Raw genomic sequence first — 57671 nt, 5'->3', positions numbered from 1 at the left:
GAGAAGGCATGAAGAAGGAAGACAGGATCGTAGTCACCGGGGCGCGTGGCCTGTTCGGTTCCGCGATGGTGGAGTACCTGCGGGGGCTTGGTTACCAGAACGTCATTGGCGTGGGGCGTGAAGAGTGTGACCTCACGGACCTGCCGGCGACCCGTCGCTACTTCGCCAAGATCGCTCCGCAGTATGTGTTCCATGCGGCCGGGCGTGTCTACGGCATCATGGGTAACATGAACAACAAGGCGCTGTCGTTCTACGACAACGTGCTGATCAACACCAGCGTCGTGGACGCCTCACACAAAGCCGGTGTTCGCAAGATTGCTGTGATGGGCACAGGTGCCGTCTATCCATATCCGCCGCCGGCGCTTCCCTTCACTGAAGAGATGATCTTCCTTGGCGAGCCGCATAAGTCAGAGGATTCGTATTCGCACGCGAAGCGCGCGATGCTCGGGATGCTGCGTGCGTACGGTGAAAGTTACGGCATGGACTGGACTTACATCGTTTCGTGCAACCTGTTCGGACCGCGCGACCGCTTCGATGCCGAACAGGGCCACGTCATCCCTTCGCTGATCAAACGCTTCCACGACGCCAAGCGCAATGGCGCCAGGGTGGCGGTTTGGGGCGATGGCACTGCTCAGCGCGATTTCCTCTATGTGGAGGACGCGGCCAAGGCGGCATTGCTCGCGATGGAGAACGTCCAGGGTCCGGTGAATATTGGTAGCGGCAACGTCTATACCATTCGTGAAATGGTCGAGGCGTTGACCGATGTGTCCGAAATGCAGGGGCGGGTCGATTGGGATTCGACCAAACCAAATGGCCGCGAGTACCTGGGCTATGATTTGAGCAAGATTACAGCTGCTGGGTTCAAGAGCGAGAACACACTCAAGGAAGGTCTGGAAAAGACTTGGAACTGGTATGTCACGCAGGAAGGCGCAGTCTGATGACGGGCAATGCTCCTCGAATTCTGGTCATCTCGCAGTGGCCAAAAATCAAGAATGCCGAATACGAACTCATCGAGAAGATGCGCAAGACCGGCTATCCCGTCACAGTGGTCGATTTCCTTGGTTTTGACGTCGCAACCGGTGCCTGCATCAACGACGTACAGATGCCGGATAAGTACGACTTCGCGATCTCTTTTCACTACGACACGCCGAAATTCCTGAACGTGCGTACGTTCCTGTGGGTCGCCAATCCACTGGAATTCATGCATTTCCAGTCGAACTATCGGGTGAACCTGATCCAGCATCTGCGCGCTTACGATGATTATCTGTTTAATGGTTCTTCGCTACTGAAGAGTCACATCCGTCAGGTGCTGGGCAGCGAATGGCAGGATAGCGGGCTATCTATGATCGGCTCCAGCTCGCGCACCGCGCTGGTTCCCCCGCATCCGATCGGTGCAGCGGCAGCCGCTCCGGAAGCTTCGAAAGTGTTCTATTGCGGTGTCAACTGGGAGCGTGGCGTAGGCAAGTCTGGCCGTGCACAAGGGCTCCTTGACGTACTGCAAGAGCGTGGCATCGCCGATTTTTACGGGCCGCGAAAACTAGAAGGCATCGATCCATGGGCGGGCTTCACCTCCTACCGCGGCGAGATCCCATTCGATGGTGTCAGCATGTTCGAAACCATGCGGCAGTATGGGGCCGTGCTAGCGGTCTCGTCGCCGGCGCACCTGAAATCCCGGACCGCTTCCGGCCGCGTGTTCGAGGGTCTGGCCTCCGGCACGCCTGTGATCTCTGACTGCAACCCCCACGTTATCGAGCAGTTCGGTGACTTGGTCTATTACTTCTCCGGGGGCACAGAGGGAGAGCGGGCCGACTCGATTCAGGCGGCTCTCCGCAAAATCCTCTCCGATCCTGGGGAGGCTGCTCGGCGAGTCCGTGAGGCGCAGAAGTTGATCGCCGAAAAGTATTCTTTTGAGGTCAAGCTCGACGCAGCGTTGGCGACGATCCACGAGCAACATCGCGCGGCGCTCGAGGCGGCTGACACCAGTTCGACGATTGACGTGTTTCTGATCGACCACGATCCGTTCGGGCCTGCGCATGGCCAGGAGGGAAGCAAAGTATTCCCCAATCTGGCGTACGTGCTGCGCGCTGCCAGCGAATTGCAAAACCAATCGCGTCACCACGTACGCATCTGCGTGCAGAGCCCGCGCTGGACACAGGGGGCTCCCAGTGACCTGCCGGCCAATGTCGAATTCCGCTTCCTGCCGCCACGCCAGGAGGTCGCCGAGTGGAGCAAGTTGCGTTTCGGTATCAAGCTCGCTGCGGCCGCTGAGCGGGCGGAAGGCGATTTCGCCGTTTTCTTCAACCAGCTCGACTATCCGCAGTATGACTTCTTCGAGAAGGCGCTCAAGTGGTCCTGCGACCCGGTGCGCAGGGGCGAGCCAACCTTGTTCGTTGCCGGATTTTTCGTCAACGCATTCACCGCGCCGGCGCCGGCCAGCGCGGCCGGCATCTTGCGTAACAGCAGTTCGAAAGGCCTGTACCGTTGGACACAGGACAGCATCGCTGAGCATCAGGTGGGCACGCTGTTCTTCAGTCACGCAGCCCTGGCGGCCCTGGACCTACCGTCGCTGGTGCGTTTCGATGTCCTGTTGGCGCTGGCCGTCGTATTGCGGGCTAGGGACAGTGCCGTCGAGACGCATCGTTCGCGCCATCTCACGCTGCGTGTGCCGGAAGGCTACTTCCATCGCTATCACGCTATGCATGCGCAGGTACAAGCGAAGGGGTTCTGGGCACTGCAGTACGACATGCCCACCAACTTCACTCACGAGATCAACGCGCTCTACGATGCCTTTCACGAATCGCTGGCGGCGATCGAAGTGGCGGACCGGCTCAGTGGCCATGGCATGCCGCCAGTGCCTACTTTGCCGGGTCTGGATCGGTTCAATCATTTTGCCGAGCGCGTGCGCCCATATTATGTGTTCGCACGCAAGGTGTGGCACAAGAGCGGGCTATCGCGACTAAACGCCATGCTGTGGAGGCGTTGAGGTGATCGTGTCACTAGAGGCGGAGTCAGGAGTGGCCGTGCTCAATGTGACGGCCCAGTGCATGACAGAGATCATGGAGGATTTGCAGGCGTGCGGTGTTATGCCGGTGCAGAGCACTATCAACTTCATGGATGATGGCCCCCATGGCGCGACTTGGAGCATCATCGAGCGCTTATTCGGCCCGGACAATCGGAAAGTAGTGCAATGAAGGGCGCCGGATCGCCCATGGCGGCCGAGCCATCGCTTCTTAGGAAGCGACTGCTGTTGGTTACCTACTATCCACCTGAGCGAGGTACAGGCGGTGGGCTGCGGCTGCTGGATATGTACCGATTGCTGTCGCAAGAGGTGCCTGGCCTATCGCTGACGTTGCTGGCTTGCGACCACGGAGCCGGGCTCGAGTCGGATCTTTCCTCGATCTTCGAGCGAGTGATGACATTGCCACCGGAGCAGTTCAACGAGGGCGGTCTTCATGCCACCGGCCTGCTGGAGGAGCGGTTTGACGCCGTCGACTTACAATTCCTTCAGGCTGGGGACTTGGTGCGCTTGTTCAAGCGGTGCGGCTTCCCTCGTGTGGTGGTTTCGCCGATGGAGTCGCATGTGAGAGGCGCAGCCCTCGCTTTGGCGCGACAGCAAGTGCCTTTTGTGCCAACGAAGCGATGGCTTCTGGGCGAACTGCGTGTGGCGGTACGCGAACTCCGCGCAGTCTGGAGCGCGGATCGTGTCATGTGCGTCTCCGAGAGCGACGCGAGGTCGCTGCGCAAGCTGCGCTTCTGGGGTGGGGTGATCCCTATCGAAACGGGCGTTTCGGCGGTCGAGTTCGGCGAGGCGTTGCGGTCGCTGCCGGTACGCCTTTTGAAAGAGGCCCCCACAGTTACCTTCCTGGCCTATTTCGGTTCACAGACCAACATCGAAGCACTGAACTGGTATCTCGAGTATGTTCACCCGGCGATCAAGGTCGCGGTGCCCGGGTATAGATTCAGGGTGGTGGGCAGGGGGCTGTCGCATCTACCCGCTAGCGCCGATGCTAGCGTCGACTTGGTGGGAGAGGTCGACTCCCTGGTGGGTGAGCTCTGCCATGCATGGGTAGGAATCGCGCCTGCGCTGAGCGGGGCTGGAATGCGTGGTAAGATCAATCAGTATGCGATCGTGGGTGTGCCTTGTGTTGCCTCGACACTGGCAGGCAAAGGCTTCGCGTATAAGGATGGGCACAGCATCCGGTTGGCGGAAAACGCAACGGAGTTCTCGCGTGCTTGCATAGACCTCCTCGCTTCGATCGAGTACAACCGGAAAGTGGGGCTTGTGGCGCGGCAAGTCTGTTTACGGGAATATTCCTGGGAGAGCAGGCTTCCAGCCCTGCGCGAAATTTTCGCCCTTTAACAGTTTTCAACCCAATCGACTGAGGTTTAGGACGTAATGAGTAAGGTCGCCCTGATTACTGGCGTGACGGGCCAGGATGGTTCGTATCTCGCTGAGTTTTTGTTGAGCAAGGGTTATGTGGTGCACGGTATCAAGCGTCGCAGCTCGCTGTTCAATACCGATCGCATCGATCACCTGTATCAGGATCCTCATGTCAAGGGTCGGCGGTTTATCCTGCATTATGGCGACATGACGGATTCCAGCAGCATGGTCCGCATCATCCAGCAAACCCAGCCGGATGAAATCTACAACCTCGCCGCGCAGAGCCACGTGGCCGTGTCTTTCCACGAGCCCGAGTACACCGCCAACTCCGATGCTCTCGGTCCGCTGCGCGTGCTGGAGGCCATTCGGATACTGGGGCTTGAGAAGAAGACGCGCTTCTACCAAGCATCCACTTCCGAGCTGTACGGCCTAGTGCAGGAAGTTCCCCAGAAGGAAACTACTCCCTTCTATCCGCGTTCTCCATATGCAGTCGCGAAACTGTATGCCTACTGGATCACTGTGAACTATCGCGAGTCCTACGGCATGTATGCCTGCAACGGCATTTTGTTCAATCATGAATCTCCGGTGCGCGGTGAGACTTTCGTCACCCGCAAGATCACCCGAGCCCTGGCCCGAATCAAGCTCGGCCTACAGAACTGCTTGTATCTGGGCAACTTGGATGCGTTGCGCGACTGGGGGCATGCCAAGGACTATGTCGAGATGCAGTGGCTGATGTTGCAGCAAGAGCAGCCGGAGGATTTCGTCATCGCCACTGGTGTCCAGTACAGCGTTCGTGATTTCGTCAACGCGGCCGCCGCGGAGATTGGCATGACGATTCGCTGGGAGGGCGAGGGTGCCGACGAGAAGGGCTACGACGAAAATGGCCGTTGTATCGTGGCTGTCGATCCACTGTATTTCCGTCCTGCAGAAGTGGAAACGCTGCTGGGCGATGCGACGAAGGCCAAGCGGAAGCTGGGCTGGGAACCGAGAATCTCATTCAAAGAGCTCGTCGCCGAGATGATGCGCGAGGATCTCAAGTCAGCGGAGCGCGATGAACTCGTGAAGCGGCACGGCTACAACGCTTTCAACTTCTACGAGTGATCCTGCCCGATGTTGGGGGATAGTCTGTGATTATCCCTTGCTTTTGACGACAGCGGCCGGCAATCACTCTTGCTCGGGTTCGGCACTATCGCGCATTCCCGTTCTTGCCATTGCTGCATGCCACACGGTGTGGCATGCGGCAGACGCACTCATAGAAAATACCTGCACGCAGTCTACACGTAACTCAGCGCAAATGGCGTCAGCATCTGCGCACTGTTCTTGGTCAATTCCCGGTAACGGGCTGTCTGCGTTTCGTCTGCTACGTTGGCGACCGTAGTCAGCACATGATCCATCAAGCCCATGGCTTGGTCAGCGCATAGGCATGCCTTCAAGCTGAAACCACTTAGTTGGGCTCTACGCCGTTTCCACGTGCAGTTTGACCAAGGTGACCCCTGCATGGTTCGTTGTGAGGGCCTCACTGGTGCTTTTTGGTAACAGGAATGGTGCCGACTTGTTTTCGGCAAGTGACTGCAATAAGCTGAAAAGTTAACCGGCATTGCTTGAAGAGGTCGAAATATGGCATATACGCGAAAAGGATATTTCAGCATCGAAGCGATTTCGGGGGGGCGGCCCATAAAGCTTTTCTTTTGGATTGCGACTGTCATCTCGTTTGTTGCCAGTATTTTTATATTGGTAACGACGATCTATGGGGCATACCACAACTATTCACCGGTTCAGTGGTGGGACCAATGGGTTGGCGGTGTCGGATTTTACCAGAGGATTCGCGAGGGTGATTGGGCTGTTTTTTGGGAGCCGCATAACGAACATCGTATCGTCTTTTCAAGAATCTTATTTCTTTTTGATATTGGATTTTTTGGAGGGGTCAATGTCTTTTTGATTGTATGCAATCTTATTTTGCTCGGTTCAATTGGGTGCATTCTGATTTATGCCTATAAAGGTGACATGAAATTATGGATTGGCGCGATCGTCTTTGGTTTTGTTTTCTCTTGGATTCAATATCAAAATATTGTGTGGGGGTTCGAAAGTCAGTGCATCGCAATTTATGTCTTTTCGTTGCTAGCTTTTCTGTATTTCTCAAAATCTGAAGACCGGGCTCGTAATATTTCTTTGGCACTGCTTTTTTGCACGGCTGCCACGCTTGCAATGGGGAACGGTATCGCTTCATTCTTTGTTGCTGCGATACAGGGCATGGTACAGCGGCGCCCGCTGCGGGAGTCTGTAATCATGGGCGTCGCGGGGGGCCTGGCGCTCGCGCTTTATCTGATTCACTTTCATGCTCCGGAGTTACCTGTGGCTCCTGACATGGCTGCTGTTCATTTCGCGCAAGCGAAATACCTGGCAATATTTCTTGGTGGTCCGATCTTTCATGTTGGGCACGGAAGCCTTTTCCTTGCTGCTACTGCAGGAATTATTTATTTACTTGTTGCCGGTGCTCTTGTGGCCTGGCTGTACCTGAAGCGCCAAGTCAATCCGTTCAGGTCGTTCCTGATTGGGGGGATTGGTATAGTCGTTGCGTCCGCCTTGGCGGCAGCCCATGGGCGATGGATGCTGGGATTTGTCGGTGCTGCTTCTTATCGTTATGAGACGACGCCTCTTCTTGGGTATGCATTGCTTTTTATGTTGGCATTGGATGTTTTTCGGTCGGATCGAAGCCGTGGGTGGATAGTGGCGATCGCGACGTTTGTTCTCGCGGCACTGACAACGACCCAAACTGGCTCATGGGCAACGAATCCGGATTTGTACGAACGTGAGCTGGCGGTATTGGGCCTGAAAATTGGCATTGATCACCCCGAATACGATGCAAAGATTTTTCCCGAAGACAGACACGATACGCTTGTCCAGCTCAGTGATATCGCTGACCGATATCAGATCGGGATGTACGGCAAGGGGTGGTTGCACGATGCTGGCATGGTGCAGTTTGATCCGACTAAATTGGATCCTGGCATTTGCGAAGGGCGCGTGGATACCGTCACTAAGGATGCGAGCGGCTACGTCGTTTCGGGGTGGGTGGCACCACGGAAATACAGTGACAAGAATGTTCTTATTGTGGTTGCCGGCGTGGACGGGAAAACGGTCGGATATGGCGTAACGGGGCGAGAGCGAGTCGACGTATATAAAATCATCCCTTCTGCTGGCCGAGAGTCTGGCTGGACGGCATTCAGTCGATCGGGCGATGGTATTAGGGTCTATGCTTTTCTAGGCCAAAGATTTTGTGAGTTAGCCCATTAGTTTCCCTTCCGGAATGCCTCAAAGCGCCCCTGCCTCTACTTTTAAACGACTACGATATTCCGGGACGACGTCATTAGCGAAAAGAAAGATGCTTGTGGCCGATGTAACTGGTGAGGACGGGCACGGCTACGCCCACGGCATGGGCGCACAGCTCGGGCCGCCACGTCCAGCTGATGGCCGGGAACGCCCAGCGGGCGAGGAAAAGGCTGATCAGGAGTGTCTGTGCCACGGCCAGCAGGTTCACGATAACGAACCAGGTAGCCTGGTGGTGCAGGGCGGTGGTCGTCTCCCGGAACACGAACAGGCGGTTCAGCAGGAACGCCGTCGTCATGCCTAGCAGGTAGGCAAGGACGATGGCGGTGGCGTAGCCCATCCACAGGCTGAAGATGATGCGCGAGCCGAAGTTGACCGCGGCGGCGGTGCCGCCCACAAGGATGAACAGGGCGAACTGCGAACGGAGCAGGCTGCCGGTGCCGCTGCGCGGCGCAGTATCCGCCGTCACGTCTGTGCCTCACGCGCCATCATCCGGCCAAAGTCGATGCTCTCCGAAATGCCGCGGTCTTCAGGGTAGTAGTGCGAGGTGTCCGCCACCCATAGACCATCGACCGGCAGCTTGCACGGCGGGATGCTTTCCAGGTAACCCGGCGGGCAGATCGGCTGCGCATAGCGGTAGCGGTTGGCGCGGATGTCGATGAAGTCGTCGTCGGTGAGCGACGGGTTGATCATCTTCAGGTAGCGGCGCACCTTGCCGGTGAACACGTCATCGGCATCAGCGTACTTCGGGTGCTCGCCTGGCATGTAGAACGGCACGTACACCACGTGATGGCCCAGCGGACGAAGGTTCGTGTATTCCACGAGGCCCGGTATATCCATGTCGTCGTCGTTCGTATTCAGCCAGAAGTTTTCGGTGACGGGTTTCTTCAGCTTGGCGATGACGCACACCACGGCCACGTTCTTCAACGCCGAGAACTTCGCCGTGATATCGGTCGGCAGATCGGGCATGAGGCGCGGTACGAAGGGGAGGGGAATAGTGCTGATGACCTTGTCGAAGGTTTCGATGCCGTTGGCCGTTTCGACGCCCTTTACGGCACCGCCCTCGATCACCACCTTGCGCACCGGCGTCGACAGGCGGATCTCGCCGCCATGGGTTTCGATCCACTCCTTCATGCCGTTCAGCAGCGTATCGGAGCCACCCTCGAGGTAGCCCAGCTTCTCGCGGAACATGCTGTAGCGCGACGTGCCGATGCGGCGGATGCGGCTCCAGATCCAGGCGGCCGAGAGGTTGTCGCTGTAGTCGTAGAACTTGTAGTCGAACAGGCGCTGCCACAGCACGCGCCACGCCTCCTCACCCACCCATCGGCGGATCCAACTCGTGGCTTCCACGTGGTCGAGTGGGCGCCAGTCCTCGCGCTTGCGTTTGGTGGATAGGAACGCGTGCAGGCCATAGCGCACCTTGGCCACGAGGCCCAGGCCCTTGAACTTCAGCAGGGCGACGGGGTTACCCCACGGTTGCAGGCGCTTGTTGTACCAGTAGCCCATCTTCGTTTCCGTCCAGCGCATGCGATCGGCAAGGCCGAGCTCATCCAGCATGGTGAGGAAGCCTGCATCGGAGATGCAGTGGAAGTGGTAGTAGCGTTCGATGCTGAGGCCGTTGAAGTCGAAGCAGGCGGTCATGCCACCCACGCGGTCGTCGGCTTCGAACACCACGGGCTGGTGGCCGTCGCGGGCCAGCTGGTAGGCGACGGCGAGGCCCATGGGGCCGGCGCCGAGCACTGCGATGCGTTGTGGCTGGGTCATGGCGGGGATCCGTAGGGGCGCGTCAACGCTTCAGCACGATGTCGGAGTAACGCGGGTCGCAGTAGCTCTCACGCACCGCGTCAGCGAACGGGGTCTGCTTCACGCCGAACACCGCCTCGGTATCCACGCCCTTGAAGTCGTCGCCCGCGCTGAGTGCCTTGAGCTGGTCGGCGGTGAAAGGCGGCTTGCCGCTGAAGAGCGCGAACAGGCGGAGCAGAAACCCGAAGAACCCATAGGGGATGTGCAGGATCCACGTGCGCAGGCCCTTGGCCTTCTTGATCGTGTGGATGATGTCGACATAGTCGATGCGGGTATCGCCCACCACGTCGTACACCTCGCCGTTGCGCTCGCGGACGATGCAATCGGCGATGCAGCGGCAAAAATCGCGCTCGTACAGCGGCTGGCGCATGTAGCGGCCGTCGCCCGGGATCGGGAACACTGGGGTCTTCGCCATGAAGCGCGACAGCCAGCCGAAGTGCTTGGGATCGAACCAGCCGAACATCAGCGTCGGGCGCAGCACCGTATGGCGGATGCCGGATTCGACGACGAGCCTCTCCTGCGCCTTTTTGGTGTTCGTGTAGTCGTCGTTCGCCACCGACACCACCACCGACGAGCTGATGTGCACCAGATAGGGCACCGCGTGCCGCTTGCTGGCGTCTAGCACGATCTTCGTGGCGCCGATGTTGTTGCGGACGAACTCTTCCGGGTACTTGCTGGTGATCTGCGCGTGCAGCTGCACCACGCACGCGGCGCCTTCGAAGGCGTTTTCCCAATCGCCCGGCACCGCGACATCGGCCTCGATGGCCGCCACATCGGGATGCAGTTGGCGCAAGATGCCCATGTTGTAGGCGTGCTTGTCGATAGCCACCAGGTTGGTGAAGCCCTGCGACTTCAGCTCGACGATGAGATTTTGGCCGACGAGTCCGGCGGCGCCGGTAAGGACAATTTTTTCGTGCTTGGCGGGCATGGCTTAGAGGCTGACTCGCTTGAAGATGAATTCGGGGATGGCGCGGATGACCGTCATGATGGCGAACCAGAACCACGGCAGGTAGACCACGGGCGTGCCCTTGTCCACAGCCTTCACGATGCCGGCGGCGACCGCGTCGGGCTTTGCCCACAGCGCGCCCTTCTTGAAGTCGCGCGTCATCGGCGTATCCACGAAGCCCGGCTTGATCGTCACGATGTCGACGCCGCGCTTCGACAGCCGCTGGCGCAGGCCGCCTAGGAAGGTGCTGACGGCGGCCTTGGCCGACCCGTAGAGATAGTTGCTGGCGCGGCCGCGGTCACCTGCCACCGAGGAGATCACCGCGATGGTGCCACGGCCAGCGCGCTCCATGCGGTTGGCAAGTAGGGTGAGCAGGGCGATGGTGGATGTGGCGTTGGTGGCGAATTCCGCCATGGCCGTTTCGACGGAAGCCTCGCAGGCCTTCTGGTCCGGAAGGGTGCCGTGGGCGACAAGCACCACATCCACGTTGCCCAGCGCGGTCCATGCCGCGTCGAGCACTGCCTCGTGGCGGGTCAGGTCATTGATGTCGAGCGCATCGCGGCCGACGTCCGCGGCGCCACGGATGCGCAGGTCTTCCACGATGGTATCGAGGCGGGCCGGGGTGCGCGCTACCAAGTGCAGGCGCGAGCCACGCTCCGCGTAGATGCGGGCGGTCGCTTCCGCTATGGCCGACGTGGCACCAATGATCAGAACTCGTTGCATGTTTACTCCATGACCCTGCGCCAGAAACTCGATGACATGCCCGGATCGATGAACCGGGTAAAGGCTTCCCAGCGTGGGAAGTACCGGCGAAAGCGTTCGCCCGACATGCGGGCATCCTTCGCCGGGTAGACCGCCCCGCCGACACCGTCCACGATGGCATCGAGGCGATCGAGCAGCGCGAAGGTGGGCGCCCCACCGTTGGGGAAATCCAATGCCAGCGTGGCACCCGGCCGCGGGAACGACAGCAAGCCGCGCGACGGTCGGTCACCGAACTGCTTCAGTACAGCGAGGAACGATCCGCCGCCGCCCGCGGCGATAGTGCGCACCAGCTCGGCCATGGTGGCCTCCGAGGCCTCCGGTGGCACGACGCACTGGTACTGCAGGAACCCCCGCGGGCCGTACATGCGGTTCCACTGGGTGATGCCATCCAGCGGATAGAAAAACGGCGCGTAGTGGGTGGTGGCATGTACCACCGGCTTTCGTTGGCGATGATAGTAAAGCTGGTTGAACGCTCGCAGGCTGAGCGGGTTCACTAGGGAGAAGGGCGGGGTCAGCGGCATGGCAAGGCGACGGGCCGGCGCGGCGGGCCGACGATCCGGGCTGGCGGGCGCATGGTTGCCACGGCTGAACAGGCCGCGGCCGAGAGCATTGCCTTTCGCCGCGCAGTCTATCCACGACACCGTGTACTCGTAATCGCGGTCGGATTCGCGCGACAGCGCGAAGAATTCGTCCAGGTTCGTGAAGCGGTGGCTCTCGGTGGACATCCACGGGCCCGCGACACGACGCAACTGGATCGTCGCCCATGTGATGACGCCGGTGAGGCCGAGGCCGCCGATGGTGGCGTCGAACCACTCGGTGTTCTCATCCGGCGAGCAACGCATACGCGTACCGTCGGTGCGCAAGAGCTCCAAGGCCAGCACGTGGTGCCCAAACGACCCGGCGCGGTGATGGTTCTTGCCGTGTACGTCGTTCGCGATCGCGCCGCCCACCGTCACGAATCGGGTGCCGGGCGTCACCGGCAGGAACCAGCCCTGCGGCACGACCAGGTCGAGGATGTCCGAGAACAAAACCCCCGACTCGCAGGTGAGCACGCCCGTCGCGGGATCGAACGCCATGTAATGATCGAGGCCGCGTGTCGCCAGCAGGATGCCGCCGTCGTTGAGACAGCTGTCGCCATAGCTGCGGGCGTTGCCCAGCGGGAGCATCGGTACATCGCTGGTTGGCAGAGGGGCATGGCGATCGCTCAGCGTGATGACCTTTTCGGTCGTCACGGGATAGCGGCCCCATGAGCGTCCAGTCGCGTGCATTAGATCGAGAAGGCCACGATGATGGCTGCGAGGACGCCCACGATGCGGCTCGTGCGGTCCATGACGGCGAATACGACCGGGTCGTCATGCATGACGCCGCGGTGCGCGATGGCCCAGGTCCGGCTGATCCAGTACAGCAGCAGCGGACAGAGCATCCACAGGTAGTGCGGATGACGGTACAGCGACATGCTGGCCGTGCTGTCGACGTAAAGCGCGAGCACCAGTACCGCAAGATAGCCGCTCGAACTTCCCAGTGACTGGATCAGCGGGATGTCATCCACATCGTAGCCGCGTCCGCTGGCCTTGACCTTGCCGCTCGACTGCAGCGTCAGCAGTTCGGTATAGCGCTTGACCATCGCGAGGCTCAAGAAGAAGAACATTGAGAAGGCGAGCAGCCAGAACGACGGTTTGGTGTGGATGGCGGCGGTGCCAGCGAGAATACGCGTCGTGTAGAGCGCGGCGAGCACGACCACGTCGAGCATCATGATCCGTTTCAGGCGGAAGGAGTACGCGCTGGTCAGCAGGTAATAGCCGAGCAGCACGATCACAAACTGGTGTGACACCAGGCATGCCAAGCCGAAGCCGGCTATCAGTAAAGCGACGGCAAGTATCGGCCCGGCGATGAGTGGCAACGTACCTGCAGCGAATGGACGGTGTCGCTTGCGGTGGTGCTGTCGATCCGACGGGAGGTCGAGCAAATCGTTCGTGAGGTAGACGCTCGATGCACAGAGCCCGAAGCAGAGGAAGGCAAGCAGTGCGGGCGCTACGGCGCTGATCTCCAGTACGCGATGGGATGCAAGCAGGGGCAGGAAAACGAGGATGTTCTTGATCCACTGGTGGACGCGCAATGCTTTCGCCCATGCGCGGATACCGCCGCGGCGTACGACGAAGCGTTTCTCGACGGGTGCGACTTTTGCCGCGGCGGTCGAAAGGGCGGTGCCGTGCTCGACGACCAGCGCACTGCGTGCATGTTTCCAGACGGCAAGGTCGATCGGGGCGTTGCCGATGTAATCGAAAGCCTTTTCGCCGAAGCGTTCGATGAGCGCCCGTGCCTTGTTCGACCCCGACAGGTTGATGTCGCCGTTGCTGGCGACCACGTCGTCGAACACGCCTGCGTGTTCCGCGACTGGCCTCGCGAGCTTCACGTCCGAGGCGGTGCACAGCACCACGCGGCGCTGCTCGCGTTGTTTGCGCAGCCAGCCGACCAGTTCGTGGTTGTAGGGCAGGGCGGACGGATCGAGCTCGACACGGAGCGCGATCTGCTTCTTGAGATACGCCTTGCCGCGCAGCAACCAGGCGAACATCGCAAAGATCGTCAGCGGTTGCCGGGCAAGCAGGGCCAGCGCCGACTCGACGAGCAGGTCGGAACGGATGAGCGTGCCATCGAGATCGACGCACAGTGGCACACCTGCTTTTGCCGCATTGTCTATTGCGTTTACCGCCATTAGAACCCCTTGCAACTTGCCCCCCCCGCTTTAGCGCGGTAATCGCGGCTGCCGAGCTGGGAGCCGTGAAACAGCCCCCAGACGCGCGCATCAGCCGATGGCCGAGTCCAGTTCCGGCAGAATCTTGAACAAATCACCGACCAAGCCGATATCCGCGATCTCGAAAATCGGCGCTTCGCCGTCCTTGTTGATCGCCACGATCGTCCCGGCGTCCTTGATACCGGTCAGATGCTGGATCGCTCCCGAAATGCCGACCGCAACATACAACTCCGGCGCAATGATCTTGCCAGTCTGCCCCACCTGCAACTCGTTCGGTACGTAGCCGGCGTCCACCGCCGCGCGCGAGGCGCCCACTGCCGCGCCGATCTTGTCCGCGAACTTGTAGATGATCTCGAAGTTCTCCTTCGAGCCCACGCCACGGCCGCCGGAGACGACCTTGCTGGCGCTCTGCAGGTCCGGGCGGTCGCTCTTGCCTTGCTGCAGCTCAATGAAGCGGGTGTGCGAGGGCAGGGCGACATCCACGTTCAGTGCCTCGACCGGTGCACTGTTGGCGCCGCTGGCGGCAGCCGGCCAAGAGGCGGTGCGGATAGTGGCGACCACTGTGTGGGCCGAGTTGGCCTCCACGGTGACGATGGCATTGCCGGCGTAGATCGGGCGCTTGAAGGTGTGGGCGCTTTCCACGCTCATCACGTCGCTGACCTGGGCCACGCCGAGCAGGGCGGCCACGCGCGGGGCGACGTCCTTGCCGAAGGTGGTGGAGGGCACGAAGACGTGGCTGTAGCCGGCGGCGGCCTTGGCGATCTGCGGCGCCAGCACGGCGGCCAGCGGGTGCGCGTTCTCGGCGCGGACGATGGTGAGCACGCGGCTCACGCCCTCGATCTTGGCGGCCTCGGCGGCGATGGCGTCGACCGCATCGGCCAGCACCAGCACGTCGATGGCTTCGGGCTTGACGGCGGCGGCGGCGCTCACGGCGCGTGCGGTGGAGGGGTTCAGCTTGCCGCCCAGGTGTTCGGCGATGACCAGAATCTTGCTCATGGGGATTTCCTCAAAAAACTGGGGATGCAGCGGCTTTTATTGAAGAGTCCGGCCATGGATGGCCGGTTTCCTGATCAGGGATGATCACAAAAGGCCCTTCTGCTTCAACGCCGCGACCAGCTCGGTCGCATCCTTCACCATCACGCCGCGGCTGCGCTTGGGCGGCGCGGCGTAGTGCGTGGTCTTGAGGTGGTCGTTGGCTTCGATGCCGAGCGAGGCGAACTCGATGGTGTCGATCGGCTTGGCCTTGGCCTTCATGATGTCCGGCAGCTTGATGAAGCGCGGCTCGTTGAGGCGCAGGTCGGTGGTGATCACGGCGGGCAGTTCCACCTCGATCACCTCGAGGCCGGCATCCACCTCGCGGGTCACTGTGGCCTTGCCGTCGGCGCCGCTCTCAACCGAAATGTCGACCTTGCTGGCGAAGGTGGCCTGCGGGCGGTCCCATAGCGTGGCGAGCATCTGGCCGGTCTGGTTGGCATCGTCGTCGATGGCCTGCTTGCCGGTGATGACCAGGCCCGGCTGCTCCTTCTCCACCAGCCTCTGGAACACGCGCGCGGCGGTGAGCGGCTGCACGGCGGCATCGGTGACCACGTGGATGGCGCGGTTGGCGCCCATCGCCAGGCCGTTGCGCAGGTGCGCCGTGAGATCGGCCGGGCCGATGGCGACCACCACGACCTCGGTCGCCACGCCCTTCTCGCGCAGGCGCAGGGCTTCCTCCAGCGCGATGTCGTCGAACGGGTTGGCGGAGAGCTTGACGCCGTCGGTCACCACGCCGGTGCCGTCGGGCTTGACCTGGATGCGGACGTTGTAGTCCACCACGCGCTTGTAGCCGACAAGAATCTTCATCTGCGGGTCCTTACGGTTGATTGCCGCCTTTGGGCGGCATGCAATGCGCTAGTGTAGCGTTTTTCAAACGATTGCTTGAATTCCGGCTGGCGGTATACGCCGCGGCCAATGAGCCATCGCACACCGCCTGGACGCCGAGGGAATGGCTCATCGAACGGGATGGGATAGGGTTGGGACTTCACCACGGCCGGTGTAGTGATCCTCAACCTGCAGTGTCGCGCCCCATGTGGCCAATCGCCAGCGGCCGGAGCCTACGCAGCGCAGCGGCTCTTGCACCAGTATGGGGTCAAGCTCGAGTTCGAGCGCATCGTCGCCTGCGACGGTGCAGATATCGCGGACAAAACGCTCGGCGCCGGCATGGATGCGCTCCAGTAGCGGCCAGTTCGTTTGGCTAGCGGCAGCCTCCCGGAATATCGCTTGCAACCCCTTGCTTTCGCTGTGCTCGAAGTGCGAAAACTGGCCGTCTGGCGAGGTGAGGATCGATTCCAGAAGCAGGTGATGCTCCATCACGGGCGACGATGCCTGTGTGTCGGCATCGTGAAAGCGGGCGCTGGTCCAGCCGGTGCTGTCGCCCCGTGCTTCCTTCCGCTTGATCGCGAAATAGGCGCCGCCCAGCTTCTGCCCGGTGATTTGCGTCAAGCGCGCCTGAATTGTCCCGGCATAACCGATGTCGGCAACGATGGGCGCCTCGGCGGCATCGATCTGCTGTTCTTTCCAGTAGGCCAGATAGGCGGACCGCTCCTCTTCGGCGATTTCCAGAATGGCAGGCATGGCAGGATGCAGCCATTCGACCAGACGCTGTGCCATTTCTGGCAGGTACACCTCCTCACTGGCGGCCACGGGCTCCAGCATCTGCATGGCCGCGGTGGCGGCACGAGAGCCCAGTCTGGCTTCAAGGAGGACATCGAGAGGCCCCGTATAGGGACTGTTGAAAATCTTCAGCAGATCGTCCGGTCGACGGATGCTGGGAGTGCCGACGCCGCGGCGGGAAGCCAGCAGGTAGATGCCTTTGACCGGCTTTAGCTCAGGTACGAAGCTTTGCAGAATCGCATAGGCGCGATGAAGCACATAGCCTTCCCGGCTAAGGAACAACAAAGCCCGGCTGCCTTGGCTCAGGGCAAGGCGTGCCAGCCAGCTGAGGTAGTCCGTCAGCAATGGCCCCAGGACCACGTAACCGAAGGTTTCCGGGCTATCGAGCTGCAATGAATGAGCGAGCGCCTCGGGGTGCCGGTCGCCGAGTTCGGCGAAACGGTTGGCGATCAGTCCCAGCCATAGCTGATCTTGCCAGCGTTCGCGCTGTGCCTGCCTGGGGCGCAGGCTCCGTAAAGCCGGTACGACAGACAACAGGGCGCTGGGGCGCAATACGTGCACGGGGTGGATGAATCCCAATGCTTGTGGGAGCTGCACGTCGGCGTGTTCGTTGTCGCCGACATGCAGCCAGTGCCGGGGAGCAACCTGCTCGAGCTCGGGCAAGCGTTGCCAGGCTTCGCCCGTATCCTTGCGCCATCCGGTTTCGCATGAGATGTAGAGCTGTTCGACCAGTCCGCTGACGGTATCCGGCATGGTCTGGCGGAGTTCGGCGGTGTCCATGTACATGTCGGATACGCCGATGATCCGTTTATGGCCCGCTTGGATCAGTCGACGCAGGGCCTCCACCATGGCAGGGCGGGGCCGCAGCTGTTGGCGTTCGAACGACAGTTCGAACGAGCGCAATTGCTCGGCGAGCGACGGCGACAGGCCCGGCTTCCTGCCCATGGCCCGGTAGATTTCCGCGCAACTGACGTCGCGCCCCAGGCGGGCGCGCTCGCTCGCCTCGACGTCTGCCCGTAGCGCGGCGAATTGGCTCAATCCGAACCGCTTCTCGACCAGATAGGACAAATAGGTCCGGGATCCTGCGGGTTCGAGAAAGGGGCGCAGGAGCAAGGTATCGAAGAGGTCGAAGGAGATCAGCTCCGCCTCGATCGCGGCGTAGTCGAGCCGCGCCGAAACCGGCATGTTGAAATAGGTGTTGCGGTTGCGCTCGCCCTCGACCGACAGTTCAAGCCGGCCGTCGGCAGGAAGGATGCCCAGCAGCATGTCCTGCTTTCTCACCACGAGGCCAAGCAGCCGCTCCAGGGCGTGCTGCAGGGTGCCGTCGGCTTGTCCCCGCTCGGGCGGGAATGCCTGCAAGTCGAGGTCGAGCTCGAACAGTGGCCTGAGCGCCTCGGTGCGGGCCCAGAACATCGAGCCGGCCGGATAATCGAGGTAAGCGCCGGTGTCGACGGCGATGCCGAGCAGCGGGCCCAGCTGGCGAGCCCACTCGGCATTGCCGAGCCAGGTGTGCGCCCACAAGGGCACTGAGCGATAGCTTTCCGGGTAGACCATGCCCAGGCTCGGCTCTGCCCCGAACATGCCGAGAATCCAGCCGATGCGCTCGCGCGAGCCGAGCAGGCCATCCAAGAGATATCGCCGCCAGGGCGTCTGCTCCTGGCCGGTGTAGAGCGACTTCTTGGTGTGCACATGGCAGAAAAGGTCCAGCGCGAGGATTTCCTCGCGGAAGGACAGCAGCATGGGCGCAATGTCGCGTCCGCGATTGGGGACGATACGAACGTGCAAGGCCTCGAGGTTGGGCAGGTCGCGCAGCCGCTCCGTTGCGGCCAACTGCGCCGCTTCGTCCACGACGGAGACCATCAGGGTGTAGGGCAGCGGCAGGCGGGCGAAATCGCGGGCAAATTCCTCGAGCAGGTCCGGATAGTAGACGTGGGCCATCACGCCGATGCGCAGTTGCACTTGCTCGATGGGGACGGCTGGCGGAAAGACCCGGGTCTCGACGGCTTCGAGCTTCTGTGCGGCCTGCCGCGATGCCTGCAGCCGTCGCAAGAAGCCGTTCCAACCCAGCGCACGCAGCACGCGCAGGCTGCGCAGCGCGACCCGGCAAAGGCCTTGCCATCCGCCGCCATGGCGACGGATGGCATCGCGGATATAGATGTAGGCCTTGGACAACGGGCGTTTCATCATCGTCGCCCTGGATTCCAAGCGCGTGGCCGGTAAGCCGTTGGCCGGCCGGTGCCATCCCGGCTTGGGCAAGCAGGCGATGCCGCTCGTGTCGTCATGCGCTTCATCATTCGGTTTCGGCCAGCACGCTGCGCAGCGTCTCTTGAGCCGCCGTAGGCGAGAAGTGCCGCTCGACGTTGGCGAGGGAGGCCTCCGACAGTGTCAGCCAGGTCGGTGCACTCTGTTGAAGTCGGAGTGTCGCCTTGACGAATTCTGCCGGACTATCGGCCAACAGCACATCGCGCCCATCCTCGAGAAACATGCCCTCGACCGCGAGGCCCGTGGCAATCACCGGCAAGCCATAGCTCATCGCCATGTTGACCTTGCCCTTGACGCCGGCGCCGAAGCGCAGCGGGGCGATCGAGGCCAGGCAGCCATCCAGCCACGGGGATAGGTCGGGCACGCGGCCGTGCAGCTCCAGGCCCGGGGTTTGCAGTTCGGCGCGGGCGCTGTCGGGCAGGTCGCCGAGAACATGCACGCGGATGTCGGGAAGGGCCGTGCGCAGCGCGGGCAGGATCTCGCCGGCGATCCAGCGGATCGCGTCGGCATTGGGCGGGTGGCCGTAGCCGCCGATGAAGACCAGGTCGCGGCGGCCGGCATGGGGCTGGCGGCGGCCGTGCACGGGGTGGATGTTGGAGAGCACCTCGACGCGGGCACGCGGCGCGAGTTGCCGGAGCAGGTCGCGCTCGTGCGGGCTCACCACCAGCGTGACGTCGCACTGCTCGACGATGGCCAGTTCGCTGCGCTGGGCGGCCTGGGCCTGGCGCGCCATGGTGGCGTTGCCGGTGAGTTCGGCGGCGCGCTGTTCGCGCAGGAAGTGCAGGTCGACCGTATCGAAGATGAGCCTGGCCTGGGGGGCGTGGCGACGCACCAGGCTGGCATATTGGCCGGCCACGGTGTGGCGGCAGAGCATCACGGCGTGCAGTTCGGGGCCGTGTTCGGCGAGCCATTTCGGCAGTGCGGCAAGCCAGGGGCGGCCCAGCACCGCGGTGCCCAGGGCACCGAGGGCGCGGATTTCCGCTTCGCTCGCCCGGCCATCATCCGGCACGAACGTCACGCTCCAGCCCTGCGCATCGAGCAGGCCGAGGATGGCGCAGAGGCGCAGCGAGCCCGAGTCGCGCGTGGGGTCCGGGGTCATGGCGTCCACGACGAGGATGCGGCCGCGGCGGCGCCAGCGCAGCGCGCGGTCGAGCGGGGTGCCGGCGGGTGGTTGCCCGCGCAGCGCGGCGGCCCATTTCTCGGCGAACTTCGACTGGTTGATGGACTGGTAGCGCTTCATGCCGGCGTCGAGGTCGGTGCCGGCGCTGATGCCCTCGCAGTGGATCACCGTGCTCGACGGCTCGTAGTACACGCGCAGGCCCGCCTGCCGTACGGCGAAGGCGAGGTCGGCGTCTTCGTAATATGCAGGCGCGTAGCGGGTGTCGAAACCGCCCACGCGGCGGAACAGCTCGCGCGGGATCATCAGCGCGGCGCCGCTGACGTAGTCGGTTTCGCGCCGGTAGCGGTAGGCGGGCGTATCGCGCTCTTCGAAGCGCCCGGTGTTCCAGCTGCTGCCGTCGGTGAACACCAGCCCGCCGGCCTCCTGCAGGCGGCCGTCCGGGTACACCAGGCGGCTGCCGGCGATGCCGCAGTCCTTGCGCTCGGCGAAGCAGGCCAGCAGGCCATCCAGCCAGCCCGGTGCGACCTGGGTGTCGTTGTTGAGGAACAAGAGGTAATCGCCGCGGGCCGCTTCGGCGCCGGCGTTGCAGCTACCGATGAAGCCGAGGTTGCGCTGGTTGGAGAGCAGGCGCAGGCCGTCGAGGCGGGCCAGGGTCGCGGCGCTGGCGTCGGGCGAGGCGTCGTCCACCACGATCACCTCGAAGCTCGCCGCGGCGCCGTGGCGGGCGATCGAGCGCAGGCAGGCCAGGGTGTAGGCGAGCTTGCCGTGGACCGGGACGATCACCGAGACCGCCGGAGTTTCCGACGTGGGCAGCGCGAAGGGCGCGAATGGAACGTCCAGCGGTTCCAGCGCCAGCGATTCGTCGGTAGCAGGGCGATGCTCGAACTCCTGGCGCACGCGCGCCAGGGTGCCGCGCCAGCCGCGCAGCGCGAGGCTGCCGCGCAGGCGCTGCAGCAGGTACCGAAGCCGCTTCAGCCGCCAGGACATGCTCAATGGACGAGAAGCCCGCTCACAGGTTCTGGTAATTCGGCCCCGACCCACCCTCCGGCGTCACCCAGGTGATGATCTCGTAGGGGTCCTTGATGTCGCAGGTCTTGCAGTGCACGCAGTTGGCGGCATTGATCTGCAGGCGCTTGCCCGCCTCGTCCTCCACGATCTCGTAGACGTTGGCAGGGCAGAAGCGCTGGCAGGGGTTGCCGTATTCCTCGGCGCAGCGGGTCACGCAGATCGAGGTGTCGGCCACCTTGAGGTGCACGGGCTGGTCTTCGTCGTGCTCGGTGGCGGCGAAGTAGACGCCGGCGAGGCGGTCGCGCGGGGGCAGTTCGCGCTGCACGTAGTCGCGCCTGGGTGCTTCCTGTGCGCCGAGCTTGTGCAGGGCGGACCAGTCGGGCTTGTTCTTCAGCGTCCACGGCGAGGCGCCGCCCACGGCGGTTTCCCAGGCGGCGTTCAACATGCCGAACCACAGGCCCTTCTTGAAGGCGGGCTTGATGTTGCGCACCTGCTTCAGTTCCGCCATCGCCTCGGAGCCGCGCAGCCTGGCGTCGAAGCCGGCGGCGTCGAGGCCCGTGGCGGCGAGGTGTTCGGCGGCCAGCATGCCGGAGCGGATGGCCTGATGCGTGCCCTTGACCTTGGGCACGTTGAGCAGGCCTGCGGTGTCGCCGATCAGCAGCGCGCCGGGCATCTCCACCTTCGGCAGCGACTGGTAGCCGCCGGTGACGATGGCGCGCGCGCCGGCGGAGAGAATGCTGCCGCCTTCGAGCAGCGGCTTCACCGTCGGGTGGTTCTTCCACTGCTGGAAGGCTTCCCACGGCTGGTAGTCGGGGTCGCTGTAGTCCAGGCCGCTGACGTAGCCGAGCGCGATGCGGTCCTGGTCCAGGTGGTAGAGGAAGCTGCCGCCGTAGGTGTGGCTGTCGGCCGGCCAGCCGAAGCTGTGCACGATCTTGCCGGGGCTCACGCGCCCGGCCGGCACCTGCCACAGCTCCTTGATGCCGATGGAGTAGCCCTGCGGGTCGCTGTCCTTGTCGAGCGCGAAGCGCTGGATCAGCTGCTTGGTGAGGCTGCCGCGCGCGCCCTCGGCGAGCACGGTCACGCGGGCCTTGATGTCGATGCCCTGGGTGTAGCCGGGTTTGTGGGCGCCATCCTTCGCCACGCCCATGTCGCCGATGCGCACGCCGGCCACGGCGCCGTGCTCGTCGTAGAGGGTGTCGGCGGCGGCGAAGCCGGGGAACACGTCCACGCCCAGGGCTTCGGCCTGCGGCGCCAGCCACGCGCACAGCGCGCCGAGGGAGACGATGAAGTTGCCGTGGTTCTTCATCGTGGGCGGCACCGGCAGCTTGCGTCCGCCGGTCTTGCTGAGCAGCCAGAACTCGTCCTCGGTCGCCGGCACGCACACCGGCGGCGGGTTGTCGCGCCAGCCGGGGAGCAGGGCGTCCAGCGGCTGCGGCTCGATCACCGCGCCGGAGAGGATGTGCGCGCCGACGGTGGAGGCCTTCTCGATCACGCAGACGGTGACCTCGGGCTTGAGCTGCTTGAGGCGGATGGCGAACGACAGCCCGGCCGGGCCGGCGCCGACCACGACCACGTCGTATTCCATCGTTTCGCGTTCGCTCATGGCGGGCTCCGTCGGCGGCTGCAAGCTGGCTGGGGTAATCCAGTATTGTCCGTAATCGCAGGGCACGCGGCAAACGGCATGGGGCGCCGCCGCTTGCGCCCGCTTTGCCGGCTGGGGCGATAATCGCAGCCGGATCGGCGTGGCATCGCGGCCGGCTCCCCGGCGCGGAAGCGGCCGTGGATGCGGGAGCGGGAGGCCATGATGAAGCAATACGTCGATCCCAAGCTTGGGTTGCCGACGCCATCCTCCCTCGGGGTGGGCGTGGTCCGCCCGGCGCCTTGCCGGGCCGTCGACCCTACCATCCACGCGGGAGAATCCATGAGTGCCATGCCGCCGATCGCCGACCTCGACCTGCGCCGGGCCACGCTGTGCCAGCTGCTGCACTGGCTGGCCGCGGGCCGTACGCGGCCGCGCGTGCTGGCCGAGGCCTACCAGCAGGCGATCGAGCGCATCGACCCCAAGCTCCATGCCTACGTGGACCTGCGCCTGGGCATGCTGCAGGAGCAGGCCGGCACCGCCGAGCATCGCCGCCGCGACGGCGTGATCGGCCGCCTCGACGGCCTGCCGATCGCGCTCAAGGACAACCTCGACATGGCCGGCTGGCCCACCCGCGCCGGCCTGCCCGGGCGCGAGGCGCCGGTGGCGGAGGATTCGCACGCGGTGGCGCGCCTGCGCGCGGCCGGCGCGGTGCTGATCGGCAAGACCAACATGGACGAGGGCGCGCTCGGCGCCGCCACCGACAACCCGCACTTCGGTGCCACCCACAACCCGCACCGCCACGGCTACACGGCCGGCGGTTCCTCCGGCGGTGCGGCCGCGGCGGTGGCGGCGGGGCTGGCGGTGGCGGCGGTGGGGTCGGACAGCCTGGGCTCGATCCGCATTCCCGCCAGCTACTGCGGCGTGTACGCGCTCAAGCCCACCCACGGGGAGATCTCCGCGCGCGGCCTGGTGCCGGCGGCGCGGCGGCTGGACACCGTGGGCATCCTCACCCGCAGCGTGGACGATCTCACCGTGCTGTTGCAGGTGCTGGCCGGCTACGACGCCGACGACCCGCGCTCGCGCCGCCGCCGCGTGGCGCTGGCACCGCCGGACTGGGAGCCGGGCCGGCTGCGCTGCGGCCTGCTGCCGGACCTCGCCGCGGTGGGCGTGGCCCCGGCGGTGATCGAGGTGTTCGAGGCGGCGCTGGCGAAACTGCCGCGCGAACTGGGCGAGCGCCGCACGGTGGATTTCTCCGACTGGGACTTCGCCCGCACCCGCCGCGCCGGCCTGCTGCTGATGGAGGCCGAGATGCTCGGCGCCTTCGCCGCCGACCTGGCCGACACCGAGCGCCCCGTCTCGCCGCGTTTCCGCACCCTGCTCGACTACGCCGCGCGCAAGAGCGCGGCCGACTACGTGGCGGCCGACCGCGTGCTCGACGTCGCCACGCTCAAGATGCGCCGCCTGTTCTCGCAGGTAGACGTGCTGGTGATGCCCACCACGCCGCAGGGTGCCTTCCCGCTCGGCGGCCCGGTGCCGGACAACCAGGCCGACCTCACCGGCTTCGCCAGCCTCGCCGGCTGCCCGGCGGTGAGCCTCCCGATGGGCACCTTGCCCGACGGCCTGCCGATCGGCCTGCAGCTGGTGGGCGCGCGCGGCTCGGACCTGCAATTGCTGGAGCTGGCGCAAGTGTGCGCGGCGACGCTGGATGCGGAGCCGGCGTATCCGGTGATCGTGTAGGTGCGCGAGCGCCGTCGCGCGGGCTGGACGCTTGCACGGCCCTGATGGGATGAAGGGCGTCCAGGCGCCTGCCAACCACCTCGATGCATGGCCGCCATGCTGTAGGAGCGCGCCTTGCGCGCGACAAGCCTGCGCAGCGGAGACGTTGTCGCACCGCGGTCGCGCGCAAGGCGCGCTCCTACACGCGGCCGCGGCGGGTATCGTGAACAAGCTCTAATCAAGAGGGTGTCCGATACATGAAGGCGTTTGATATGAAACGATGTCGGGCCTTGGCCTTTGTCCCAAGCCGCGGCCACGCCTGCCTCTTCGAAAGCGAGCCGTCGCGGCCGCGCTCACCTCGACCTTCTACCCGCTCCGGTGATCCTCGGGAACCCGGATGAGCCTGCGTAACCCGCCCGCGCCCGCCTGGCAACGGCTCGCCTTGCCCGGCGCCGACCTGCAATGGCTGCCGCAATGGTTGGCGCCGGAGGAGGCCGATGCGCTGCTTGCGCAACTGCTGGACACGGTGCCGTGGGAAGTCCACCGCATCCGCCTGTTCGGACGCGAGGTGGCCTCGCCGCGGCTGAGCTGCTGGATCGGCGACCCCGAGGCCGTCTACGTCTACTCGGGCGCGCGCTTCGTGCCGCGACCCTGGCCCGCGGCGCTGCGCGATCTGCGCGGGCGACTGGAAGACGCCTGCGATGCGCGCTTCAACAGCGTGCTCGCCAACCTCTACCGCGACGGCCATGACGCGATGGGCTGGCACAGCGACGACGAGCCGGAGCTCGGCGCGCAGCCGGTGATCGCCTCGCTCAGCCTCGGCGCCGTGAGACGTTTCCGCCTGCGGCGCAAGGACGCCGCCGGCCAAGCGGCGGCCGGCGAGGGGCTCGACCTCGTGCTGCCGCACGGCAGCCTGCTGCGCATGGCCGGCGACACGCAGCGCCTCTACCGGCACGCACTGCCGAGGACGCGCGCGGCCGTCGGGCCGCGGATCAATCTGACCTTTCGCTGGATCGAGCCGGCGCCTGCGCGGCGGCCTGCAAGGTCCAGGGGATGACCGCCGCGGCGAGCTGGTCGCTGGCGGCGCCGAAGGCGGCCACCACCTGCGGCACCTCCTTGCCGGCGGCCGGCACGCGCACGTCGAAGCGGCGCGCGGCGAGGATGCGCTGGGCGCCGCTGCGGATCAGCTGCGCGTCGTAGCGGATCACCACCACCGGGCGGCCGTCCTGGTACTCGGACTGGAAGGCGCGCAGGCTGCCGCCCAGTTCCAGGTCGGCCTGCAGGTTGCCGTCGTCCACGCTGAGCCGGGGCACGCGGCCGCTGGCGAGGAAGGCGTCGAACAGGCGGTCGCGCAGCAGCACCGGGGCGCGGTCGCTCCAGCGCGCGCCCTTGTAGCTGGTGATCTCGTCGGGGCCGGGCAGCACCGCGATGCGCGCGCTGTCCAGGCCGCCGCCGGCCAGCGGGGTGTCGATGCGCAGCGCCCAGGGCAGCGCGGCCGCCGTCGTGTCCGGGTCGTTCGCGGGCGCGGCCGGCAGCCGGTACACGGTGGGCGCCTCGGCCTTGGGCAGCACGGAGCAGGCGCCGAGCAGCAGGCAGCAGGCGGCAAGGCTGGCGAGGCGCGCTCTCATGGCTGGAACTCCTTGGTCTTGTCGCGGCCGAGCAGGTAGCCGGCGGGGTTGTCGTCGAGGCGGCGGGTGATGCCGCGCAGGGTGCCCAGCGTCTGGCGCAGGTCGCGCACGGCGGGGCCGAGGTCGCTCAAGCCGCGCATGCCGCCGTCCAGCGCCTCGCGGTTGTTGCGCAGCAGCTGGTCGAGGCTGTCGGTGGCGCGCTGCACCGAGGCCATCGCCGCCTGCGCGCTGTCCAGGGTGGCGCGGCCCTGCTGGCCGATCAGGGCGTTGCCCTGTTTCGCCAGTTCCTCGGCCTGCGCCAGGGTGGCGTTGGCGGTGCGGCTGGCCTCGGCCAGCTGGCGCAGCAGGGCGCGGATGTCCTCGCGCTGCTCGGCGATGGCGCCGGTGGCCTGGTCGAGGTGGTCGAGCGTGCGGCCGATCTTGGCCACGTTGTCGTCGGACAGCAGCAGCGTGGCGCGCGACACCACCTCGTTGATGTTGGTGAGGATGTCCTCGCCGTTGGCCAGCAGCTTGGTGAGCGGCGAAGGGTCGGCCACGATCACCGGCGGCGCGCCGCTGCGGCTGTGCAGCGGCGGGGAGCGGGGCGAGCCGCCGCTCAGCTGGATGATCGCCAAGCCGGTGACGCCGGTCAGCGCGAGGCGGGCGTGGGTGTCCTGGCGCACCGGCGTGTCCGCGCTCAGGCGGATGGTGGCGAGCACGCGGCGCGGGTCGGCCGGGTCGAGCTTGAGCTGGGTCACCGCGCCCACCTTGATGCCGCTGTACTGCACGGCGGCGCCCTGCGAGAGGCCGGTGACCGCCTCGTTGAACACCACCTGGTAGTCGCGGAAGGCGCGGTCGTTGCTGGACTTGGCCAGCCACAGGCCGAACAGCAGCGCGGCCGCCACCACGATCACCGTGAGCAGGCCGATCACCACGTGATGGGCGCGGGTCTCCATAGCTTCAGCTCCTGGGCCGCGCGTCGGCGGCCGACTGTGCCGCGCGACCGCGCGGACCGTGGAAGTATTCCTGCACCCAGGCGTCGTCGGTGGCCGCCACCACGTCGAGCGTGTCGGTCACCAGCACCTTCTTCTGCGACAGCACGGCGACGCGGTCGCAGATGGTGTAGAGCGTGTCCAGGTCGTGGGTGACCAGGAACACGGTGAGGCCGAGCGCGTCGCGCAGGGTGAGGATCAGCTGGTCGAAGGCGGCCGCGCCGATCGGGTCGAGGCCGGCGGTGGGTTCGTCCAGGAACAGGATGTCCGGGTCGAGCGCCAGCGCGCGCGCCAGCGCCGCGCGCTTGACCATGCCTCCGGAGAGTTCGGCAGGCAGCTTGGCGGCGCTGTCGTTGGGCAGCCCGGCCAGCGCGAGCTTGAGCCGCGCCAGCTTCTCGGCCAGGGCGCGGTCGAGGCCGGCGTGCTCGATCAGCGGGGTGGCGGCGTTCTCGGCCACCGTCTGCGAGGAGAACAGCGCGCCGCCCTGGAACAGCACGCCGAAGCGGCGCTCGATGCGCGAGCGGCGCTCCGGCGGCAGGTCGAGCAGGTCCTCGCCGAACACGCGCACCTGGCCGGCGCTGGGGCGGCGCAGGCCCACGATGGTCCGCAGCAGCACCGACTTGCCGGTGCCCGAGCCGCCCACCACGCCGAGGATCTCGCCGCGGTAGACGTCCAGGTCGAGGTGCTCGTGCACCGTCTGCGCGCCGAAGCGGTTGACCAGGCCGCGTACCTGGATCACCGGCTCGGCCGCTGCGGTTTCCGGTTTCGCGCTCACCAGCCCATCTCCATATAAAAGAGTGCCGCCACCGCATCGACCAGGATCACCATGAAGATCGACTGCACCACGCTGGAGGTGGTGTGCTCGCCCACCGACTGCGCGCTGCCGGAGACCTTGAGGCCCTCGATGCAGCCGATCACCGCGATCAGGAAGGCGAACACCGGCGCCTTCGCCAGGCCCAGCAGGAAGTGCTGCACGCCGACGTCGCTCTTCAGGATGCCGAGGAACATCACCGGCGGGATGTCCAGGATCGCCGCGCAGACCAGGCCGCCGCCCACGATGCCGGCGATCATCGCGATGAAGGTGAGCATCGGCAGCGACACCAGGAGCGCCAGCACGCGCGGCAGCACCAGCAGCTCCATCGGGTCCAGGCCCAGTGCGCGGATGGCGTCGATCTCCTCGTTGGCCTTCATCGCGCCGATCTGCGCGGTGAAGGCGCTGGCGGTGCGGCCGGCCATCAGGATGGCGGTGAGCAGCACGCCGAACTCGCGCAGGAAGGAGAAGCCCACCAGGTTCACCGTGTACACGGTGGCGCCGAAGTCGCGCAGCACGGTGGCGCCCAGGAAGGCCACCACCGCGCCCACCATGAAGGTGAGCAGGGCCACGATGGGGATGGCGTCCATGCCGGTCTGCTCGATGTGCGCGGTGAGCGGCGTGAGGCGCCAGCGGCGCGGGTGGAACAGGTTGCGCGCCAGCGTCTCCAGGGTCAGGCCGATGAAGCCAAGCAGGTAGCGCTGCTGGCCCCACACGTTCTCCACCGCGCCGCCGATGCGCGAGAGCACCTCCAGCACCGCCGGCTGGCGCGACGGGCGGGGCATCGGCTGGCGCCATACCGTGACCGCCTCGCACACGGTCTCGATCAGGGCGCGCCGCGCCGCGGAGAGGTCGGCGGCCTCGCGCGCGAGCTCGCGCAGGCGCTGCGTGCCGACCAGCTCGGACAGGAGGCCCGCGCCGGCGGTGTCCAGCTCGCCGAGCCCGCCGAAATCCACCGCGGTGCGCGCGTCCAGCTTGCCGAACATCGGCGACAGCGTGCGGTACAGCTCGGCCAGGTGCGCCAGCGTCCAGTCGCCGGTGACGCGCAGGCGCGGCGGCGTGCTGACGGTATCGAGCGTGGCCGATCCGGCGTTCGGGGACATGCGTACAGCCTTCCTTGAGGGGACGCGAGACGGAGGCGAGGCGGTGCGCCAGCGTGCCTGTTTCCGCCGCCGATGGAGCGGTGCAGCTTGGATTGCCCCCGGCGAGCCAACGATAATGTGTTTTTCGCCGGGACACATACCGTAATGACCGAGAAGACCGTACTCAACGCCACCCACCGCGCAGCGGGCGCGCGCATGGTCGACTTCGGCGGCTGGGACATGCCGATCAACTACGGCTCGCAGATCGAGGAGCACCACGCGGTGCGCAGCGACGCGGGCATGTTCGACGTCTCGCACATGACGGTGGTGGACCTGCACGGCCCGCGTACCCGCGACTTCCTGCGCCACCTGCTGGCCAACAGCATCGACAAGCTCAAGGTCACCGGCAAGGCGCTGTACTCGTGCATGCTCGACGAGCAGGGCGGGGTGATCGACGACCTCATCGTCTACTACTTCGACGAGGGCCACTACCGGCTGGTGGTGAACGCCGCCACCCGCGCCAAGGACCTGGCCTGGATCGCACGGCAGGCCGAGCCCTACGGCGTGGAAGTGAAGGAGCGCCCCGACTTTGCCATGGTCGCGGTGCAGGGCCCCAATGCCCGCGCCAAGGTGCTCGACCTGCTGCACGAGGCCGACCGCGAGCGCATCGCCAGGCTCGGCCGCTTCGCCGCCGCCGCCGCGCAGGGCCCGCACGGCATCCCGCTGTTCGTGGCGCGCACCGGCTACACCGGCGAGGACGGCTTCGAGATCCTCGTGCCCGAGCCGCACGCGGTGGCCCTGTGGAACGCGCTGGCCGCCGCCGGCGTGCGGCCCTGCGGCCTGGGCGCGCGCGACACGCTGCGGCTGGAGGCAGGCATGAACCTCTACGGCCAGGACATGGACGAGAGCGTCTCGCCGTGGGAGGCGGGCCTGGCCTGGACGGTGGCGCTGGACGCGGGCCGCGACTTCATTGGCCGCGATGCGCTGGAGCGGCAGCAGGCCGCCGGCGTGCCGCGCGCCATGGTCGGCCTGGTGATGGAGGAGAAGGGGGTGCTGCGCCACGGCCAGAAGGTGCTCACCGACAACGGCGAGGGCGAGATCCTCTCCGGCACTTTCTCGCCCACCCTGGGCAAGGCCATCGCCTTCGCGCGCATTCCCGCCGGCGAGCCGGGCGCGGTGCGGGTGGACATCCGCGGCCGCGAGGTGCCGGTGCGGGTGGTGAAATACCCCTTCGTGCGCGACGGCAAGGCCTGCGAAGGCGTGTGAGCCACATCGGCATGCCGCCCGATGCGTGGCCTGTCATCCGATGCGGTTAGAATCACGCCCTTCTCCAACACAAACTCTGCGACGACTGGACCGACCATGAGCGAGATTCCCGGCGATCTGAAATTCCTCAAGTCCCACGAGTGGGCCCGCGTCGAAGACGATGGCCTGGTGCGCGTGGGCATCTCCGACCACGCGCAGAGCCAGCTCGGCGACCTGGTCTACGTCGAGCTGCCCGAGGTGGGCGCCAGCGTGAAGGCCGGCAGCGGCGTGGCCGTGGTGGAATCGGTGAAGGCCGCCTCCGACATCTACTCGCCGGTGTCCGGCGAAGTGGTCGAGGTCAACGAGCTGCTCGGCGACAAGCCCGAGACCATCAACGAGGACGCCTTCGGCGAGGGTTGGATCTTCGCCGTGCGCGCCAGCAACCGCGAGGAGTTGAACGAGCTGCTCGACGCCGACGCCTACGCCGAGCTGGTCGAGAACGAAGAGCACTGACCGGCGCCGCCGGTTTGCGAACGCCGACGGCCGCCTAGACGGCCGTCGGCGTTTCTGTGTCGGGGAAGCCGCGCCGCCGCGGAGAAAGTTGCGGGGCGGGCGAGGCGGCGATCGGGACGTGGTTCGCATCGCGGAGCCGGCCTGGTCGCCCCGTCGACCGACGCCGCCGAGGGCGCCTCCGGTCGAGAACCGTTCATGCGCAGGGCGGGTTCGGGCGGGGCTCCCGCGATGCGCGACGCGGGTCGCCGTCGCGTTGGTCGCTCGACGCTTCGCGTCGGCGATAAGTCCGCAAAGCCTTGTGCCATGCGGGTTTCGGCGATACGGTTATTTTTAGGCGATTATCGTATGGATGTATAGACGTCCAAAACAAATCAAACACGAATGCCCGGAAGGCCTTGTCGCGCCGGGCTTTTCGGCTCTTCCTGGGGCGGATGAAAAGGCCTGATTGCGAGGCTAAAATCAATTGACAGCTGAAACCTTCAGGAATAGCTTTCGCTTCGGAATCACGGGGAACGGAAGACATGGCGATAAACAACTTCGTAGAGCCTTATGTCGAGCATGGTGAAAAGGCCGGCGCGGTACGCAAGATCACGGTATCCATCCCGCTTCATGTTTTGAGGTTGCTGTCGGATCTGCGCACCCATCGCCAGGTGAACAATCTTCGGCACGCCACCAACAGCGATTTGCTGGTGGAGGCGTTCCTGCATGCTTTTACTGGGCAACCACTGCCAACTGATGAGGAGCTGAGACGAACCATGGCCACTGCCAAGAAAACCACTGCCAAGAAACCGGCGGCCAAGAAGGCCGTCAAGAAGACCGCTGTAAAGAAGGCCGCCGTCAAGAAGCCGGTCGCCAAGAAGCCGGCCGTCAAGAAGGCCGCCGTGAAGAAGGTCGCCAAGAAGGCGGCTGCGAAGAAGCCGGCGGCCGCCAAGAAGGCCGCGGTGAAGAAGGTTGCCGTCAAGAAGGTCGCGGTGAAGAAGGCCGCCCCGAAGAAGGTCGCCGTGAAGAAGGCCGCACCCGCCAAGGTGGTGAAGGCCTCCAAGGTCGCCAAGACCAAGACCAAGACCAAGAAGTAAGCACAACAAAAAGCCGTACCCGGTTTCCTCCCCGCGGTGCCCAGCGCGGGGAAGGTATTTGAAAGCGATTCGTCCCGGCCCGTGCCGGGACGCTTCGTTTCCGGGGCATGGAAAAGCGCGGACGGCGCTTGCCGGCCCCGGCGCACCATGCCGCGGAGCGCCCGGCGATTTGCTGTCGTGCTGCATTGCAGTTACCTTTCGCAAATCCGCGCCGCGGCGGGCCGGAGGGGGCGCGCCGCTCCTGGGTTCACAGGGGGAAAAAGCGCGGGTATCTGTCGTCACTCGGTGAGAACTATGGATACCCGAAATCTGCATGCGCGCTCGTTCGCGCAGGGGGCCGCCAGGCCTGTTACGTTGGCCGTCGTCGTGGTGCTCGCGCTGCTTGCCGCGGGGGCGTGGTTGCTGATCATCAAGCCGCACCGGGACATGGTCGCGCAGGACGCCAGCGGTCGTCCCAGCGCGCCGGCGGCTTCGTCCAGCACTGCCGCCAAGGCCGCCGTGGCCGCGCCGCCGGCGAACGTGGCGGCGATGGACGTCAACCAGCTGCTGTCCGAGGCGCGCCGCGCGATGAACGAGCAGCGCTACCTGGCGCCGGCCAGCAACAACGCCTTCGAGTTCTACCTTGGCGCCTTGCAGAAGCAGCCGGGCAATTCGGTGGCGGTGGACGCGCTGCGCGAGACCTTTCCGTTCGCCGCCAACAGCGCGGAGTCGGCGATCAACGCGCGCGACTTCAACGAGGCGCAGCGGCAGATCGACCTGCTCGCCAAGGCCGACCCGGCCAACTACACCCTGACCATCCTGCGCTCCAAGCTGGACGCGCAGCGCAAGCTGCTCGACAAGGAACAGCAGCAGGCGCTCGACCAGCAGCACCAGCAGCAGCTCGCCGCGCAGCGCTCGGCGGAGGAGAAGGCCGCGGCCGAGCGGCTGGCCGAGCAGCAGCGCAGCAGCGCGGCCGCCGCGCAGCAGGCGGAGGCGCAGCGCACCGAGCAGGCGCGGTTGGCCCAGCAGCGCCAGCAACAACAGGCGCAGCAGGCCGCGGCCGCCGTGGTCGCGTCCAATACGCAGGGCGCATCGAGCAACACCGACGCGATCCTGATCCGCATGGTGCAGCCGCGTTATCCGACCCAGGCCCGCCGGGCCAACCAGGAGGGCTGGGTGGACGTGCAGTACACCGTCGACGCCGAAGGCAATGTCTCCAACGCGCACGTGGTGGCCTCGCAGCCGCGCCACATCTTCGAGCGCGAGGCGACCGACGCGGTGGAGCGCTGGAAGTTCAAGCCGGCGACCCGCGACGGCACGCCGGTGGCGAGCACCCGGCAGCAGCGCATCCAGTTCCAGCTCAACGCGCAGTAGGTGGAATGGGCATGCGATGAAAAAGCGGCGCGTTGCGCCGCTTTTTTACGTGCAACCCGCATCCCTCTCCCTATGGTCGGGAGAGGGGGAGCGTGCGGGAAGGCGTGCCGTGCTGTTGGAGGTTTGTTGCGGTCTGGCTGGCCAAAGGCCGGCCAGATCACGATAAGCCTCGGCTCACTCGGGACGCGCGGCGCTGGATGACTCGCTCCACTCGCCCCTGCGGGGCCGTCCTTCGGACGTTCTGCGCTCTGCGCGCTTGTCCGGGCTGCGCCGGAGCGACGAGCAAGAGCGGGGCACGCGCACATGGCTACCGCAAGGCTCGCTCCAGGCTCTGGCGCATCGACCTCCAGGCTCTGGCGCATCGACGGCAAGATCGTGAACAGGCTTTCAGGAGCGGCTGCGTGCGCGGCGCGCCTTCGACTTGGGCAGCGCTCGCCTGTTCGCGGGGGCGGCCTTGCCGGCCGTGGCGGGCAACCCGCCGAGATCGGCCCAGTCCACGCGGGGCAGGCCGAGCAGGCCGTCGAACACCATCGGCATCAGGCCCGAGGGCGTGGGGTTGGCGGAGTTCCACAGCGTCACCACGCCGGCGTGGTACTTGGGGAAGAAGCCGATCATGGTGCGGTAACCCTCCACTGCGCCGGCGTGGTAGATCAAGGTCTCGCCGCCGTACTGGAACACGCGCCAGCCGAGCGCGTAGTGCGCCGCGGTGACGCGGCTGCGGTGCCAGGGGCTGGAGTGCAGTTCCACCGGCGTCGTCACGCCGGGCTCGTGCAGTTCCTCGAGCATGGCGGGCGAGAGTACGTCGGGCCGGCCGCCCATCTGCGCGATCAGCCACTGCTCCATGTCGTGCAGGCTGGCGTTGACGCCGGCCGCCGGCGCCACGCGGTAGTAGTTCTCCTTGGGCTCGAACGGCACCCAGCCGCCGCGGCCGGGGCGGTGCGGGCGCGCCCAGCTCTTGCTGGATTCGAGCGCGTCGCGGCCGTAGCTGGCGGTCTTCATGCCGAGCGGGTAGAAGATGCGCTCGTCCACCTGGCGGTAGAAGAAGTTGCCGGTCATGGCGTAGACCACGTCGCCGATCAGGCTGAAGGCGACGTTCTGGTAGCCGTAGCACTGGCCCACGCCACAGGCCATGTCGACCTCGTCGAGCTTGCGCACCAGTTCCTCGTAGGGCACGTCGCCCTCGAGCATGCTGTCGTAGGTGTTGCGCGGCAGGCCCAGGCGCTGGCCGAGGATGTCGTGCACGGTGGCCTGCTCGGTGTCGGGCACGCTCTTGAGCTTGAAGAACGGCAGCACGTTGACCAGGCGCGTGTTCCAGTCCAGCTTGCCGTCGCTGACCAGGACCGCGGCGAGCGCGGTGGCGAAGGCCTTGGACAGCGAGGCGAGGCGGAACACGGTGTCCGCCGTCACCGGCTCGTTCTTGCCGGTGTCGGCGTAGCCGAGCGTGCGCTCGAACACCACCTTGTCGTTGACCACCACGGCGGTGGCCAGGCCCGCCACGGCGTGCTTCTGGTCGAGCTGCTCCAGCCATTGCCGGTAGTTGGAAAGCGTCTGCTCGACCCGCTCGGCCGGCAGCGAAGCGCGGCTGGCGGCGTGGACGGCGGGCGCCGCCGCGGCGGCGCCGTTCGCGCTGGCGGAGGGGACGGGGCCGGCCAGGCCGAGCAGGCCGGCGGTCAGCAGGGAAAGCGTACGGAGCTGCATGCGACTGGAGAGGGTTCCGGCGCGGAACGCGCCAAGGAAAGATGAGGGCCGGCGTGCGGGGCAGGTCGTGCTCATGAAGTGGAGGATTGTCGTCCAGTTGAACCGGGGCCACAACGTGACGGGCGCAACCGTGCATAGACCCGCCGCGCCGTCGATCGTTCGGCCTCGTTCAGTCTTCGCCGAGCAGGAGGGCGCTGGCGCGTTCGGCGATCATGATGGTCGGCGCGTTGGTGTTGCCCGTGGGCAGCGAGGGCATCACCGAGGCGTCCACCACGCGCAGCGCCGTCACGCCGCGCACGCGCAGTTCGCCGTCCACCACCGATTGCGCGTCCGTGCCCATGCGGCAGGTGCCGACCGGGTGGTAGATGGTTTCGGCGCGCTGGCGGATGAAGGCCTCGTACTCGGCGTCGGTGCGCAGCGCGTGGTCGGGGAAGCGCGGCTGGCCGCGGTAGGGCGCGAAGGCCGGTTGCGCCAGGATCCCGGCGGAGAGGCGCGCCGCCTCGATCATCAGTTTCAGATCGTGGCCGTCCGGATCGCCGAGGTAGTTGGCCTCGATGCCGATCGGCTGCGCCGGGTCGGCGGACTTCAGGCGCAGCCGGCCGCGGCTGCGCGGGTGCAGGTAGCAGGCATGCACGGTGTAGCCGTATCCGGGCGGCTTGACGCTGCCGTGGTCGTCCAGCTGCGCCGGGATGAAATGGAACTGCACGTCGCAGCGCTCGTCGGCGGCGTAGCGGCTGCGCACGAAGCCGCCGCCCTCGGCGACGTTGGAGCTGCCCACGCCGTCGCGGTGGCGCAGGAAGCGCCAGGCCACCGCCGCCTCGTTGAGGCGGTCGTAGGTGTGCGTGCCGGAGGCGGTGCCGATCACGGTGCAGAGGTCGAGATGATCCTGCAACTGCCCGCCCACGTCGGGCCGGTCGGCGACCACGGCGATGCCGTGCCAGCGCAGGTGATCGGCGGGGCCGATGCCCGAAAGCATCAGCAGCTGCGGCGAGTTGATCACGCCGCCGGCGAGGATCACCTCGCCCGCCTCGATGCGCTCGCCCCCGCGCAGCTGCACGCCGACCGCGCGCCCATGCTCGATCAGCACGCGCTCGACCGCCGCGTGCGTGCGCACGAGGAGGTTGGGCCGGCCGAGCGCGGGGCGCAGGTAGGCGACGGCGGTGGAGCAGCGCGCGCCGTGGCGCTGGGTCACCTGGTAGAGGCCGAAGCCGTCCTGGCGTGGGCCGTTGAAGTCGTCGTTGCGCGCGTAGCCGGCCTCGGTGCCGGCCTGCACGAAGGCGTCGGAGAGCGGGCTGTGCCAGCGCAGGTCCGCCACGCCGAGCGGCCCGCCCGCGCCGTGCCAGGCGCTGGCGCCGCGGGTGTTGTCCTCCGCGCGCAGGAACCACGGCAGCACCTGCGCCCAGCTCCAGCGTGCGTCGCCGGTGGCGGCGGCCCAGCCGTCGTAGTCGGCGGGGGCGCCGCGCACGTAGCACATCGCGTTGATCGCGCTGGAGCCGCCCAGCACCTTGCCGCGCGGCCACCACAGGCGGCGGCCGAGCAGGGCGGGCTCCGGCTCGGTGCGGTAGCCCCAGTTGATGCGGCGGCTGCCGTAGAGCTTTGCCCAGCCGCGTGGATCGCCGACCAGCTTGGCGAGCCCGGCCGGCATGTGGATGAGCGGGTTGCGGTCGGCCGGGCCGGCCTCGAGCAGCAGCACGCGCCGGCCCGGCCGCGCGCTGAGCCGGTTGGCGAGCACGCAGCCGGCGGAGCCGGCACCGACGATCACGTAGTCGAAATCCATGCGGCCCTCGCGGGTGCTGGCAGATGCGTCCGGGGCGCATGGTAGTCTCTTCGCACTCCCCGTCGGACAGTCCGGTGCGCGCTTCACGAATCGCCCCAGCGAACGATGGCTTCGCGTTGACCCTGTCCGCGCTCGCCTTCTTCTTCATCATGGCGGCCTACTACATCATCCGGCCGGTGCGCGACCAGCTGAGCGGGGCGGTGGGGTCGCAGTCGCTGCCGCTGTTCTACGGCGCGGTGTTCGTGGTGATGCTGCTGCTGACGCCGGTGTTCGGCGCGCTGGTGGCGCGCTTCTCGCGCAAGCGCCTGCTCGGCTGGAGCTACAGCTTCTTCATCGGCTGCCTGTTGCTGTTCGTGCCGGCCTTCGTGGCGCAGGACCGCTTGGGCGCACGTGCGCTGGGCGTGGTGTTCTACATGTGGGTGAGCGTGTTCAACCTGTTCGTGGTGTCGCTGTTCTGGAGCTTCATGGCCGACATCTTCGACAGCACGCAGGCGCGGCGGGCGTTCCCGCTGATCGCGCTGGGCGGCATGGCGGGGGCGATCTTCGGGCCCACGGTGACGCTGGTGCTGGTGCACCAGATCGGGGTGGCGCCGTTGCTGGCGGTGTCGGCGCTGGCGCTGGGTTTCGCGCTGGCGCTGCTGCTGCGGCTGTCGGGGCGGCAGGAGCGGCGCAGCGGGCAGGCCGCGGCGGCCATCGGCGGCTCGCTGTGGGCGGGGCTCAGGGAGCTGTGGTCGCGGCCGTTCCTGCGCTACATGGCGATCCTGATGCTGCTCGGCGACGGCATCGGCACCCTGGCCTACGCGCTGATGGCCGACTACACCAAGGCGCACCTGCCCGACCGCGTGGCGCGCACGGCCTTCTACAACGACCTGGACCTCGCCGCCAACCTGCTCGGCGTACTGCTGCAGCTCACCGCGACGCGCTGGCTGCTGGTGCGCCACGGCGCCGGCTGGGGCCTGGTGGTGCCGGCACTGGTGAACCTGCTGCTGCTCGCGGTGGCGGCCTGGCTGGGCTTCGTCGACGTGTCGCTGCTCGGCTTCACCGTGCCGATGCTGGCGGTCACGCTGGTCGGCTCGCGCGGCTTCGCCTACGGCATGACCAAGCCGGCGCAGGACGCGCTCTACACCCGCGTGCCGCGCGAGACGCGCTACAAGGGCAAGAACTTCATCGAGACCGCGGTGTGGCGCTTCGGCGACGTGGTGGTGACCAGTGGCGTGAACCTGCTCGGCAAGCTGGGCGTTGCCGGCTCGGGCATGGCGGCGATCGGCGTGGCCGTGTGTCGGTGCTGGCGGCCTGGATCGCGCGCCGCGCCGGCCAGGCTCCCGACCTGCAGCCCGACCGGGAACTCCCCCGCCGCGGCGAGGCGGTGTAGAAGCGCGCCTACGCGCGACCTTCGCCGGCGCAAGCGGCGCGCCACGTCCTGCGCATGGTCCGTGGCTCGCATGCCGACAGAGGCCGTGCGCCGCGTGCGCGCATCGCCGGCGCGCACCTGCATGCCCAAGCGCATGCAGGCGCGTGGTGTCAGCTGGCGATATAGCGCTGCAGCAGCTCGATCTGCTCGGCCTGCGCGTCGATCACCGCCTTCACCAGGTCGCCGATCGAGACGATGCCCACCACGCGCTGGTTCTCCACCACCGGCAGGTGGCGGATGCGGCTGTCGGTGCACAGGCGCATGCAGTCGAACACGTCGGTGTCGGGGGTGACGGTGAGCACCGGGCTGCTCATGATGTCCGCCACCGGCGTCTGCGCCGAGGAGCGGCCCTGCAGGATCACCTTGCGCGCGTAGTCGCGCTCGGAAACCATGCCCACCAGCTGCTCGCCGCGCATCACCAGCAGGGCGCCGACGCGCCGTTCGGCCATGTGCTTGATCGCCTCCAGCACCGGCACTTCCGGCGCGATGGCGTAGAAGTCGCTGCCTTTGATTTCCAGCAGATGCCTCACCTGATGCATATCGGCCTCCGGGACGGTCTGCGTGGGCGGGTCGCCTGGCCGCAGTCTAGCGCCGCCGTGCGGAGGGCGGGTAGCGGCACCGCAATATGGACGGCTCAGCGCGGCGGGCGCCGCTCCTCCACGAAATACAGCGGCCGTTGCTTGCTCTCGGCGTAGTTGCGGCCTAGGTATTCGCCGATCACGCCCAGCGCCAGCAGCTGCATGCCGCCCAGGAACAGGATCACCACCATCAGCGTCGGGTAGCCGCGCACCGGGTCGCCGTAGAGCAGCGCCTTGCCCAGCACCCACAGGCCATAGGCGAAGGCCAGCAACGCCGCGCCCAGCCCCACCCAGGTCGCCAGCCTGAGCGGCGCGTTGGAGAAGGAGGTGATGCCCTCGATGGCGAGCTGGGTCAGCCGCCAGTAGTTCCACTTGGTGCGCCCGGCCTGGCGCGGCTCGCGCTGGTAGTGCACGGCGACCTGGCGGTAGCCGATCCAGGCGAACAGGCCCTTCATGAAGCGCTGGCGCTCGCGCAACTGGCCGAGCGCGTCGAGCGCACGGCGCGAGAGCAGGCGGAAGTCGCCGGTGTCGCGCGGCACGGCGGTGTCGGAGAGCCGCTCCATCGTGCGGTAGAACGCGGCGGCGGTGAAGCGCTTGAAGCGGCTCTCGCCCTCGCGCACGCGGCGGGTGGCGTAGACCACGTCGTGGCCGGCGCGCCATTGCGCGACGAGTTCCGGGATCAGCTCCGGCGGGTCCTGCAGGTCGGCGTCGATCACCACCGCGGCGCCTTCTTCCACCGCGTCGAGGCCGGCGGTGAGCGCCGCCTCCTTGCCGAAGTTGCGCGAGAGCCGCAGCGCGCCGGCGCGCGGGTCGCGCGCGAGCAGGGTTTCGATCACCGGCCAGCTGGCGTCGCGGCTGCCGTCGTCCACGTACAGCACGGCGCAGCGCAGGGGCAGGGTGTCGAGCACGGCGGCCAGGCGGTGATGGAATGTCTCCAGCACGTCCGCTTCGTTGTAGGCCGGGACGACGACGGTGAGTTCGGGCATGGCTCCGCCGGGTGCAAACGATCGGGGCATGCTAGCCGAGCCTCGCCGCGGCGGCGAGGTGGCAGAGCCTGTTCAAAGTCTTGCCGTTGACGCGGCTTGGCTCCTTCCCCTGCTTGCGGATGCTTGCGGGGGGGCTGGGAGAGGGTGAAGTCTGGCCTCGAGGCAAGGGTTTACCCCTCCCTGCACCCTCTCCTGCACGCAGGGGAGGGTGCAGGTGGGAGAGACTTTGAACAGGTTCTCAGCGCGCGCGCCGCATGCGCGGCGGCTGGCCGCCGTCGAGGTAGCCGGGGCCGCCGAGCTGGCCCATCTGCTGCTGGATCCAGGCCGCGCGACGCTGCACGTAGGCGCTGGGGCGGTCGGCGTGCAGGCGCCGCGGACTCGGCAGCACCGCGGCCAGGCGCGCCGCCTCGGCGGGGCCGAGCCGTGCCGGCACGGTGCGGAAATACGCCTCGCTGGCCGCGCCCACGCCGTAGAGGCCGTCGCCCAGCTCGGCGATGTTCATGTACACCTCGAGGATGCGCCGCTTCGGCCAGGTCAGCTCGATCAGCACCGTGAAGTACGCCTCCAGCCCCTTGCGCACGAAGCTGCGGCCGTTCCACAGGAACAGGTTCTTGGCGGTCTGCTGGCTGATCGTGCTGGCACCACGCAGGCGGTGGCCGTCCTCGGCGTCGTCCATCGCGTCCTGGATGGAGCCGAAGTCGAAGCCGTGGTGGAACGGGAATTTCTGGTCCTCGCCGGCCACCATCGCCAGCGGCACGTAGGGCGACACCTGCGACCACGGCACCCAGTGCTGGCGCAGCCGGAAATCGTGTTCGCCGTGCAGCAGCGCGCCGAGCCGGCGCTCCATCATCACCGCCGAGGTCCACGGCGGCACGAAGCGCAGCAGCAGCACCGCCAGCCACGACAGCGCCAGCCACGACAGCACGAGGATGGCGAGCGGGCGCAGCAGGCGGCGGAGGGGAACGCGGGAGGTCGCGGGCATGGGCGGTGCGGCTTTCGACGATGCGCAGCAGTATAGGCAACCATGGCTCGCGCCACGCCCCGTCGCACCGCCCATGCGAGCCGTGGGACCCTATGGCCGCCGGCTCCGGCGTGGCGCTGCGCGCCATTGTCCGCTCCCGCCTCGCCCCCATATCCGTCCTTTGCTTCCTGAGAGACTCTTGCCGTGGACAAGCTTCCTCCCAACGATGTGCTGCACCGTTTCCTGCTCGAGCGGGCCGGCGTGCGCGGCGTGCTGGTGCGCCTTGGGCCGGCCTGGCGCGAAGTCGCCGGCCGCGCCGACTACCCGGCGCCGCTGCGCGCGCTGCTCGGCCAGTCGCTGGCGGCGAGCGCGCTGCTCACCGGCCACATCAAGCTCGAAGGCGCGCTGTCGATCGAATTGAAGAGCGCCGGCGCGCTGCGCCTGCTGTTCGCCGAATGCACCGACCAGGGCCGCCTGCGCGGCCTGGCGCGCTGGGAGGGCGGTTTGGAGGATGGCCTCGCGCTGAACGCGCAGCCCGGCGCGGTCATGGCGATCACCATCGGCAGCGCCGAGCGCGGCCAGCGCTACCAGGGCCTCGTCGATCTCGGCTATCCGGAGCTGTCGGGCGCGCTGGAGAACTACTTCAGCCAGTCCGAGCAGCTGCCCGCGCGCATCCTGCTCGCCGCCGACGGCGAGCAGGCAGTCGGCCTGATGTTGCAGCGCCTGCCCGGCGAGGGCGGCCACGAGGCGGTGCAGGACGAGGACGCCTGGTCGCGCGTGCTGCACCTCACCGCCACGCTGGGCGCGGAGGAACTGCTCGCCACCGCGCCGGAGCAACTGCTGTACCGGCTCTACCACGAGGAATCGGTGCGCCTGTTCGAACCGCGCCCGTTGGCCTTCGGCTGCAGCTGCACGCGCGGGCGCGTGGAGGCGATGCTGCGCGCGCTGGGCCGCGAAGAAGTGGAGGCGGCGCTGGCGGCGCGCGACGACGAGATCGAGGTGATCTGCGAGTTCTGCGCGCAGCGCTATACCTTCGATCGCATCGATGCGGAGCACCTGCTGAGCGCCACGGCGGGCGCGGAGACGTCGACGACGGCGCAGTGACGCGGCGGCGGCGCGAGGGGCTCCACCCCTCGGCCGCCGAGTGGCTTTACACCGGCTGCGCCGTCACGTCCGGCAACCACGCACTGGCCGGCCGCGGCTCGGCGAACAGGAACCCCTGCCCGTAGCGGCACCCCAGGCCGAGCAACGTCTGGCGTTGCGCCTCGTCCTCGATGCCCTCGGCGATCACCTTCATCTGCAGCGAGTCGGCCAGCACCTGGATCGCGCGCACCACCGCCGTGCCGTGGCTGTCGCCCTCGCGCGGCAGGCCGGTGACGAAGGAGCGGTCGATCTTCAGCGTCTCCAGCGGGTACTGGTGCAGGTAGCTCAGCGAGGAGTAGCCGGTGCCGAAGTCGTCCAGCGCGATGTACACGCCGTGGCGGCGCAGGTTCTCCAGCATCCGCTTCACCTGCGCGGGGTTGTCCAGCAGCGTGTGCTCGGTGACTTCGATGCGGATGCTGCGGGCCGGCACGCCGTGGCGGCGCATCAGGTCCAGCAGGCGCTCGTCGGTGTCCGCCGAGCGGAAGTGGCGGCCGGAGACGTTGATGCTCACGAAGCCGTGGATGCCCGCCAGCAGTGCGGCCTGCGCGCAGACCTGCTCGAAGATCTGCCAGTCGATCGCCTCCGCGCAACCGTTCTCTTCCGCCACCAGCAGGAAGTCGTTGGGCTTGAGCAGGCCGCGCTCGGGATGGTGCCAGCGCAGCAGTGCCTCGTAGCCCACGGTGCGGCCGTCGGCGAGGGTGACGATCGGCTGGTAGAACGGCTCGAACTCGGCGCGGGCGAGGCCGCGGCGCAGGTCGCCCTCCATCTCCAGCAGCGACAGCGCCTCGCGGCGCAGGCGGTCGTCGAACAGCGCGGCGCGGTGGCGGCCTTCGTACTTGGCGTTGTACATCGCCGCGTCGGCGTCGCGCAGCAGCTCGTCGGGCTTCTGGTAGTGCGGGCTGGCGAGGGTGATGCCGATCGAGGCGGAGGTGAACACCTCCTTCGCGCCGAGGCGGAACGGCGCCTGCAGCTCGTCGATGATGCGCTCGGCGATCTGCATCGCCTTGCCGGTGTCGCGGATGCTTTCCAGCAGCACGGCGAACTCGTCGCCACCCAGGCGCGCCACCACGTCGCGGGTCTTCAGGCAGGCGCGGATGCGACCGCCGACCTGGAACAGCAGGTCGTCGCCGACCAGGTGGCCGACCGAGTCGTTGATCACCTTGAAGCGGTCGAGGTCGATGAACAGCACCGCGAACAGCTCCTGCGGATTGGCGAGGTAGCGCTGCAGCGCCTGCTCGAGCCGCTGCAGCAGCAAGGTGCGGTTGGGCAGGCCGGTGAGCGAGTCGTGCAGGGTCTCGTACTTGAGCCGGCGCTCCACGCGCTCGCGCTCGGCGATCTGTTCGCGCAGGTCGCGGTTGGCCAGCGCCAGCGCGCGGGTGCGCTCGGCCACGCGACGCTCCAGGCTGGAATAGGCCAGCTTCAGCGCCTCGGCGTTGTGCCGGCGCTGCAGGGCGTTGGCGACGTGGTAGCCGACGAAGGTGAGCAGCTCCTGGTCGCGCTCGGTGTAGGTATGCTCGGGCGTGTAGCTCTGCACCGCCAGCACGCCCATCACGCGTTCGCCCAGCACCAGCGGCACGCCCAGCCAGCACACCGAGCGCGGGCCGAAGCGGCTGATCTCGCCGAGCGCGACCAGGCGGTCGATCTCCTGCGGGTCGGCCAGCAGCGGCTTGCCATGGCGCAGCACGTACTCGGTGGCGCCGCGGCCGTGCTTGCGCGCGGGCCGCACGCTGTCGACCTCGTCGATGGAGTAGGGGAAGCTGAGCTGCTGGGTGTCCTCGTCCAGCAGCGCGATGTAGAGATTGCGCGCGTACAGCAGGCCGCCGATGATCCGGTGCACGGCGGCGTAGAAGTTGTCCAGGCTCTCCGAGGTGCTGGCCAGTTCGGCGATGCGGAACAGGGCCGCCTGCAGCCGCTCGCCGCGCTGGCGCTGCAGCACCTGCTGGCGCAGCACGCGGTTGGCCTCGCGCAGGGCGGTGGTGCGGTCGGCCACGCGCCGCTCCAGTTCCACGTGTGCCTCGCGCCGCTCGAAGGCGGTCTGCACGTGCTGGGCCACGTAGGCGAGCAGCTCGCTGTCCTGTTGCGTGTAGTGCGTGTCGGCGCGATAGCTCTGCACCACGATGCCGCCCATCACGCGCCCGTTGCGCACCAGCGGCACGCCCAGCCAGTGCTCGCAGGCGGGGCCGACCGGGGCGAGGCGTCCCTGCAGCTGGCGGGCCAGTTCGTCGATCGAGCCCATCAGCGGCTTGCCGCCCTTGAACAGGTGCCAGGTCAGGCTTTGCCACAGCTCGCGCAGCGGGGTGCTCTGGTCGGGCCGGGGCGGGTCCTTGTCGGCGGTGTCGATGTAGTAGGGAAAGCGCACCGCGTCGGCGGCCTCGTCGTACAGCGCGATGTAGAAGTTCTCCGCATACATCAGGCTGCCGACGATGCCGTGCAGCGAACGCATCATGTCGACCAGGTTGCGCTCGGTGCCGGCCTGCTCGGCAATGGCGTAGAGCGCGCGCTGCAGGCGCTCGGCGAGGGCCAGGCGGGAGATCGCCTCGTACAGGCGGGTGGTCTCGGCCAGCTGGCGCAGCCGGCCGGCGGCCAGGCGCCCGAACCAGCCGAGCTGCTCGTGCTGGGCGTCGGTGAGCGGCCCGCCGGCGACGGCCAGGGTCAGCGTACGCAGGCCCTGCGGGTCTTCCGCCAGGTCCAGTTCGTGCGCCGTCGCGCTCGCGCCGTCCTCGGACAGGCGCCAGAACAGGCGGCCGGCGATGCCGCAGTCGGCCACCACCGACTCGCACACTTCCATCACGCTGGCGGCGTCCGGCGCCGCCTGCAACTGCTCCACCGCCCGGTATGGCGGCACGCGCTCCCGTTCCGCCCGTGGGGGCGCGAACGGCTGGGCAGGTGGGGCGGAACTCATCGGTTCGACCAGGATTCCATGCACTATGCGGGTGAATATAGCTTGCGCGGCCGGGCGGTGGAGGGTCGCGACGGGAACCCTTTGTCATCAAAGCGGTCGTATCGGCAGCGGATACTGCGGATGGCGTCACCTTCGGCCGAGGGGATGGCCGGTTGTTAGATTAAAGTGAAACGGCTTATAATCCGTTTGCCTGGCCGCGCACAGCGGCCGGCTCCAGCGGGCCGGGGAGGCCATTCCAACTCATGCGTCGTTTGTTGCCATTGCTGACTTTGCTCATGCCGCTCGCCGCGGCAGGGCAGGCGTTGGGCGGCGGCGACGCGCAGACGCAGGCCGAGCGCCTGCGCGCGCAGGCGGCCGGGCAGCCGGCCGGCTCCGGCACCGCGACGCCGCTGTGGCGCGGGGCCGACGGCAGCCGCCTCGACCTGACCGCCACGCGCCAGCCCGCGGACGGCCTCCCGCAGACGGGCACGCCGCTGGCTTTCCCGGTGGTCAACGGGCCGGAAGTGTTCTCCTCCGGCGTGCAGTACGACGGTTCCGATCCGCGCCTGCAGATGCATGCGCAGGTCAATCAGCACTCCTGGGTCGACGGTCACGGGACGCGCGTCTTCGGCAGCGAAGTCGGCGCCACCTACGATACGGGCCGCTACAGCCTGGGCCTCAGCGTCGGCGCCAACAGCACGCCGCGTTCGCCGACGCTGCCGCGCGTATTGCCGGGTGCGGCGCCGGGTCCCAACGGCCTGGCCGATTTCGACAGCAGCACGCAGCTCAACGCGCGCGGCCGGCTGGCCCTGGACGGGCGCAGCGGCATCGACCTCGGTGCCAGCGTGGGCCGCATCCGTCTGCTGCCGGGCAACGCGCTCGGCCTGACCTCGCTGGACCAGAAGGCCCTGAGCTTCGGCATCGACCACGGCCCGCTGAGCGGCGCCATCGTGGGCCGCACCATGCAGCCCACGCTGCCGGGCGGGCTCAACGCGGACCGGCGCTGGAACAGCATCGACCTGGGCGTGACCTGGCGCCTGCCATGGCAGGGCTCGCTCAGCATCGGCGCGCAGAACCTGTGGTCCTCGGGCGGCTCGGTCAACACGCCGTCGGGCCCGGAGCCGGACCAGTCGCGCACGCCGTACGTGCAGTATCACCAGGACCTTTGAGGTCCCGGGAATGGTGAATCGGGAATAGCGAACAGGCAAAGCAGCGCGCTGGTGGCGCGCTACCATTCCCGATTCGCTATTCCCCATTCCCTTTCTTGCGAATCCGCAGATCGCCGCTGAACGTCTCGATGTGGATGCGGCCGCTGCCGCCGCCCACGTTGGCTTTCAGTTCGCTGCCTGGGCCATGCTCGTGGCGGCTGACTTCGCCGAAGTCGCTGCGCAGGTCGCCGCTGAAGCTGCTCGCCTCGATCGCCGCCGAGACATTGGCCGGCAGCTGCAGCTGCACGTCGCCGCTCATGCTGTCGACGCTGAGGCTGCCGTTGGCGGCGGTGCCGCCGTTGATCTGCACGTCGCCGGACACCGTGCTGAGATCGAGCTTGCGCCACGGCCCGCCGGTGGCCTGGACGCGGCCGGATACCGTCTGCAGCGACGCCTCGTCGCCCAGGGTGGGTGCGAGGATGTCGCCGCTGACCGTCTCCAGCTCGGCGCGGCGCGCATGGCCGGCCAGCTCGATGCTGCCGCTCACGCTCTGCGCCGACAGCGAGGGCGTGCGCGCGTTGATGCGCACCTTGCCGCTGACCGCGTTGACGTCGATGTCGCCGCCGTCCAGGCCGTCGATGCCGAGCTGGGCGCTGACCACGTTGACGTCGAGCGAGGCGCCCTTGGGTACGTGCAACTCGAGCACCGACGGCCCCATCGCATTGTCGCTGCCCCAGCCCAGCCAGCCGGAACGGCCCTGCGGCTCCACCTTCACGGTGAGCTCGTCGTTGCTGCCGGTGATCGCCAGCGGCTTGGCGCCGTCGCCGAGGCGGCCGGTCACCTGCACCTCGCGGCGGTCCCAGGCGGTGATGGACACCGCGCCCTTGATGTTGCCGACGGCGATGCGCACGTCGGGCGCGGCGTCGTGGCGCAGGTTGATCGGCGTATCGGCCAGGGCCTGGCCGATGCACAGGCTGAGCAGGAGCGGGAGACAGCGGGAGGTTTTCATGGTCGTGGCCTGGGTTCAGCGCTTGGGTTCAGCCGGCCTGGTCGAGGCGGCGCAGTTGCGATTGCTGGCGGTCGGTGCGTTCGAGCAGGCGCTGCAGCACGGCCGCGTCGGGCGAATGGCGCAGCGCCTGCTGCAGTTCCATGCGGGCCGCGTCCAGCTCGACGGCGGCGCCGGCCAGGCGCGGGTCGTCGGGCTTCCAGGGCCGATGGCCGGCGCCGGGGGCGGAACTGGCGAGCTCGGCGCCGTGGCGCGGCTGCAGCAGGCCGAGGCCGACGGCGAGCAGGCTGAGGCCCGCGAAGCCGGCGGCGGCCAGCCAGGCCTGCCGGCGTGAAGCGCGCGCCGGCGCGGCGGCAGCGCGCGGCGTATCCAGCGCGGCGTCGATCCGCGTCCACAGCTCGGGGCGCGGGCTGACCGGCCGGCGCAGGTCCTGCAGTGGGCGGCGCCATTCGAATTCGTTCATGAGGGTTCTCCCAGAAGCTTGCGCAGCAGGCCGCGCGCGCGGTGCAGCTGCGCCTTGGACGTGCCCACCGCCATCGCCAGCTCCGCGCCGATCTCCTCGTGGCGCCAGCCTTCGACGTCGTGCAGCACGAGCACGGCGCGGGCGCGCGGCGGCAGGCGGCCGATCGCGCGCTCGAGTTCTTCCCGCTCGGCGGCGCAGAAGGGCGTCTCGCCGTGTTCGGGCAACGCCTCCTCGTCGACGAAGCGCACCGGGTCGGCGCCGCGCGAACGGATGTCCATCAGCGCCACGTTCACCGCCAGCCGGTACAGCCAGGTACCGAACGCGCTCTCGTGGCGGAACTCGCCGAGCTTCTGCCAGGCGCGCACGAAGGCGTCCTGGGTGAGGTCCTCGGCGCGCGCGTGGTCGTAGCCGGCCAGGCGCAGCACGGCGCCGTAGATGCGGTCCACATGTTGCCGGTACAGCCGCTGGAACGCGATGCGGTCGCCGGCCGCGGCGGCGCGCACATCGTCGGTGTCGCTGGACGGCGCGCTGGGCGCGGTCGGCATGGTGGTTCCGGTGGCGAGGCAGGCGGCGCTCATCTTGCCAGCTTCGATGCGCCGGGCGCCGCAAGGGTTTGAACGCGCGCGGCCCCTCCGGTCGCGCGCGCAGTGGAAAGAAGGATCAGGCCGCCTGTGCCGCCGCGGCCGCCGCCAGCGCGGCGGCGATGCGCTGCTGCTCGCGGCGCAGCCGGTCGGGCAGGCGCGGCGCGTAGGCTTCGAGGTCCTGGCCGATGGCGGCGAGCTCGGCGCGCCAGCCGGGGATGTCCAGCGCGAGCAGTTCGTGGCGCGCGGCGGGCGGGAGATCGAGGCCGTCGAGCTTGAGCTCGTCCGCGGCGGGCAGGATGCCCACGGGTGTCTCGCGGCCGCGCAGGCGGCCCTCGACGCGGGCGATCATCCACTCCAGCACGCGCAGGTTGTCGCCGAAGCCGGGCCACAGGTACTTGCCCTCGGCGTCCTTGCGGAACCAGTTGACGTGGAACACCTTGGGCAGCTTCGCGCCGGGCTGGTCGAAGGACAGCCAGTGCGCGAAGTAGTCGCCGTAGTGGTAGCCGCAGAAAGGCTTCATCGCCATCGGGTCGCGGCGCAGCACGCCGACCGCGCCGGTGGCGGCGGCGGTGGTCTCCGAGCCCATCGCCGCGCCCATCAGCACGCCGTGGGTCCAGTCGCGCGCCTCCATCACCAGCGGCAGCAGCGCGGGCCGGCGGCCGCCGAAGACGATCGCGCTGAGCGGCACGCCGAGCGCGTCCTCCGCGTGTGGCGACCAGGTCGGGCATTGCCGCGCGCTCACTGTGAAGCGCGAGTTGGGGTGCGCCGCCGGGCCGTTGGCCGGATCGTAGGGCCGGCCCTGCCAGTCGAACGCGGGCGCGCCGGGCAGGCCGTCCCACCACGGCCGGCCGTCGGCGGTGAGCGCCACGTTGGTAAAGATCGCGTCGTGCGCGACGGTGGCCAGCGCGTTCGGGTTGCTGGCCGCGCTGGTGCCCGGTGCCACGCCGAAGAAGCCGGCCTCGGGGTTGATCGCGTACAGCCGCCCGTCCGCGCCGGGGCGCATCCAGCAGATGTCGTCGCCCACCGTCCACACCTTCCAGCCGTCGCGGCGGTAGCCCTCCGGCGGGATCAGCATGGCGAGGTTGGTCTTGCCGCAGGCGGAAGGGAAGGCGGCGGCGATGTAGTGCGTGTCGCCGCGCGGCGTCTCGATGCCCACGATCAGCATGTGCTCGGCCAGCCAGCCCTCGGCCCGGGCCTGCCAGCTGGCGATGCGCAGCGCGTGGCACTTCTTGCCGAGCAGGGCGTTGCCGCCGTAGCCGGAGCCGTAGGACTTGATCGAAAGCTCCTCGGGGAAGTGCATGATGAAGCGCCGCTCCGGGTCGAGCTCGCCGATCGAGTGCAGGCCCTTGACGAAGCGGCCCTCGCGGCCGATGCGTGCCAGCGCGGCTTCGCCCATGCGGGTCATGATCCGCATGTTGGCGACCACGTAGGGGCTGTCGGTGAGCTCCACGCCGCAGCGCGCGAGCGGCGAGTCGATCGGCCCCATGCAGTAGGGCACCACGTACATCGTGCGGCCGGCCATGCAGCCGTCGAACAGCGCGTCCATCTTGGCGTGCGCCTCGGCCGGGGGCAGCCAGTGGTTGTTGGGGCCGGCGTCGTCGCGCTCGCGGGTGCACACGTAGGTGAGGTGCTCCACGCGCGCCACGTCGGAAGGATGCGAGCGGTGCAGGTAGCAGCCGGGATGGGTGTCGGGATTGAGTCCGAGCAACTCGCCGCTGGCGAGCATCTGCCGCACCAGCTCGCGGTATTCCGCGTCCGAGCCATCGCACCAGTGGACCCGCGCCGGCCGCGCCAGGGCCGCCGCCTCGTTCACCCAACGCTCGAGCGCCGCCAGCTTCCCGGTCATCGCATCCCTCGTGAGGTCTTGATGGAAAAGTTCGATGGGACGCTAGCTTGCGAAAACTGGTATGCGCAAGGAAGGGTGCAGCAAAACGGCGCCGAAGCGCCGTGGGGAAAGCCGTCTCGACGCGGGGTGCCGCTTCAGGCGGGCACCAGCGTGGCGATCATGTGCTCCACGTAGGCATCGAACTCCTCGTGGCTCATGCGCGGCAGGCCGAGGCTGAAGTTGAGCTGGAGGAAGCCGACGTAGGCGGCGTAGGTGAGGCGGGCGCGGTTCAGTGCGTCGGAGGCGGGCAGGCCGGCCTCGCGATAGGCGTTGCTGAGGAACTCGGTGCGCCGCTGCGACACGCGCGCCATCACCGGCACCACCAGCGGATTGTCCAGCGCCTGCAATAGGGCGGCGTAGACGCGGTGCGGCTGCACCTCGTGCGCGGCGCGGCGGAACAGCTCGGGCAGGCGCACGCGCGGGTCCTCGATGGCGCCGATGCGGGCGATCACCTCGCGCTCGCCGTACTGCTCCCAGCGCTCAAGCGCCGCCTGCAGCAGCGCCTCGCGGGTGCGGAAGTGCCAGTAGAAGCTGCCCTTGGTGACGCCGAGCCGGCGCGCGAGCGCTTCGACGGCGAGGGCGCCGACGCCTTGCTCGGCGATCAGGGTAAGGGCGGCGTTTTCCCAGTCCTCGGCGGTGAGGCGGGTGCGTTCGGGTTTGCTGGCGGCATTCATGCGCGCATGGTAGCCCCAGTCGGCCCACTTGCAATGCGAGGGCCGTCGTCTGCGCGAATCCACCGCATCCGGCCTAGGCCATCCGGCCACGTTGCAGTGCAAGTTGACGCCACCGGAGGCGATGCCCATACTCATGCGTATGGTTTATGTCGATACCCTTCCCGCGCTGCATGCCTTCGAGGCCGCCGACGGCCTGCGCCTGGCGGTGGAGACGCGCCGGCCGCAGGGCCGGCCGACGCTGCTGTTCGCGCACGGCTTCGGCCAGACGCGCGGGGCGTGGAACGGCGCCGCCGCCACGCTGGCGGCGCAGGGCTACCGCTGCGTGAGCTTCGACAGCCGCGGCCACGGCGAAAGCGGCCGGGTGCCCGGCGGCGACTACCACCTGGAGCAGTTCGCCGACGATCTCCTGCGGCTGGCCCGCGCGCAGCCGGAGCCGCCGATCCTGGTCGGCGCCTCGATGGGCGGCCTGCTCGGCCTGGTGGTGGCGGGCGAGGTGCGGCCCTCGCCGTTCCGCGCGCTGGTGCTGGTGGACATCACGCCGCGCTGGGAGAGCGCCGGGGTGGAGCGCATCCTCGCCTTCATGCAGGCGCACCCGGACGGCTTCGCCGACTACGCCGAGGCCGCCGGGCAGATCGCCGCCTACCTGCCGCAGCGGCGCGAGCGCAAGCGCGAGGACCAGTTGCGCCCACTGCTGCGCGAAGGCGCGGATGGCCGCCTGCGCTGGCACTGGGACCCGGCCATGCTGGCCGGCGTGGCGCACGAGAGCGAGCGCCACCAGCCGCGCCTGCTCGCCGCCGCCGCGCAGGTCGAGGAGCCGGTGCTGCTGCTTTCCGGCGAGCGCAGCGACGTGGTGTCCCACGCCACCGTGAACGAATTCCTGGCGCTGGTGCCGCATGCGCGGCACGTGGAGGTCCCCGGCGCCACCCACATGCTGGCGGGGGATGCGAACGACGCATTCACGCGCGAGATCGCAAGGTTCCTCGCCAGTCTCGAGTCCGGCGGCGTCGAGGCCGACGCCGCGGCCATGCAAACCGCAACGAGGTGCTGAGATGTCCGTACTACTGACCCTGCTGGCGGCGCTCATCGCCTCCGGTGCCTGCGCGTACCACCGTACGGGCCTGCGCACCTGGGCCATCGTCGCCCCCGTGGCCACCCTGGTCGTGGGCCTGCTCGCGCGGGCGCCGGCGACCACGGTGATCGTGCTGATCGTGGAACTGGCGATCGCGGTGCCGCTGCTGATGACGGGTTTCCGGCGCAGGAAGATCAGTGCGCCGCTGCTCAAGCTCTTCGCCAAGGTCACGCCCAAGCTGTCGGAGACCGAGCAGACCGCGCTCGAGGCCGGCACGGTGGGCTTCGAGGGCCAGCTGTTCTCCGGCAAGCCGGACTGGAGCGAGTTGCTCGCGCAGCCCAGGCCGGTGCTGAGCGTGGAGGAGCAGGCCTTCATGGACGGCCCGGTGGAGCAGCTGTGCGCCATGATCGACGACTGGCAGATCACCCACGAGCTGGCCGACCTGCCGCCGGAGGTGTGGGAGTTCGTCAAGAAGCACAAGTTCTTCGGCATGATCATCCCCAGGCAGTACGGCGGCCTGGGCTTCTCCGCGCTGGCGCATTCGGCGGTGCTGCAGAAGCTCGCCTCGATGTCCGCCACCGTGGCCTCCACCGTGGCGGTGCCCAACTCGCTGGGCCCGGCCGAGCTGCTGCTGCACTACGGCAGCGACGAGCAGAAGAACTACTACCTGCCGCGCCTGGCGGTGGGCGAGGAGATTCCCTGCTTCGCGCTCACCGGCCCCTACGCGGGCTCGGACGCCACCTCGATCACCGACTTCGGCATCGTGTGCAGGCAGGTGGTGGACGGCGTGGAGACGCTGGGCATGAAGCTCAGCTTCGACAAGCGCTACATCACGCTGGCGCCGATCGCCACGGTGGTGGGCCTGGCCTTCCGCCTGTACGACCCCGAGCACCTGCTTGGCGACAAGGAAGACCTCGGCATCACCCTGGCGCTGCTGCCGCGCTCGACCCCGGGGCTGGAGATCGGCCGCCGCCACTTCCCGCTCAACATCCCGTTCCAGAACGGCCCCATCCGCGGCAAGGACGTGTTCGCGCCGCTCAGCACCCTGATCGGCGGCCCGCACATGGCCGGCCACGGCTGGCGCATGCTGGTGGAGTGCCTCTCGGTGGGCCGCGCCATCTCGTTGCCTTCCAACGCCACCGGCGCGATGCGCGCCTCGGCCGCGGCCACCGGCGTGTACGCGCGCATGCGCAAGCAGTTCGGCCTCGCCATCGCCCGCTTCGAGGGCGTGGAGGAGGCGCTGGCGCGCATCGGCGGGCTCACCTACGCGAGCGCGGCGCTGTCGCGCGCCACCGCGGCGGCGGTGGACCGCGGCGAGAAGCCGGCCGTGCCATCGGCCATCGCCAAGTACCACGCCACCGAGTGGGCGCGGCAGGTGGCGGGCGACACCATGGACGTGCACGGCGGCAAGGCGGTGCAGCTCGGCCCGAAGAACTACGCCGGCCGCGGCTGGGCCAGCGTGCCGATCGCGATCACCGTGGAAGGCGCGAACATCATGACGCGCAGCCTGATGATCTTCGGCCAGGGCGCGATCCGCTGCCATCCGTTCGTGCTCAAGGAGATGCAGGCGCTGTCCATCGCCGACTACGGCGAGCGCCTCACCGCCTTCGACCGCGCGCTGTTCGGGCATGTCGGCTTCGGCCTTTCCAACGCGGTGCGTTCGTTCACGCTGGGCCTCACCGGTTCCCGCCTCGGCGCCACCGCCGGCGACGACTACACGCGCCGCTACTACCGCAAGCTCGACCGCTACTCGGCCGCGCTGGCGCTGTGCGCGGACGTGTTCATGGGCGTGCTGGGCGGCAAGCTGAAGTTCAAGGAAAAGCTCTCCGCGCGCCTGGGCGACGTGCTGAGCTACCTCTACATTGCAAGCAGCATGCTCAAGCGCTACGAGGACACCGACCGGCCGGAGGCGGACCGCCCGTTCCTGGCCTGGGGCTTCCACCAGTGCATGTGGCTCACGCAGAACGCGCTGGACGGCGCCATCCGCAACTTCCCGGTGCGGCCGGTGGCCTGGCTGCTGCGTGCGCTGGTGTTCCCGTTCGGCCGCCGCGAGGTGCCGCCGTCCGACCGCCTGGGCCGCCGCGTGGCCGCGCTGCTCACCGCGCCCAACGAGGCACGCGAGCGCCTCACCGAGTGGGTGTACCTGAGCCCCACGGCCAACAACACCATCGGCCGCATGAACGCGCTGCTGCCCGAGGTGATCGCCGCCGAGCCGGTGGAGCGCAAGTTCCTCAAGGCGCAGAAGAGCGGCCAGCTCAAGGCGCACGACTACAACGGCCAGGTGGACGAGGCGGTGCAGGCCGGCGTGCTCGACGCCGCCGAGGGCGCGCTGCTCAAGCGCGTGCGCGAGGGCGTGTTCGAGTTCATCTCGGTGGACGACTTCGACCCGGCCGAGCTGCGCGCGGCGCACGTGCGCGGCGAGAAAGCGAAGTTCGCCGACGCGGCCTGAGCGCCCGCGCGCCTCCGATGGACGGCGAAACCCTGGTTTTCCTGTGCGGCCTGCACAGCCTGGGTTTCGCCATCTTCCATCTGGCGTTCTGGAAGCTGTTCGACTGGCCCGCCGCGCTCGAACGCACCGGCCGCGCCACGCGCGCGGTGACGCAGATCCTCAACCTGCGCCTGATCTACGTGTTCCTCGGCGTGGCCGCGCTGTGCTTCCTGCTGCCGGGCGAGCTGCTGCATACGCGGCTCGGCCATGCGCTGCTCGGCGGCATGGCGGTGTTCTGGGCCGGGCGCACGGTCGAGCAGTGCGTCTTCCTGCGCTACAACACCCTGCTGGTGCACGCGCTGACCGCGCTGTTCGTGCTCGGCGCGATGTTGTTCGTGCTGCCCTTGTTCGTTGCCGTCTGAATGTTAGGAGCGCGCCTTTGCGCGCGACCGCTCTTGCGGCGGGCGGCAAGGGCTTCGCGGAGCGTCTGCGCCGCGGCGTCGCACGCGAGGCGCGCTCCACACGGGGGGCGAGCCGCCTAGGCGGCCAGCACGCAGCGGCCCTTGCCCTCGGCCTTGGCCTGGTAGAGCGCGCGGTCGGCGGCGCGGATCAGGGCCTCGTCGCCCGTTGCGCCGTCGCGGCAGGGGGCGAGGCCGAGGCTGGCGCCGACATGCACCAGCACGTCGCCCTGCGGCCCGCGCAGCGCATAGGGTTCGCCCAGTACGGCGCAAAGCTTGCGGCAGCGTTCGAGCAGCGGCGGCAGCTCGTCGATGTCCTCCAGGATCAGCGCGAATTCGTCGCCGCCCAGCCGCGCCACGGTATCGTTGCCGCGCACCTGCTGGCGCAGGCGCGCGGCGATGGCCTGCAGCAGCGCGTCGCCGGTGGGGTGGCCGTGGGTGTCGTTCACCGCCTTGAAGCCGTCGATGTCCAGCAGCGCCAGCGCGAAGCCGTGCGCGTGGCGGGCGCCGCGCAGCAGGGCCGCCTGCAGGCGCTCGTGGAACAGCATGCGGTTGGGCAGGCCGGTGAGCATGTCGTGGGTGGCCTGGTGGCGCACCTGCTCTTCCGCGCGCAGGCGTTCGGCCACCTCGGCCTGCAGCTGGCGGTTGCGCTCGGCCAGCTCGTCCAGCGCCTGCTGCAGCTGCATGCGGGCGTTGTAGAGGTCGAGGAACACGCGCACCTTGGCGGTGAGGATGGTGTCGTTGATCGGCTTGGCGATGTAGTCCACCGCGCCGGAGCGGTAGCCCTTGAGGCGGTTGAGGTCGTCGCCGTAGGCGGCGGTGACGAAGATGACCGGGGTGTCCTTGAGCTGCTCGGTCTCGCCGAGCAGGCTGGCGACCTCGAAGCCGTCCATGCCGGGCATGTTCACGTCGAGCAGGATCAGCGCGAAGCGGTGGTCCAGACACAGCGACAGCGCTTCGTTGCCGCTGCCGGCCTCGACCAGTTCGGCGCCGCAGTCGGCGAGCAGGCGCCGCATGGCGACGAGGTTGGCGCGGGTGTCGTCGACGACGAGGATCTTGGGCTGGGCGGTCATGGCAGGCACAGTCGGTTGAGCAGCGGCGCGATGGCCGGCAGCGGCAGGCAGTGGTCGGCGCCGGCGAGGTCGAGCGCGGCCAGCGGCATGGCGGCGGCCTGGGCGTCTTCGGGCGCCTGCACGACGGCGACGCCGCCGGCGCGGCGGACGGCGCGCAGGCCCTCGGCGCCGTCGGCGTTGGCGCCGGTGAGGATCACGCCGACCAGCGCCGCGCCCCAGGTCTCGGCGGCCGATTCGAACAGCACGTCGATGGAGGGCCGCGCGTGCTGCACGCGCGGGTCGACCGAAAGGGCAAAGCGTCCGTCGCGTTCCACCAGCAGATGGTAGCCGCTCGGCGCCACGTGGATCACGCCGCCGCGCACGCTCTGGCGCTCGGCGGCCTCCGCCACCGGCAGGGGCGCGACGTGGGTCAGCAGCCCGCATAGCAGCTCGGCGGTTTCCGCGGCGGTATGGCTGCACACCACCACCGCCTGCGGCAGGCGCGGGTCGAGGCCGCCGAGCAGGGTGCGCAGCGCGTCCAGCCCGCCGGTGGAGCAGCCCACGACGATGGCCGCCGGCACGATCGCAGCCGGCACGGTGGCGGCGGGCGCGTTCATGCCGGCGCGCCCGCCGCCGGGCCGGCCAGGCGGTAGAGGCGCAGCGCCGGGTCCAGCGCGGCGAAGTCGCCGGCGACCGGGGCGAAGTCCAGCCGCTCGCGCAGCCCCAGGCAGAGGAAGCCGCCGCGCACCAGCGAGTCGCGAAACAGCGCCAGGCAGCGATCCTGCAAGGGGTTGGAGAAATAGATCAACACGTTCCGGCACAGCACCAGGTGCGCCTCGCAGAACACCGTGTCGGAGGCCAGGTTGTGCTGGGCGAAGGTGATGTGCCGGCGCAGCCGCCGGTCCAGCTTGATCAGGCCGTAGCGGGCGCTGTAGTAGTCCGCCAGCGAACGGCGCCCGCCCGCGGCGAGGTAGTTGCGCGACCACTGCTGCGCCTCGCGCGCCGGGTAGATGCCCTCGCGCGCCTTCTCCAGCGCGTTCACGCTGATGTCGGTGGCGTAGATCTGGCTGCGCTCGTACAGCCCCGCCTCCTCCAGCAGGATGGCGAGCGAGTACGCCTCCTCGCCGTGTGCGCAGCCGGCCTGCCAGATGTTGATGCGCGGGTGCGAGGCGAGCGTGGGCAGCACCTGCTCGCGCAGCGCGCGGAACACCGGCGGGTCGCGGAACAGGTCGGACACCGGCACCGACAGGCCTTCCAGCAGCCGCGGCAGCAGCGCCGCCTCGTGCAGCGCGCGGTCGGTGAGCGCGGTGACGGTGGCGCAGTCGAGTTGCGCGGCGAGGCGCTTCACGCGCCGCTTCAGCGAGGCGCGCGCGTACTGGCCGAAGTCGTAGCCGTGGCGGCGCTGCATGGCGCGCACGAACAGCTCCAGCTCGATGTCGTCGAGCGCCGCGTCCTCGGCGGGCCGCACGCTGCTCATCTCAGCGGCGCAGCCACACGCGGATCATGGAGGCGAGCTTGTCCGTGTCCACCGGCTTGGACAGGTAATCGCTGGCGCCGGCCTCCAGGCATTTCTCGCGGTCGCCGCGCATCGCCTTGGCGGTGAGCGCGATCACCGGCAGCCGTTCGAGGCGCGGCTGCGCGCGGATGGCGCGGATCGCCTCGTAGCCGTCCATGCCCGGCATCATGATGTCCATCAGCACCAGCTCGAAGCCATCGTCCTCGGCCAGCCGCTGCAGCGCCTTGGGGCCGTCCTGCGCCATCTCCACCTGCACGCCCCAGCCGCGCAGCACCCTGGAGAGCGCGAACAGGTTGCGCATGTCGTCGTCCACCAGCAGCAGGCGGCGGCCGTGCAGCTCGCCGTCCGCGGCGGGGCGGGCGGGGGCCTCGCCGCCGCTCTGGCGCACGCTGTGCAGGAACAGGCTCACCTCGTCGAGCAGGCGGTCGGGCGAGCGCGCGCCCTTGAGCACGATGCTGTCGGTGTACTGGCGCAGGCGCAGGTTCTCCTCGCGGCTCAGCTCGCGGCCGGAGTACACCACCACCGGCGGAATGCTGGCGCCTTCGCCGGCGAGGCGGTCGAGCAGGTCCATGCCGGACATGCCAGGCAGGCCGAGGTCGAGCACCATGCAGTCGTAGGCCTTGTCGCCGAGCCGGGCGAGCGCTTCCTCGGCGGAGCCGGCCTCGTCGATCGCCACGCCGTCGCGTTGCAGCAGGGTGCGCACCGCGCTGCGCGCGGCCGCGTCGTCGTCCACCGCCAGCACGCGGCGGGGGCGGCCTTCGGCGACGTGCAGCAGGTGCTCGAAGGCGTCCTCCAGCGCCTCGCGGCTCACCGGCTTGGCGAGGAAGCCGATGGCGCCGAGTTCGCGGCTGCGCCCGGCCTCGTCGAAGGCGGAGAGCACGTGCACGGGGATGTCGCGAGTGGCGACGTCGGCCTTCAGCCGCTCGATCACCGTCCAGCCGTCCATGCCGGGCAGCATCACGTCGA

The 57671-nt window shown here is 67.8% G+C and carries 47 protein-coding genes and 1 pseudogene; 18 read left to right on the top strand and 30 right to left on the bottom strand.

Annotation, left to right across the window (positions count from 1 at the left end):
• The first annotated feature begins 8 nt into the window (after positions 1-8).
• The 6 genes from ACH65_RS07390 to ACH65_RS19730 all read left to right on the top strand — a co-directional run bounded on the left by ACH65_RS07390 (position 9) and on the right by ACH65_RS19730 (position 7672).
• Entirely contained in the window at positions 9-938 is a 930-nt protein-coding gene (locus ACH65_RS07390) for a GDP-L-fucose synthase family protein (protein WP_049621942.1), read from the top strand.
• Positions 938-2983, top strand: a complete 2046-nt coding sequence (locus ACH65_RS07385; protein ID WP_049621941.1) for a glycosyltransferase family protein — start codon at positions 938-940, stop codon at positions 2981-2983. The genes ACH65_RS07390 and ACH65_RS07385 overlap by 1 nt, the downstream gene beginning before the upstream one ends.
• Before the next feature lie 31 nt (positions 2984-3014).
• A complete protein-coding gene (locus tag ACH65_RS07380) occupies positions 3015-3191 on the top strand; it encodes a hypothetical protein (RefSeq protein ID WP_153242509.1) in 177 nt (58 codons plus the stop codon).
• Positions 3192-3208: 17 nt separating this feature from the next.
• Entirely contained in the window at positions 3209-4360 is a 1152-nt protein-coding gene (locus ACH65_RS07375; RefSeq protein WP_161805597.1) for a glycosyltransferase family 4 protein, read from the top strand.
• Positions 4361-4396: 36 nt separating this feature from the next.
• On the top strand, positions 4397-5482 hold the full coding sequence (gene gmd / locus ACH65_RS07370) for a GDP-mannose 4,6-dehydratase (RefSeq protein WP_049621938.1): 1086 nt from the start codon (positions 4397-4399) through the stop codon (positions 5480-5482).
• 516 nt (positions 5483-5998) lie between these two features.
• The gene (locus ACH65_RS19730; protein WP_153242508.1) at positions 5999-7672 is read left to right on the top strand and encodes a hypothetical protein; all 1674 of its coding nucleotides are present in this window, start codon (positions 5999-6001) and stop codon (positions 7670-7672) included.
• Between the two features lie 73 nt (positions 7673-7745).
• Here ACH65_RS19730 and ACH65_RS07360 read toward each other — a convergent pair whose 3' ends face one another.
• The 11 genes from ACH65_RS07360 to ACH65_RS07310 form a co-directional block, all read right to left on the bottom strand.
• Positions 7746-8135, bottom strand: a complete 390-nt coding sequence (locus ACH65_RS07360; RefSeq protein WP_049621989.1) for a GtrA family protein — start codon at positions 8133-8135, stop codon at positions 7746-7748.
• A gap of 35 nt (positions 8136-8170) precedes the next feature.
• Positions 8171-9469: an NAD(P)/FAD-dependent oxidoreductase gene (locus ACH65_RS07355; RefSeq protein ID WP_049621936.1), complete on the bottom strand. Its 1299-nt coding sequence runs from the start codon at positions 9467-9469 to the stop codon at positions 8171-8173.
• Positions 9470-9491: 22 nt separating this feature from the next.
• Positions 9492-10436 carry an NAD-dependent epimerase/dehydratase family protein gene (locus ACH65_RS07350; protein WP_049621935.1) on the bottom strand — a complete coding sequence of 315 codons (945 nt, stop codon included), beginning with the start codon at positions 10434-10436 and terminating at the stop codon, positions 9492-9494.
• 3 nt (positions 10437-10439) lie between these two features.
• A complete protein-coding gene (locus ACH65_RS07345; RefSeq protein WP_049621934.1) occupies positions 10440-11177 on the bottom strand; it encodes an SDR family oxidoreductase in 738 nt (245 codons plus the stop codon).
• A 2-nt stretch (positions 11178-11179) separates the two neighbouring features.
• Positions 11180-12484, bottom strand: a complete 1305-nt coding sequence (locus ACH65_RS07340; protein ID WP_049621933.1) for an FAD-binding oxidoreductase — start codon at positions 12482-12484, stop codon at positions 11180-11182.
• Positions 12484-13929: a UbiA family prenyltransferase gene (locus ACH65_RS07335; protein WP_049621932.1), complete on the bottom strand. Its 1446-nt coding sequence runs from the start codon at positions 13927-13929 to the stop codon at positions 12484-12486. The genes ACH65_RS07340 and ACH65_RS07335 overlap by 1 nt, the downstream gene beginning before the upstream one ends.
• Positions 13930-14019: 90 nt before the next feature.
• Positions 14020-14964 (bottom strand): electron transfer flavoprotein subunit alpha/FixB family protein, encoded by a 945-nt coding sequence (locus ACH65_RS07330; protein WP_049621931.1) that lies wholly within the window; start codon positions 14962-14964, stop codon positions 14020-14022.
• A gap of 84 nt (positions 14965-15048) precedes the next feature.
• Positions 15049-15810 carry an electron transfer flavoprotein subunit beta/FixA family protein gene (locus ACH65_RS07325; RefSeq protein WP_049621930.1) on the bottom strand — a complete coding sequence of 254 codons (762 nt, stop codon included), beginning with the start codon at positions 15808-15810 and terminating at the stop codon, positions 15049-15051.
• Positions 15811-15957: 147 nt separating this feature from the next.
• The gene (locus tag ACH65_RS07320) at positions 15958-18792 is read right to left on the bottom strand and encodes a rhamnan synthesis F family protein (RefSeq protein ID WP_237561468.1); all 2835 of its coding nucleotides are present in this window, start codon (positions 18790-18792) and stop codon (positions 15958-15960) included.
• A gap of 118 nt (positions 18793-18910) precedes the next feature.
• On the bottom strand, positions 18911-20989 hold the full coding sequence (locus ACH65_RS07315) for a glycosyltransferase (protein ID WP_064504831.1): 2079 nt from the start codon (positions 20987-20989) through the stop codon (positions 18911-18913).
• Positions 20990-21011: 22 nt separating this feature from the next.
• The gene (locus ACH65_RS07310; protein ID WP_049621929.1) at positions 21012-22613 is read right to left on the bottom strand and encodes an electron transfer flavoprotein-ubiquinone oxidoreductase; all 1602 of its coding nucleotides are present in this window, start codon (positions 22611-22613) and stop codon (positions 21012-21014) included.
• 318 nt (positions 22614-22931) lie between these two features.
• Here ACH65_RS07310 and ACH65_RS07305 point away from each other — a divergent pair, with 318 nt between their 5' ends.
• The gene (locus ACH65_RS07305) at positions 22932-24329 is read left to right on the top strand and encodes an amidase (protein WP_049621928.1); all 1398 of its coding nucleotides are present in this window, start codon (positions 22932-22934) and stop codon (positions 24327-24329) included.
• 376 nt (positions 24330-24705) lie between these two features.
• Positions 24706-25365 carry an alpha-ketoglutarate-dependent dioxygenase AlkB family protein gene (locus ACH65_RS07300; protein ID WP_049621927.1) on the top strand — a complete coding sequence of 220 codons (660 nt, stop codon included), beginning with the start codon at positions 24706-24708 and terminating at the stop codon, positions 25363-25365.
• On the opposite strand, the gene ACH65_RS07295 is transcribed toward ACH65_RS07300, so the two are convergent.
• From ACH65_RS07295 to ACH65_RS07280, 4 genes are read right to left on the bottom strand one after another with little or no spacing between them, the layout of a single operon-like run.
• Positions 25301-25936 carry an ABC-type transport auxiliary lipoprotein family protein gene (locus tag ACH65_RS07295; RefSeq protein WP_049621926.1) on the bottom strand — a complete coding sequence of 212 codons (636 nt, stop codon included), beginning with the start codon at positions 25934-25936 and terminating at the stop codon, positions 25301-25303. The two genes, ACH65_RS07300 and ACH65_RS07295, sit on opposite strands and share 65 nt — an antisense overlap.
• Positions 25933-26871, bottom strand: coding sequence for an MlaD family protein (locus tag ACH65_RS07290; RefSeq protein WP_049621925.1), 939 nt, complete (start codon positions 26869-26871; stop codon positions 25933-25935). Before ACH65_RS07290 ends, ACH65_RS07295 begins: the two co-directional genes overlap by 4 nt.
• 4 nt (positions 26872-26875) lie before the next feature.
• Entirely contained in the window at positions 26876-27682 is an 807-nt protein-coding gene (locus ACH65_RS07285) for an ABC transporter ATP-binding protein (protein ID WP_049621924.1), read from the bottom strand.
• On the bottom strand, positions 27679-28821 hold the full coding sequence (locus ACH65_RS07280; protein WP_049621923.1) for an ABC transporter permease: 1143 nt from the start codon (positions 28819-28821) through the stop codon (positions 27679-27681). The genes ACH65_RS07285 and ACH65_RS07280 overlap by 4 nt, the downstream gene beginning before the upstream one ends.
• 144 nt (positions 28822-28965) lie before the next feature.
• On the opposite strand from ACH65_RS07280, the gene gcvT reads away from it, so the two are divergent.
• The 4 genes from gcvT (at position 28966) to ACH65_RS07260 (ending at position 32987) form a co-directional block, all read left to right on the top strand.
• Positions 28966-30066 carry a glycine cleavage system aminomethyltransferase GcvT gene (gene gcvT / locus ACH65_RS07275; protein WP_049621922.1) on the top strand — a complete coding sequence of 367 codons (1101 nt, stop codon included), beginning with the start codon at positions 28966-28968 and terminating at the stop codon, positions 30064-30066.
• A 96-nt stretch (positions 30067-30162) separates the two neighbouring features.
• Positions 30163-30558, top strand: coding sequence for a glycine cleavage system protein GcvH (gcvH, locus tag ACH65_RS07270; RefSeq protein WP_049621921.1), 396 nt, complete (start codon positions 30163-30165; stop codon positions 30556-30558).
• Between the two features lie 521 nt (positions 30559-31079).
• Positions 31080-31634 carry a met regulon transcriptional regulator MetJ gene (gene metJ / locus ACH65_RS20990; RefSeq protein ID WP_082190184.1) on the top strand — a complete coding sequence of 185 codons (555 nt, stop codon included), beginning with the start codon at positions 31080-31082 and terminating at the stop codon, positions 31632-31634.
• A 354-nt stretch (positions 31635-31988) separates the two neighbouring features.
• The gene (locus tag ACH65_RS07260) at positions 31989-32987 is read left to right on the top strand and encodes an energy transducer TonB (protein WP_336884800.1); all 999 of its coding nucleotides are present in this window, start codon (positions 31989-31991) and stop codon (positions 32985-32987) included.
• A 387-nt stretch (positions 32988-33374) separates the two neighbouring features.
• On the opposite strand, the gene ACH65_RS07255 is transcribed toward ACH65_RS07260, so the two are convergent.
• Complete coding sequence (locus ACH65_RS07255; RefSeq protein ID WP_049621918.1) at positions 33375-34685, bottom strand: serine hydrolase domain-containing protein; 1311 nt, start codon at positions 34683-34685, stop codon at positions 33375-33377.
• 169 nt (positions 34686-34854) lie between these two features.
• Positions 34855-36462: a GMC family oxidoreductase gene (locus ACH65_RS07250; protein WP_049621917.1), complete on the bottom strand. Its 1608-nt coding sequence runs from the start codon at positions 36460-36462 to the stop codon at positions 34855-34857.
• A 149-nt stretch (positions 36463-36611) separates the two neighbouring features.
• On the opposite strand from ACH65_RS07250, the pseudogene ACH65_RS07245 reads away from it, so the two are divergent.
• Positions 36612-37834, top strand: a pseudogene (locus ACH65_RS07245) (NTP/NDP exchange transporter).
• A 149-nt stretch (positions 37835-37983) separates the two neighbouring features.
• Here ACH65_RS07245 and ACH65_RS07240 read toward each other — a convergent pair.
• The 3 genes from ACH65_RS07240 to mtgA all read right to left on the bottom strand — a co-directional run bounded on the left by ACH65_RS07240 (position 37984) and on the right by mtgA (position 40419).
• Positions 37984-38412, bottom strand: coding sequence for a CBS domain-containing protein (locus ACH65_RS07240; protein ID WP_049621916.1), 429 nt, complete (start codon positions 38410-38412; stop codon positions 37984-37986).
• Between the two features lie 95 nt (positions 38413-38507).
• The gene (locus ACH65_RS07235) at positions 38508-39437 is read right to left on the bottom strand and encodes a glycosyltransferase family 2 protein (RefSeq protein ID WP_049621915.1); all 930 of its coding nucleotides are present in this window, start codon (positions 39435-39437) and stop codon (positions 38508-38510) included.
• A gap of 238 nt (positions 39438-39675) precedes the next feature.
• On the bottom strand, positions 39676-40419 hold the full coding sequence (gene mtgA / locus ACH65_RS07230; protein WP_049621914.1) for a monofunctional biosynthetic peptidoglycan transglycosylase: 744 nt from the start codon (positions 40417-40419) through the stop codon (positions 39676-39678).
• Between the two features lie 183 nt (positions 40420-40602).
• Between mtgA and hslO the strand changes: the two genes are divergently transcribed.
• Positions 40603-41502: an Hsp33 family molecular chaperone HslO gene (hslO, locus tag ACH65_RS07225; RefSeq protein WP_049621913.1), complete on the top strand. Its 900-nt coding sequence runs from the start codon at positions 40603-40605 to the stop codon at positions 41500-41502.
• A gap of 46 nt (positions 41503-41548) precedes the next feature.
• Here the strand turns inward: hslO and ACH65_RS07220 are convergent, their stop codons facing one another.
• Positions 41549-44329: a bifunctional diguanylate cyclase/phosphodiesterase gene (locus ACH65_RS07220; protein ID WP_425478272.1), complete on the bottom strand. Its 2781-nt coding sequence runs from the start codon at positions 44327-44329 to the stop codon at positions 41549-41551.
• A gap of 389 nt (positions 44330-44718) precedes the next feature.
• On the opposite strand from ACH65_RS07220, the gene ACH65_RS07215 reads away from it, so the two are divergent.
• On the top strand, positions 44719-45591 hold the full coding sequence (locus ACH65_RS07215; protein WP_336884799.1) for a hypothetical protein: 873 nt from the start codon (positions 44719-44721) through the stop codon (positions 45589-45591).
• Between the two features lie 76 nt (positions 45592-45667).
• On the opposite strand, the gene ACH65_RS07210 is transcribed toward ACH65_RS07215, so the two are convergent.
• From ACH65_RS07210 to ACH65_RS07190, 5 genes are all read right to left on the bottom strand, one after another.
• Positions 45668-46579 (bottom strand): DUF4097 family beta strand repeat-containing protein, encoded by a 912-nt coding sequence (locus tag ACH65_RS07210; protein WP_049621910.1) that lies wholly within the window; start codon positions 46577-46579, stop codon positions 45668-45670.
• Positions 46580-46607: 28 nt separating this feature from the next.
• Positions 46608-47039, bottom strand: a complete 432-nt coding sequence (locus ACH65_RS07205; protein ID WP_049621909.1) for a hypothetical protein — start codon at positions 47037-47039, stop codon at positions 46608-46610.
• Positions 47036-47584 carry an RNA polymerase sigma factor gene (locus ACH65_RS07200; RefSeq protein ID WP_049621986.1) on the bottom strand — a complete coding sequence of 183 codons (549 nt, stop codon included), beginning with the start codon at positions 47582-47584 and terminating at the stop codon, positions 47036-47038. The genes ACH65_RS07205 and ACH65_RS07200 overlap by 4 nt, the downstream gene beginning before the upstream one ends.
• A 115-nt stretch (positions 47585-47699) precedes the next feature.
• A complete protein-coding gene (locus ACH65_RS07195; RefSeq protein ID WP_049621908.1) occupies positions 47700-49469 on the bottom strand; it encodes a phosphoenolpyruvate carboxykinase (GTP) in 1770 nt (589 codons plus the stop codon).
• A gap of 134 nt (positions 49470-49603) precedes the next feature.
• Positions 49604-50182 carry a TetR/AcrR family transcriptional regulator gene (locus tag ACH65_RS07190; RefSeq protein WP_049621907.1) on the bottom strand — a complete coding sequence of 193 codons (579 nt, stop codon included), beginning with the start codon at positions 50180-50182 and terminating at the stop codon, positions 49604-49606.
• Positions 50183-50321: 139 nt separating this feature from the next.
• Here ACH65_RS07190 and ACH65_RS07185 point away from each other — a divergent pair, with 139 nt between their 5' ends.
• The 3 genes from ACH65_RS07185 to ACH65_RS07175 are packed head-to-tail and all read left to right on the top strand — an operon-like array spanning position 50322 to position 54101.
• A complete protein-coding gene (locus ACH65_RS07185) occupies positions 50322-51230 on the top strand; it encodes an alpha/beta fold hydrolase (protein WP_049621906.1) in 909 nt (302 codons plus the stop codon).
• A 1-nt stretch (position 51231) separates the two neighbouring features.
• Positions 51232-53700, top strand: coding sequence for an acyl-CoA dehydrogenase (locus ACH65_RS07180; RefSeq protein ID WP_049621905.1), 2469 nt, complete (start codon positions 51232-51234; stop codon positions 53698-53700).
• A gap of 17 nt (positions 53701-53717) precedes the next feature.
• Positions 53718-54101, top strand: a complete 384-nt coding sequence (locus ACH65_RS07175) for a hypothetical protein (RefSeq protein WP_049621904.1) — start codon at positions 53718-53720, stop codon at positions 54099-54101.
• A gap of 116 nt (positions 54102-54217) precedes the next feature.
• Here the strand turns inward: ACH65_RS07175 and ACH65_RS07170 are convergent, their stop codons facing one another.
• From ACH65_RS07170 to ACH65_RS07155, 4 genes are all read right to left on the bottom strand, one after another.
• On the bottom strand, positions 54218-55210 hold the full coding sequence (locus ACH65_RS07170) for a diguanylate cyclase domain-containing protein (protein ID WP_049621903.1): 993 nt from the start codon (positions 55208-55210) through the stop codon (positions 54218-54220).
• On the bottom strand, positions 55207-55806 hold the full coding sequence (locus ACH65_RS07165; protein WP_049621902.1) for a chemotaxis protein CheB: 600 nt from the start codon (positions 55804-55806) through the stop codon (positions 55207-55209). The genes ACH65_RS07170 and ACH65_RS07165 overlap by 4 nt, the downstream gene beginning before the upstream one ends.
• A complete protein-coding gene (locus ACH65_RS07160; RefSeq protein WP_049621901.1) occupies positions 55803-56666 on the bottom strand; it encodes a CheR family methyltransferase in 864 nt (287 codons plus the stop codon). Before ACH65_RS07160 ends, ACH65_RS07165 begins: the two co-directional genes overlap by 4 nt.
• Before the next feature lies 1 nt (position 56667).
• On the bottom strand, positions 56668-57671 hold a 1004-nt coding region (locus ACH65_RS07155), incomplete at its 5' end, for a response regulator (protein ID WP_049621900.1).

The organism is Frateuria defendens (genome assembly GCF_001182895.1).
GTDB lineage: Bacteria > Pseudomonadota > Gammaproteobacteria > Xanthomonadales > Rhodanobacteraceae > Frateuria_B > Frateuria_B defendens.
Note: the sequence above shows the minus strand (reverse complement) of the source record. Positions and strands in the feature narration are given on the sequence as shown.

Coding starts and splice junctions, on each gene's coding strand:
- gmd (WP_049621938.1), top strand. CDS start 4,397: ATGAGTAAGGTCGCCCTGATTACTGGCGTGACGGGCCAGGATGGTTCG.
- ACH65_RS07345 (WP_049621934.1), bottom strand. CDS start 11,177: ATGCAACGAGTTCTGATCATTGGTGCCACGTCGGCCATAGCGGAAGCG.
- ACH65_RS07240 (WP_049621916.1), bottom strand. CDS start 38,412: ATGCATCAGGTGAGGCATCTGCTGGAAATCAAAGGCAGCGACTTCTAC.
- mtgA (WP_049621914.1), bottom strand. CDS start 40,419: ATGCCCGCGACCTCCCGCGTTCCCCTCCGCCGCCTGCTGCGCCCGCTC.
- ACH65_RS07290 (WP_049621925.1), bottom strand. CDS start 26,871: ATGGAGACCCGCGCCCATCACGTGGTGATCGGCCTGCTCACGGTGATC.
- ACH65_RS07375 (WP_161805597.1), top strand. CDS start 3,209: ATGGCGGCCGAGCCATCGCTTCTTAGGAAGCGACTGCTGTTGGTTACC.
- ACH65_RS07170 (WP_049621903.1), bottom strand. CDS start 55,210: ATGACCGCCCAGCCCAAGATCCTCGTCGTCGACGACACCCGCGCCAAC.
- gcvT (WP_049621922.1), top strand. CDS start 28,966: ATGACCGAGAAGACCGTACTCAACGCCACCCACCGCGCAGCGGGCGCG.
- ACH65_RS07220 (WP_425478272.1), bottom strand. CDS start 44,329: ATGGAAGTGTGCGAGTCGGTGGTGGCCGACTGCGGCATCGCCGGCCGC.
- ACH65_RS07235 (WP_049621915.1), bottom strand. CDS start 39,437: ATGCCCGAACTCACCGTCGTCGTCCCGGCCTACAACGAAGCGGACGTG.
- ACH65_RS07185 (WP_049621906.1), top strand. CDS start 50,322: ATGGTTTATGTCGATACCCTTCCCGCGCTGCATGCCTTCGAGGCCGCC.
- ACH65_RS07215 (WP_336884799.1), top strand. CDS start 44,719: ATGCCGCTCGCCGCGGCAGGGCAGGCGTTGGGCGGCGGCGACGCGCAG.
- ACH65_RS07350 (WP_049621935.1), bottom strand. CDS start 10,436: ATGCCCGCCAAGCACGAAAAAATTGTCCTTACCGGCGCCGCCGGACTC.
- ACH65_RS07385 (WP_049621941.1), top strand. CDS start 938: ATGACGGGCAATGCTCCTCGAATTCTGGTCATCTCGCAGTGGCCAAAA.
- ACH65_RS07305 (WP_049621928.1), top strand. CDS start 22,932: ATGAGTGCCATGCCGCCGATCGCCGACCTCGACCTGCGCCGGGCCACG.
- ACH65_RS07335 (WP_049621932.1), bottom strand. CDS start 13,929: ATGGCGGTAAACGCAATAGACAATGCGGCAAAAGCAGGTGTGCCACTG.
- ACH65_RS07295 (WP_049621926.1), bottom strand. CDS start 25,936: ATGAGAGCGCGCCTCGCCAGCCTTGCCGCCTGCTGCCTGCTGCTCGGC.
- ACH65_RS07255 (WP_049621918.1), bottom strand. CDS start 34,685: ATGCAGCTCCGTACGCTTTCCCTGCTGACCGCCGGCCTGCTCGGCCTG.
- ACH65_RS07165 (WP_049621902.1), bottom strand. CDS start 55,806: ATGAACGCGCCCGCCGCCACCGTGCCGGCTGCGATCGTGCCGGCGGCC.
- gcvH (WP_049621921.1), top strand. CDS start 30,163: ATGAGCGAGATTCCCGGCGATCTGAAATTCCTCAAGTCCCACGAGTGG.
- ACH65_RS07195 (WP_049621908.1), bottom strand. CDS start 49,469: ATGACCGGGAAGCTGGCGGCGCTCGAGCGTTGGGTGAACGAGGCGGCG.
- ACH65_RS07180 (WP_049621905.1), top strand. CDS start 51,232: ATGTCCGTACTACTGACCCTGCTGGCGGCGCTCATCGCCTCCGGTGCC.
- ACH65_RS07330 (WP_049621931.1), bottom strand. CDS start 14,964: ATGAGCAAGATTCTGGTCATCGCCGAACACCTGGGCGGCAAGCTGAAC.
- ACH65_RS19730 (WP_153242508.1), top strand. CDS start 5,999: ATGGCATATACGCGAAAAGGATATTTCAGCATCGAAGCGATTTCGGGG.
- ACH65_RS07160 (WP_049621901.1), bottom strand. CDS start 56,666: ATGAGCAGCGTGCGGCCCGCCGAGGACGCGGCGCTCGACGACATCGAG.
- ACH65_RS07390 (WP_049621942.1), top strand. CDS start 9: ATGAAGAAGGAAGACAGGATCGTAGTCACCGGGGCGCGTGGCCTGTTC.
- ACH65_RS07205 (WP_049621909.1), bottom strand. CDS start 47,039: ATGAACGAATTCGAATGGCGCCGCCCACTGCAGGACCTGCGCCGGCCG.
- ACH65_RS07250 (WP_049621917.1), bottom strand. CDS start 36,462: ATGGATTTCGACTACGTGATCGTCGGTGCCGGCTCCGCCGGCTGCGTG.
- ACH65_RS07310 (WP_049621929.1), bottom strand. CDS start 22,613: ATGAGCGAACGCGAAACGATGGAATACGACGTGGTCGTGGTCGGCGCC.
- metJ (WP_082190184.1), top strand. CDS start 31,080: ATGGCGATAAACAACTTCGTAGAGCCTTATGTCGAGCATGGTGAAAAG.
- ACH65_RS07210 (WP_049621910.1), bottom strand. CDS start 46,579: ATGAAAACCTCCCGCTGTCTCCCGCTCCTGCTCAGCCTGTGCATCGGC.
- ACH65_RS07280 (WP_049621923.1), bottom strand. CDS start 28,821: ATGTCCCCGAACGCCGGATCGGCCACGCTCGATACCGTCAGCACGCCG.
- ACH65_RS07325 (WP_049621930.1), bottom strand. CDS start 15,810: ATGAAGATTCTTGTCGGCTACAAGCGCGTGGTGGACTACAACGTCCGC.
- ACH65_RS07355 (WP_049621936.1), bottom strand. CDS start 9,469: ATGACCCAGCCACAACGCATCGCAGTGCTCGGCGCCGGCCCCATGGGC.
- ACH65_RS07300 (WP_049621927.1), top strand. CDS start 24,706: ATGAGCCTGCGTAACCCGCCCGCGCCCGCCTGGCAACGGCTCGCCTTG.
- ACH65_RS07190 (WP_049621907.1), bottom strand. CDS start 50,182: ATGAATGCCGCCAGCAAACCCGAACGCACCCGCCTCACCGCCGAGGAC.
- ACH65_RS07200 (WP_049621986.1), bottom strand. CDS start 47,584: ATGCCGACCGCGCCCAGCGCGCCGTCCAGCGACACCGACGATGTGCGC.
- ACH65_RS07175 (WP_049621904.1), top strand. CDS start 53,718: ATGGACGGCGAAACCCTGGTTTTCCTGTGCGGCCTGCACAGCCTGGGT.
- ACH65_RS07315 (WP_064504831.1), bottom strand. CDS start 20,989: ATGTCCTGGCGGCTGAAGCGGCTTCGGTACCTGCTGCAGCGCCTGCGC.
- ACH65_RS07340 (WP_049621933.1), bottom strand. CDS start 12,484: ATGCACGCGACTGGACGCTCATGGGGCCGCTATCCCGTGACGACCGAA.